Annotated in this window: 58 protein-coding genes (1 of these 58 only partly in view); 43 read left to right on the forward strand and 15 right to left on the reverse strand. The window is 68.8% G+C overall.

Annotated features, from left to right (window positions below):
- The 3 genes from ACFSXZ_RS33790 to ACFSXZ_RS33800 all read right to left on the reverse strand — a co-directional run.
- Positions 1-192 carry the beginning of an MBL fold metallo-hydrolase gene (locus ACFSXZ_RS33790; RefSeq protein ID WP_378269811.1) on the reverse strand. It extends 603 nt beyond the left edge of the window, so only the first 192 of its 795 coding nucleotides appear in the window; it begins with the start codon at positions 190-192; its stop codon lies beyond the left edge, outside the window.
- Between the two features lie 290 nt (positions 193-482).
- Complete coding sequence (locus ACFSXZ_RS33795; protein WP_378269812.1) at positions 483-1,313, reverse strand: putative RNA methyltransferase; 831 nt, start codon at positions 1,311-1,313, stop codon at positions 483-485.
- A gap of 67 nt (positions 1,314-1,380) precedes the next feature.
- The gene (locus tag ACFSXZ_RS33800; RefSeq protein WP_378269814.1) at positions 1,381-3,453 is read right to left on the reverse strand and encodes a hypothetical protein; all 2,073 of its coding nucleotides are present in this window, start codon (positions 3,451-3,453) and stop codon (positions 1,381-1,383) included.
- 116 nt (positions 3,454-3,569) lie between these two features.
- Here ACFSXZ_RS33800 and ACFSXZ_RS33805 point away from each other — a divergent pair, with 116 nt between their 5' ends.
- The 10 genes from ACFSXZ_RS33805 (at position 3,570) to ACFSXZ_RS33850 (ending at position 12,084) form a co-directional block, all read left to right on the forward strand.
- Positions 3,570-3,704 carry a hypothetical protein gene (locus tag ACFSXZ_RS33805; protein WP_378270104.1) on the forward strand — a complete coding sequence of 45 codons (135 nt, stop codon included), beginning with the start codon at positions 3,570-3,572 and terminating at the stop codon, positions 3,702-3,704.
- Positions 3,674-4,357 carry a DUF1963 domain-containing protein gene (locus ACFSXZ_RS33810; RefSeq protein WP_378269816.1) on the forward strand — a complete coding sequence of 228 codons (684 nt, stop codon included), beginning with the start codon at positions 3,674-3,676 and terminating at the stop codon, positions 4,355-4,357. Before ACFSXZ_RS33805 ends, ACFSXZ_RS33810 begins: the two co-directional genes overlap by 31 nt.
- Positions 4,358-4,693: 336 nt before the next feature.
- Positions 4,694-6,085 (forward strand): ammonium transporter, encoded by a 1,392-nt coding sequence (locus ACFSXZ_RS33815; RefSeq protein WP_378269817.1) that lies wholly within the window; start codon positions 4,694-4,696, stop codon positions 6,083-6,085.
- Positions 6,082-6,420: a P-II family nitrogen regulator gene (locus tag ACFSXZ_RS33820; RefSeq protein ID WP_378269819.1), complete on the forward strand. Its 339-nt coding sequence runs from the start codon at positions 6,082-6,084 to the stop codon at positions 6,418-6,420. Before ACFSXZ_RS33815 ends, ACFSXZ_RS33820 begins: the two co-directional genes overlap by 4 nt.
- 159 nt (positions 6,421-6,579) lie before the next feature.
- Positions 6,580-8,895 (forward strand): [protein-PII] uridylyltransferase, encoded by a 2,316-nt coding sequence (locus ACFSXZ_RS33825; RefSeq protein ID WP_378269821.1) that lies wholly within the window; start codon positions 6,580-6,582, stop codon positions 8,893-8,895.
- 65 nt (positions 8,896-8,960) lie between these two features.
- Positions 8,961-9,317: a hypothetical protein gene (locus tag ACFSXZ_RS33830; protein WP_378269822.1), complete on the forward strand. Its 357-nt coding sequence runs from the start codon at positions 8,961-8,963 to the stop codon at positions 9,315-9,317.
- A 36-nt stretch (positions 9,318-9,353) separates the two neighbouring features.
- Entirely contained in the window at positions 9,354-10,241 is an 888-nt protein-coding gene (gene ku / locus ACFSXZ_RS33835) for a non-homologous end joining protein Ku (protein WP_378269823.1), read from the forward strand.
- Between the two features lie 380 nt (positions 10,242-10,621).
- Positions 10,622-10,963 carry an ArsR/SmtB family transcription factor gene (locus ACFSXZ_RS33840; RefSeq protein ID WP_378269825.1) on the forward strand — a complete coding sequence of 114 codons (342 nt, stop codon included), beginning with the start codon at positions 10,622-10,624 and terminating at the stop codon, positions 10,961-10,963.
- Positions 10,964-10,966: 3 nt separating this feature from the next.
- A complete protein-coding gene (locus ACFSXZ_RS33845) occupies positions 10,967-11,464 on the forward strand; it encodes an SRPBCC family protein (protein WP_378269826.1) in 498 nt (165 codons plus the stop codon).
- A complete protein-coding gene (locus tag ACFSXZ_RS33850) occupies positions 11,464-12,084 on the forward strand; it encodes a dihydrofolate reductase family protein (RefSeq protein WP_378269828.1) in 621 nt (206 codons plus the stop codon). Before ACFSXZ_RS33845 ends, ACFSXZ_RS33850 begins: the two co-directional genes overlap by 1 nt.
- Before the next feature lie 14 nt (positions 12,085-12,098).
- Here the strand turns inward: ACFSXZ_RS33850 and ACFSXZ_RS33855 are convergent, their stop codons facing one another.
- A complete protein-coding gene (locus tag ACFSXZ_RS33855) occupies positions 12,099-12,533 on the reverse strand; it encodes a MarR family winged helix-turn-helix transcriptional regulator (protein ID WP_378269830.1) in 435 nt (144 codons plus the stop codon).
- 29 nt (positions 12,534-12,562) lie between these two features.
- Positions 12,563-14,329: an ABC transporter ATP-binding protein gene (locus tag ACFSXZ_RS33860; protein ID WP_378269831.1), complete on the reverse strand. Its 1,767-nt coding sequence runs from the start codon at positions 14,327-14,329 to the stop codon at positions 12,563-12,565.
- Positions 14,330-14,469: 140 nt separating this feature from the next.
- Here ACFSXZ_RS33860 and ffh point away from each other — a divergent pair, with 140 nt between their 5' ends.
- The 16 genes from ffh (at position 14,470) to ACFSXZ_RS33940 (ending at position 28,343) form a co-directional block, all read left to right on the forward strand.
- Positions 14,470-15,993: a signal recognition particle protein gene (gene ffh, locus ACFSXZ_RS33865; RefSeq protein WP_378269833.1), complete on the forward strand. Its 1,524-nt coding sequence runs from the start codon at positions 14,470-14,472 to the stop codon at positions 15,991-15,993.
- A 6-nt stretch (positions 15,994-15,999) separates the two neighbouring features.
- A complete protein-coding gene (locus ACFSXZ_RS33870; protein ID WP_378269834.1) occupies positions 16,000-17,073 on the forward strand; it encodes an amidohydrolase family protein in 1,074 nt (357 codons plus the stop codon).
- A gap of 227 nt (positions 17,074-17,300) precedes the next feature.
- Positions 17,301-18,098, forward strand: a complete 798-nt coding sequence (locus ACFSXZ_RS33875) for a CPBP family intramembrane glutamic endopeptidase (protein ID WP_378269835.1) — start codon at positions 17,301-17,303, stop codon at positions 18,096-18,098.
- Positions 18,099-18,266: 168 nt separating this feature from the next.
- Positions 18,267-18,698 carry a 30S ribosomal protein S16 gene (gene rpsP, locus ACFSXZ_RS33880; protein ID WP_378269837.1) on the forward strand — a complete coding sequence of 144 codons (432 nt, stop codon included), beginning with the start codon at positions 18,267-18,269 and terminating at the stop codon, positions 18,696-18,698.
- A gap of 34 nt (positions 18,699-18,732) precedes the next feature.
- Positions 18,733-18,972 (forward strand): RNA-binding protein, encoded by a 240-nt coding sequence (locus ACFSXZ_RS33885; protein ID WP_020671256.1) that lies wholly within the window; start codon positions 18,733-18,735, stop codon positions 18,970-18,972.
- Between the two features lie 10 nt (positions 18,973-18,982).
- Entirely contained in the window at positions 18,983-19,495 is a 513-nt protein-coding gene (gene rimM, locus ACFSXZ_RS33890) for a ribosome maturation factor RimM (RefSeq protein WP_378269839.1), read from the forward strand.
- A complete protein-coding gene (trmD, locus tag ACFSXZ_RS33895) occupies positions 19,495-20,250 on the forward strand; it encodes a tRNA (guanosine(37)-N1)-methyltransferase TrmD (RefSeq protein ID WP_378269841.1) in 756 nt (251 codons plus the stop codon). The genes rimM and trmD overlap by 1 nt, the downstream gene beginning before the upstream one ends.
- 144 nt (positions 20,251-20,394) lie before the next feature.
- On the forward strand, positions 20,395-20,754 hold the full coding sequence (gene rplS, locus ACFSXZ_RS33900; protein ID WP_378269843.1) for a 50S ribosomal protein L19: 360 nt from the start codon (positions 20,395-20,397) through the stop codon (positions 20,752-20,754).
- A 24-nt stretch (positions 20,755-20,778) separates the two neighbouring features.
- Entirely contained in the window at positions 20,779-21,702 is a 924-nt protein-coding gene (gene lepB / locus ACFSXZ_RS33905; protein ID WP_378269844.1) for a signal peptidase I, read from the forward strand.
- Positions 21,703-21,706: 4 nt separating this feature from the next.
- A complete protein-coding gene (locus tag ACFSXZ_RS33910) occupies positions 21,707-22,522 on the forward strand; it encodes a ribonuclease HII (RefSeq protein WP_378269846.1) in 816 nt (271 codons plus the stop codon).
- Positions 22,519-22,842 (forward strand): DUF2469 domain-containing protein, encoded by a 324-nt coding sequence (locus ACFSXZ_RS33915; protein WP_378269847.1) that lies wholly within the window; start codon positions 22,519-22,521, stop codon positions 22,840-22,842. Before ACFSXZ_RS33910 ends, ACFSXZ_RS33915 begins: the two co-directional genes overlap by 4 nt.
- A gap of 290 nt (positions 22,843-23,132) precedes the next feature.
- The gene (locus ACFSXZ_RS33920) at positions 23,133-23,504 is read left to right on the forward strand and encodes a YraN family protein (protein ID WP_378270095.1); all 372 of its coding nucleotides are present in this window, start codon (positions 23,133-23,135) and stop codon (positions 23,502-23,504) included.
- Complete coding sequence (locus ACFSXZ_RS33925) at positions 23,504-25,015, forward strand: YifB family Mg chelatase-like AAA ATPase (protein WP_378269849.1); 1,512 nt, start codon at positions 23,504-23,506, stop codon at positions 25,013-25,015. The genes ACFSXZ_RS33920 and ACFSXZ_RS33925 overlap by 1 nt, the downstream gene beginning before the upstream one ends.
- On the forward strand, positions 25,012-26,214 hold the full coding sequence (gene dprA / locus ACFSXZ_RS33930) for a DNA-processing protein DprA (RefSeq protein ID WP_378269850.1): 1,203 nt from the start codon (positions 25,012-25,014) through the stop codon (positions 26,212-26,214). The genes ACFSXZ_RS33925 and dprA overlap by 4 nt, the downstream gene beginning before the upstream one ends.
- 66 nt (positions 26,215-26,280) lie before the next feature.
- Positions 26,281-27,381 carry a tyrosine recombinase XerC gene (locus ACFSXZ_RS33935; RefSeq protein WP_378269852.1) on the forward strand — a complete coding sequence of 367 codons (1,101 nt, stop codon included), beginning with the start codon at positions 26,281-26,283 and terminating at the stop codon, positions 27,379-27,381.
- A gap of 92 nt (positions 27,382-27,473) precedes the next feature.
- A complete protein-coding gene (locus ACFSXZ_RS33940) occupies positions 27,474-28,343 on the forward strand; it encodes a FliA/WhiG family RNA polymerase sigma factor (protein WP_378269853.1) in 870 nt (289 codons plus the stop codon).
- Between the two features lie 88 nt (positions 28,344-28,431).
- Here the strand turns inward: ACFSXZ_RS33940 and ACFSXZ_RS33945 are convergent, their stop codons facing one another.
- Positions 28,432-28,944, reverse strand: a complete 513-nt coding sequence (locus tag ACFSXZ_RS33945; protein ID WP_378269854.1) for a murein hydrolase activator EnvC family protein — start codon at positions 28,942-28,944, stop codon at positions 28,432-28,434.
- Positions 28,945-29,318: 374 nt separating this feature from the next.
- Between ACFSXZ_RS33945 and rpsB the strand changes: the two genes are divergently transcribed.
- The 5 genes from rpsB to ACFSXZ_RS33970 all read left to right on the forward strand — a co-directional run bounded on the left by rpsB (position 29,319) and on the right by ACFSXZ_RS33970 (position 33,499).
- Complete coding sequence (rpsB, locus tag ACFSXZ_RS33950) at positions 29,319-30,143, forward strand: 30S ribosomal protein S2 (protein ID WP_378269856.1); 825 nt, start codon at positions 29,319-29,321, stop codon at positions 30,141-30,143.
- A gap of 79 nt (positions 30,144-30,222) precedes the next feature.
- Positions 30,223-31,041, forward strand: a complete 819-nt coding sequence (gene tsf, locus ACFSXZ_RS33955; RefSeq protein WP_378269857.1) for a translation elongation factor Ts — start codon at positions 30,223-30,225, stop codon at positions 31,039-31,041.
- Positions 31,042-31,132: 91 nt separating this feature from the next.
- The gene (gene pyrH, locus ACFSXZ_RS33960; RefSeq protein WP_378269858.1) at positions 31,133-31,870 is read left to right on the forward strand and encodes a UMP kinase; all 738 of its coding nucleotides are present in this window, start codon (positions 31,133-31,135) and stop codon (positions 31,868-31,870) included.
- A 55-nt stretch (positions 31,871-31,925) separates the two neighbouring features.
- Complete coding sequence (gene frr, locus ACFSXZ_RS33965) at positions 31,926-32,483, forward strand: ribosome recycling factor (RefSeq protein WP_378269859.1); 558 nt, start codon at positions 31,926-31,928, stop codon at positions 32,481-32,483.
- Between the two features lie 8 nt (positions 32,484-32,491).
- Positions 32,492-33,499 carry a phosphatidate cytidylyltransferase gene (locus ACFSXZ_RS33970; RefSeq protein WP_378269861.1) on the forward strand — a complete coding sequence of 336 codons (1,008 nt, stop codon included), beginning with the start codon at positions 32,492-32,494 and terminating at the stop codon, positions 33,497-33,499.
- Positions 33,500-33,661: 162 nt separating this feature from the next.
- Here the strand turns inward: ACFSXZ_RS33970 and ACFSXZ_RS33975 are convergent, their stop codons facing one another.
- Positions 33,662-34,504 (reverse strand): VOC family protein, encoded by an 843-nt coding sequence (locus ACFSXZ_RS33975; RefSeq protein ID WP_378269863.1) that lies wholly within the window; start codon positions 34,502-34,504, stop codon positions 33,662-33,664.
- Between the two features lie 74 nt (positions 34,505-34,578).
- Here ACFSXZ_RS33975 and ACFSXZ_RS33980 point away from each other — a divergent pair, with 74 nt between their 5' ends.
- A complete protein-coding gene (locus tag ACFSXZ_RS33980) occupies positions 34,579-35,370 on the forward strand; it encodes a class I SAM-dependent methyltransferase (protein WP_378269864.1) in 792 nt (263 codons plus the stop codon).
- On the opposite strand, the gene ACFSXZ_RS33985 is transcribed toward ACFSXZ_RS33980, so the two are convergent.
- Positions 35,325-35,954, reverse strand: a complete 630-nt coding sequence (locus ACFSXZ_RS33985) for a PadR family transcriptional regulator (protein WP_378269866.1) — start codon at positions 35,952-35,954, stop codon at positions 35,325-35,327. The two genes, ACFSXZ_RS33980 and ACFSXZ_RS33985, sit on opposite strands and share 46 nt — an antisense overlap.
- A gap of 82 nt (positions 35,955-36,036) precedes the next feature.
- Here ACFSXZ_RS33985 and ppsA point away from each other — a divergent pair, with 82 nt between their 5' ends.
- Entirely contained in the window at positions 36,037-38,541 is a 2,505-nt protein-coding gene (ppsA, locus tag ACFSXZ_RS33990) for a phosphoenolpyruvate synthase (protein WP_378269868.1), read from the forward strand.
- Positions 38,542-38,624: 83 nt separating this feature from the next.
- Positions 38,625-39,746 (forward strand): 23S rRNA (adenine(2503)-C(2))-methyltransferase RlmN, encoded by a 1,122-nt coding sequence (gene rlmN / locus ACFSXZ_RS33995; protein ID WP_378269870.1) that lies wholly within the window; start codon positions 38,625-38,627, stop codon positions 39,744-39,746.
- A gap of 175 nt (positions 39,747-39,921) precedes the next feature.
- Here the strand turns inward: rlmN and ACFSXZ_RS34000 are convergent, their stop codons facing one another.
- Positions 39,922-40,191, reverse strand: a complete 270-nt coding sequence (locus tag ACFSXZ_RS34000) for a DUF2631 domain-containing protein (RefSeq protein WP_378269872.1) — start codon at positions 40,189-40,191, stop codon at positions 39,922-39,924.
- Positions 40,192-40,252: 61 nt separating this feature from the next.
- On the opposite strand from ACFSXZ_RS34000, the gene dxr reads away from it, so the two are divergent.
- The 6 genes from dxr to map all read left to right on the forward strand — a co-directional run bounded on the left by dxr (position 40,253) and on the right by map (position 46,383).
- Positions 40,253-41,461: a 1-deoxy-D-xylulose-5-phosphate reductoisomerase gene (dxr, locus tag ACFSXZ_RS34005; protein ID WP_378269873.1), complete on the forward strand. Its 1,209-nt coding sequence runs from the start codon at positions 40,253-40,255 to the stop codon at positions 41,459-41,461.
- 3 nt (positions 41,462-41,464) lie between these two features.
- Positions 41,465-42,670 (forward strand): M50 family metallopeptidase, encoded by a 1,206-nt coding sequence (locus tag ACFSXZ_RS34010; RefSeq protein ID WP_378269875.1) that lies wholly within the window; start codon positions 41,465-41,467, stop codon positions 42,668-42,670.
- An 80-nt stretch (positions 42,671-42,750) separates the two neighbouring features.
- Entirely contained in the window at positions 42,751-43,902 is a 1,152-nt protein-coding gene (gene ispG, locus ACFSXZ_RS34015; RefSeq protein WP_378269877.1) for a flavodoxin-dependent (E)-4-hydroxy-3-methylbut-2-enyl-diphosphate synthase, read from the forward strand.
- Between the two features lie 84 nt (positions 43,903-43,986).
- Positions 43,987-44,454, forward strand: coding sequence for a Uma2 family endonuclease (locus ACFSXZ_RS34020; RefSeq protein WP_378269879.1), 468 nt, complete (start codon positions 43,987-43,989; stop codon positions 44,452-44,454).
- A gap of 163 nt (positions 44,455-44,617) precedes the next feature.
- The gene (locus tag ACFSXZ_RS34025; RefSeq protein WP_378269881.1) at positions 44,618-45,472 is read left to right on the forward strand and encodes a GNAT family N-acetyltransferase; all 855 of its coding nucleotides are present in this window, start codon (positions 44,618-44,620) and stop codon (positions 45,470-45,472) included.
- 53 nt (positions 45,473-45,525) lie between these two features.
- Positions 45,526-46,383, forward strand: a complete 858-nt coding sequence (gene map, locus ACFSXZ_RS34030) for a type I methionyl aminopeptidase (protein WP_378269882.1) — start codon at positions 45,526-45,528, stop codon at positions 46,381-46,383.
- Here the strand turns inward: map and ACFSXZ_RS34035 are convergent.
- Positions 46,370-47,059 (reverse strand): FadR/GntR family transcriptional regulator, encoded by a 690-nt coding sequence (locus ACFSXZ_RS34035; RefSeq protein WP_378269884.1) that lies wholly within the window; start codon positions 47,057-47,059, stop codon positions 46,370-46,372. The two genes, map and ACFSXZ_RS34035, sit on opposite strands and share 14 nt — an antisense overlap.
- A gap of 58 nt (positions 47,060-47,117) precedes the next feature.
- Between ACFSXZ_RS34035 and ACFSXZ_RS34040 the strand changes: the two genes are divergently transcribed.
- Positions 47,118-48,317, forward strand: a complete 1,200-nt coding sequence (locus ACFSXZ_RS34040) for a CynX/NimT family MFS transporter (RefSeq protein WP_378269885.1) — start codon at positions 47,118-47,120, stop codon at positions 48,315-48,317.
- Between the two features lie 19 nt (positions 48,318-48,336).
- On the opposite strand, the gene ACFSXZ_RS34045 is transcribed toward ACFSXZ_RS34040, so the two are convergent.
- The gene (locus tag ACFSXZ_RS34045; protein ID WP_378269887.1) at positions 48,337-49,725 is read right to left on the reverse strand and encodes a mycothione reductase; all 1,389 of its coding nucleotides are present in this window, start codon (positions 49,723-49,725) and stop codon (positions 48,337-48,339) included.
- A 163-nt stretch (positions 49,726-49,888) separates the two neighbouring features.
- On the opposite strand from ACFSXZ_RS34045, the gene ACFSXZ_RS34050 reads away from it, so the two are divergent.
- The gene (locus tag ACFSXZ_RS34050) at positions 49,889-50,698 is read left to right on the forward strand and encodes a serine protease (RefSeq protein ID WP_378269889.1); all 810 of its coding nucleotides are present in this window, start codon (positions 49,889-49,891) and stop codon (positions 50,696-50,698) included.
- Between the two features lie 9 nt (positions 50,699-50,707).
- Complete coding sequence (locus ACFSXZ_RS34055; RefSeq protein WP_378269890.1) at positions 50,708-51,133, forward strand: GNAT family N-acetyltransferase; 426 nt, start codon at positions 50,708-50,710, stop codon at positions 51,131-51,133.
- On the opposite strand, the gene ACFSXZ_RS34060 is transcribed toward ACFSXZ_RS34055, so the two are convergent.
- The 4 genes from ACFSXZ_RS34060 to ACFSXZ_RS34075 all read right to left on the reverse strand — a co-directional run bounded on the left by ACFSXZ_RS34060 (position 51,099) and on the right by ACFSXZ_RS34075 (position 56,144).
- Positions 51,099-52,283 (reverse strand): 8-amino-7-oxononanoate synthase, encoded by a 1,185-nt coding sequence (locus ACFSXZ_RS34060; protein WP_378269892.1) that lies wholly within the window; start codon positions 52,281-52,283, stop codon positions 51,099-51,101. The genes ACFSXZ_RS34055 and ACFSXZ_RS34060 overlap by 35 nt on opposite strands.
- A gap of 88 nt (positions 52,284-52,371) precedes the next feature.
- Positions 52,372-53,814 carry a DEAD/DEAH box helicase gene (locus tag ACFSXZ_RS34065; RefSeq protein ID WP_378269893.1) on the reverse strand — a complete coding sequence of 481 codons (1,443 nt, stop codon included), beginning with the start codon at positions 53,812-53,814 and terminating at the stop codon, positions 52,372-52,374.
- 302 nt (positions 53,815-54,116) lie between these two features.
- Positions 54,117-54,848, reverse strand: coding sequence for a YaaA family protein (locus tag ACFSXZ_RS34070; RefSeq protein ID WP_378269895.1), 732 nt, complete (start codon positions 54,846-54,848; stop codon positions 54,117-54,119).
- Between the two features lie 42 nt (positions 54,849-54,890).
- Entirely contained in the window at positions 54,891-56,144 is a 1,254-nt protein-coding gene (locus ACFSXZ_RS34075; protein ID WP_378269896.1) for an NAD(P)/FAD-dependent oxidoreductase, read from the reverse strand.
- Positions 56,145-56,223 lie beyond the last annotated feature (79 nt).

Genomic DNA, 56,223 nt, shown 5'->3' on the forward strand with positions numbered 1-56,223 from the left:
CAGGACGGCATCGACCGTTCCGATGTCCGGGGCGGTCAGCGCCGGGTCTTCGGTCTTGGTCAGGGGACGTCCAGGGGCGGACTCGAACGTGCCCGCCGGGCTGAACGTCGGATCGGTGAGCAGCCGCTTGCCCGCGATCTCCAGCAGAGCGGTCGGCCCGCCGACGAACGTGATTCGCAGGACTTCGGTCATGTCAGCCGCAACCTCCCGGGGAGTGCCTTCTTCCGCCGTGCGCTGTCGCGGGGCGATCGTTCGCACCGGTGCCGCACCGGTGCGGTGGCTGTGTTCGTGTTCGTCCACAGTTGTCCCACAGCGCCGACCGTACCTAGTGACACCGTGATGGGGCCACGTCGTCTCGTCTGGCAGTACGAGTAGCCGAACCAACACCTGCTGTGGCAGGAAAGGTGCGCGGCGACGCCGGCGTTCCCCGGAGGCCGCCGCCATCTTTCGGTTGCCCCGCTTGGCCGATCAGCAGACGGTCGTCATGTTTTCGGCCGGTAGACCGAGATCCGGCACGACATCGTCACCGCGAGCGGTTCACGGACCTCGCCGAGACGCTCCAGCCGGCGTGGGTGGTGGGCGCTCGGCCCCATCATCACCGCGCGCCGCACGTCACCGGGAGAAAGCACGAGCCGTGCCCCGTGCTCCTGGCTGCCGACCCGTTCGAAATGCTCGGCGAGCCGCTCCTCCAGGCGCTCTTCCTTGCGCCGGTCCACTTCGAGCAGGTCCACCACCGACGCGAGTTCGCGCAGATGGTCCGGACGCGGTGAGACGACGATCAGCACCCCGCCGGGCCGGAGCACCCGGCGGAATTCCGGTCCGTTGCGGGGCGCGAAGACGTTCAGCACCACCGAAGCCGAGCCCGAGGCGACGGGCCACGGTTCCCACAGGTTCCACACCACCGCGCCCAGCCGTTCGTGCGCCCGCGCGGCGCGGCGGAGCGCCATGGCCGACACGTCCAGCGCCAGCCCGCTCGCGGCAGGCAGCCTGCCGAGGACACGGGCGAGGTAGTAGCCGGTACCCGCTCCGGCGTCCACGACCAATCCCGCTCCGGCGGTCGCGGCCTGGTCCGCGACGGCATCGGCCAGGCCGCCGTAATGCCCGCCGTCGAGGAACTCCACGCGCGCGGCGACCATTTCCGCCGTGTCCGCGGTCCCGGAGGGCACCTTCGCGTGCAGGAGATTGACATAGCCTTGTTTGGCGAGGTCGAAGGAGTGCCCACGCTCGCAGCGCAGCGTCCGGTCGTTCAGTCCGACGCACGCGGTGCACACCGAGCAACGGAGCGCACGGACCACCGCGTCAGGGAACGACATGCGTCCATCTCACCAGACCCGCGAGGCTGAGAAGCCTTCGCGGTCCGCGGCCGTTGACCGGTCGAGGTCATCTTCCGGCCTTCACGACGGAGTCCGTGATGACATGGCCGTCGGGCGACAACGGCCACAGCACGATCGGACAGTGTTCGGGACCGTTGGTGATCAGCACGCTGCCGCGGTCCGTCCGGGCCACGGCCACCCTGCACACCAAACCGATCCTCAACGGCTCACCCACCGGCTCACCCGTGACGGCGTTCCATCGCAGCACCGTCCCGTCGCCGTCCATGCCACCGCTGACGATCACATCGTCACCGTTGTCGAGGCGGGCAACGGCCAGCGACTGGGACGTGTGCGCGGGTAGGGGATCGCCCACGGGCTGCCCGGTCACGGCGTCCCAGCGGCGCACCTTGTGGTCGTAGGAGCCACTGACGATCAGCACACGACCATCGGGGACGGTGACCGTGGCCAGCGCGCTCACCGAGCGGGTGTGACCGGTCAACGGTTCTCCGACGGGTTGGCCGGTGACGGCGTCCCAGCGGCGCACCGTGCGGTCGTAGGAACCGCTGATGATCAGCACGCGACCATCGGCGAGGCGGACCGTGGCCACCGATCTCACCCTGTCCTCGTGGCCGGTGAGCGGTGCACCGAGGGGCTCGCCGGTGACCGCGTCCCACCGGTGTACCAGGCCGTCCTCGCTGCCACCGACGAGCAGCGTTTTCCCGTCACGCAGGCCGATCGCGCTCACCGAGGCCACCACATGTCCGGTGAGCGGCGTACCCACAGGCTGTCCGGTAGTCAGATCCCAGCGGCGCACGGTTCCCTCGTAGTCATTACCGATGATCAGCCTGCGGCCGTCATCCGACCGGACCACACTCGCCTGCCAGTTGTGCGGCCAGAGGAGCGGCTTACCCACCGAACGACCAGTCGTGATGTCCCACTGGCGCACGGTGCGGTCGCTGGACCCGCTGACGAGGACGGGGCGCCCATCGTCGCCGGTGGTCACTGCCACCACGTTGACCAAGCCGTTGTGACCGGGGTAGGGGGCGCCCACGGGTTTGCCGGTGCCCGCCTCCCAGCGGCCGAGCGTGTGGTCGTCGGAGCCACTGACGATCAGTGCCCGGCCATCGTCCAGGGTCACCGCCGCCAGCGACCGCACCGGTCCGGAATGGCCGGTCATCGCGGAGCCCACGGGCTCGCCGGTGTCCGCGTCCCAGCGGCGCACTGTGTGGTCGTCGGAGCCACTGACGATCAGCGTCCGGCCATCGGCCAAGGCCGCCGTCACCGATCGCACCGGTCCGGAATGGCCGGTCATCGGGGCGCCCACGGGCTCGCCGGTGTCCGCGTCCCAGCGGCGCACCGTGCCGTCCTGGCCACCGCCGGCGATCAGGACACGGCCGTCAGGCAGGGCGACCACTGTCACCGACCACACGGCACCGGCGATGCCGGTCAGTTCGTCGCCCACCGGTTCACCGGTCTCCGCGTCCCAACGGCATACGGCACCGTCGTTGAAGCCGCCCACGATCAACGGGCGCCCGTCCACCACCGCCGTCGTCACCGAACGCACCCAGCCGATACTGCCCACCAATCCTTTCGGCGTTTGTCCCAGCGGGCTTCCCACGGGCCGGCCGGTCTCCCCGTCCCAGCGGCGCACAGTGGCGAGGTCGGAGCCGCTGACGATCAGCGTGCGGCCGTCGTCAAGCGTGATCGAGGCCACCGAGCGTACGCGGCCGAGGCGATCGGCAGCGCATCGCAGTGATCGGCCGGTGGCCGCGTCCCACCGGAGCAGTCCACCGCTTTCAGTGCCGCTGACCAGCAGCACACGTCCGTCCGCCAGACGGGCCGTGGTCACCGACATCGCCTTGTCGCGGACCGTCAGCGCCTTGCCGCGCATGGCACACGCTTCGCCATCGAAGGTGAGTGCGTCGTCCTTGATCACCAGCGCATCGTCAGCCGGGCCGCCGGTGGCCGCGTCCCAGCGGCGCAGCGTGCCGTCTTCGGAGGCACTGATGATCAGCGTGCGTCCGTCGTTTCGGCGGAACGCGGTCACGGCGGTGATCGGTTTCGCATGCGGCGAGCGGATCCGGCACGGCACCAACCGATCGGCCTCGGCAGCGGGTGCGGGGCCACCTATGGTCGACATCGTTCTCCAGTCTTTGATCCATGCAGATCGGTCTTGTCGTCCTCGCGGCCGCGATTTCCGCGGGGTGCGGGGAATCTTGCCCGCCCGGGAAGGTATGACAAGATAGCCGACCATGGATGATCTTCAAAGCCATCGACTGGAAGCTCTCGGGAAAGGAATTCCCGAACCTGTCGTCGAGTGGTGGCTGGGGCTTGCCCGGCCCCAACTCGTATTCCATCGAATGGACGACAAAAAACTGGCATCCGGCGTAGCGACCGCTGGGCGATTCGGTGGGTATCCGTCGGTTCCCGCCGACTTCGAATGGACCGTGAAACCTTTCAACCACGAATTCGTGGCGTCGATCGACTGCGCCGCCCTGCCGTCGGACCTGCCGGGTCTGCCGCTGCCCGCGGAGGGCAGTCTGCTCTTCTTCGGGAGCAAGCAGGAGGAGTACACCGACCCCATGGACGCGCGTCAAGGCCGGGTGCTTTACGTCCCCGCGGGCACGCCGACCGAGGAACGGCCGCCGCCCACGGACCCGGACTGGGAAGATCACTACTCCGAGCCCTTTCCGATGTACTACACCCGGCACTGGGCTTTTCCTGATTCATCGGACGCCGTGATCATGTGTAACGACGAGTACTACCAAACCTACGACCAGTACGACCTGGAGTCGGTGTCGTTCGCGGACGAAGGAGATTTCGCGCTGGGCGGGTACTGCGAGCCGGTCCAGAACGAGGTGTCCGACGTACTCACGTCGACAAAGCACCTGGGACGGACCGACTGGCGTCTGCTGGCCGAATGGCATGCGAAACTGCCGCCGAACGAGGACCTCGGGCTGTCGTACTGGGCTGTTCCGCAGGCGGATCTGGAAGCAGGCCGGTTCGATCGAGTGGGGATGTGCCGGGAAATCTGGCACCTCTAGCCCACCCGTTAACCCACTCGTTCCGCTCCGCGCGACAGCCACACTCAGCGTCTCCCACCACCACCTTCGACGGCCGCGCTCCGCGTGACGGCCGCCGACCACCGTGCCCCGTCTCCCCGGGGCCGGTGCCGGGGCGTCACAGCCTCGGCAACTCGCGCCGATGACGCAGAGTATCTGACTACGACGTTTCGTAGACCGACGTTATCGGCCAGGTAACGAGAAACGCGGTCGTAACAAAAGCCGGCCCACAGTTCACGTCGGTGAAACCTACGACGCCGTCCGGTGAAACAACGTAAACCAAAACTCCCCGGCAATATCCGTATCCGGGAGGACGATGTGCTGAACGCAGGAGACACCGCATGGGTGTTGGCCAGCGCCGCGCTGGTCATGCTCATGACACCAGGGTTGGCGTTCTTCTATGGCGGCATGGTCCGCGCGAAGAGCGTCCTGAACATGCTCATGATGAACTTCATCTGTCTGGCGATCGTATCCGTGCTGTGGGTTCTCTACGGGTTCGGCGAGTCATTCAGCAGTGACGCGTTCGGCGGCCTGATCGGGAACTTCGGCAACGCCGGCTTCGCCAACACCTGGGGCCACCTCGCGGGGCTCGCCACGGCGGCGACCGACACCGCGCCGGCGGTCCCGTGGCCCGGGTCCGACGCCATCCCCGTGCTGGTCTTCGCGATGTTCCAGCTGATGTTCGCGGTCATCACGCCCGCGCTGATCTCCGGTTCCATCGCCGACCGCGCGAAGTTCTGGGGCTGGGCTCTCTTCGTCGTCATCTGGGTGACGATCGTGTACTTCCCGGTCGCGCACTGGGTTTTCTCGTTCGACGGTTACATGGGCGCCGACGCGGTCGGCGGCTGGATCGCGAACAAGCTCAAGGCCTTCGACTTCGCCGGTGGTACCGCGGTCCACATCAACGCCGGTGCGGCGGGGCTCGCGCTGGCGATCGTGCTCGGCAAGCGCAAGGGCTGGCCGAAGGACACCGGGCGTCCGCACAACGTGCCCTTCGTCCTGCTGGGTGCCGCGCTCCTGTGGTTCGGCTGGTACGGCTTCAACGCCGGTTCCGCGCTGAGCGCCGGCGACCTTGCCGGTGTCGCGTTCACCAACACCACCGTCGCCACCGCCTCCGCGGTGCTGGGCTGGCTGCTGGTCGAACAGCTCAAGTTCGGCAAGCCGACCACGCTCGGCGCGGCGTCCGGCGCGGTGGCCGGCCTGGTCGCCATCACTCCGGCGTGTGGTTTCGTCACCCCGCTCGGTTCGATCGTGATCGGCGTGATCGCCGGCGCCCTGTGCGCCCTCGCGATCAGCCTCAAGTACCGGTTCGGTTTCGACGACTCGCTCGACGTGGTCGGCGTTCACCTGGTCGGCGGTCTCGTCGGCACCCTGCTGATCGGCTTCTTCGCCACCAACGGGGTGAACTCGGCCGGCGGCAACGGGTTGTTCTACGGCGGCGGGTGGAGCCAGCTGGGCAAGCAGGCGACGGCGGCGTTCGCCGTGATGGGCTACTCGTTCGTGCTCAGCCTGATCATCGGCTACGTCATCAAGCTGGCCGGCGGGTTCCGCGTCAGCACCGAGGACGAGGTCAGCGGCATCGACGAGGCGCAGCACGCGGAAAGCGCGTATGACTTCGGAGGGACTGCCATCGGTCACGGCGCGTCGACGCCGCCACCCGCTCCGGTGTCGTCGAAGGACGGCGCGGCCCTGGAAGGAAGCAAGGCATGAAGCTGATCACGGCGATCGTCAAGCCGTTCACCCTCGACGACATCAGGGCGGCGCTCGAGCAGCTCGGCGCGCTGGGCATGACGGTCAGCGAAGTGCAGGGCTACGGCAGGCAGAAGGGCCACACCGAGGTCTATCGCGGCGCCGAATACGCGGTCGACTTCGTGGCCAAGCTCCGCGTCGAGGTCGTCACCGACGACACCAACGTGGAGAAGGTCATCGAGGCGATCGTCAACGCCGCGCACACCGGCAAGATCGGTGACGGCAAGGTGTGGGTGACGCCGGTGGAAACCGTGGTCCGGGTCAGGACCGGCGAACGCGGCACGGACGCGCTGTAGATCCTGGCCGTTACCGCGAAGAACTCTCCGGAAACCCGTCTTCCCCTTCCCCGGAGGGGAAGACGGGTCCGGCCGTAGACAAGCGAGGAAGTGAATGGCCCGACACAATCCGCCGACGCGGTCACACTCATCGATCGACACGGCACGCTAGGCCCGGCGATGGTTCTCGGGGGGGAACTCGCCAAGGCGGCGAATCGGCTCCTGGAAGGCCGGCACGGAAGGCTCGGTGCGGCCGCGCTCCGTGCCGCGCTCGTCGACCTGTACGAGTTCTGGCTGAGCAAGGCCGCCGCGGCGGCCGGCGTGGACAGCGCCGACCCCGGGGTCGCGCTGGTCGCGGTCGGTGGTCTCGGCCGCCGCGAGCTGACCCCGTTCTCCGATCTCGACCTGGTCCTGGTGCACAACCAGAACCCCAAGGTCGCCGAAATCGCGGACGCGCTGTGGTATCCGTTGTGGGACGCCCGGATCGGTCTCGATCACAGCGTCCGCACTCCCGGTGAGGCGCTGCAGGTGGCGACGGAGGATCTCCGCACCGCGATGGGTCTGCTCGACGCCCGTCATCTGGCCGGTGACGCGGAGCTCACCGACAGGCTGGCCGTCGCCGCGCGCGACCAGTGGCGCCGCACGGCCCGTAAGCGCCTGCCGGAGCTGCTCGACTCGGCCCGTAAACGCTGGCAGCGCAGCGGGGAGATCGCCCAGTCCGCCGAGCCCGACCTGAAATACGGCCGAGGTGGTCTCCGCGATCTCGGCATCCTCGACGCCCTCGCGGTGGCGCAACTGATCGACCGGCCGGGCGGGGAACTGCTCGAGGCCAAGGAACTCCTGCTGGACGTGCGGACGGAGTTGCGCCGCGAGCTCCGGCGCGACCGGGACGTGCTCACCGCGCCGGAGGCCGACCTGGTCGCCGCCGAACTCGGCTTCGGCGACCGGTTCATCTTGGCGCGCAAGCTTTCCGGTGCCGGCCGCGCGGTCGGTTACGCCGTCGACGTCGCCCTCCGGTCCACTGTGGACCCGCCGAGGGGACGGTTCGGTCGCCGTCCCGAGCGGACCCCGCTGGACGAAGGGGTGGTGCTGCACGGCAACGAGGTCGCGCTCGCCAGGGACGCGGTGCCCGCCAAGGACCCGGCGCTGCTGCTGCGGGTCGCGGCGGCGTCCGCGCGCACCGGAACCCCCATCGCCCACGGGACCCTGCGTGCCTTGGCCGACTCCGCGCCGGAACTCCGCACCCCGTGGCCCGCCGACGCCAGGGACGCGCTCACCGAGTTGCTGGGCGCCGGGGAGGGACTGATCGACGCGGTCGAGGCGCTGGACCGGACCGGGTTGTGGGCACGGCTGTTCCCGGAATGGGGCGCGGTCCGCGATCTGCCGCCGCGTTCGCCGGTGCACGCCTGGACCGTCGACCGGCATTTGGTCCAGACCTGTGTCGAGGCCGCGAAACTGACCACCACCGTCTCGCGTCCGGATCTGCTGCTGCTGGCCGCGCTGCTCCACGACATCGGCAAGGGCCGCGAGGCCGACCACTCGGAACTGGGCGCGGCGATCTCCGAGCAGGTGGTGCGCCGGATCGGGCTGCCCGCCGCCGACACCGCCCTCGTGTCCGCGGCGGTGCGCCACCATCTTTTGCTGGCGCACACGGCGACCCGCCGAGACATCGAAGAACCCGCGACCGTCAACCGCATCGCCAAGACGGTCGACAACGACGTGGTGCTGCTGGAGGTCCTGCAGGCGCTCACCCAGGCGGATTCCCTCGCCACCGGGCCGGGAATGTGGTCGGAGTGGAAGGCCGGGCTCGTGGCGAACCTGGTCGCGCGGTGCGGTCAGGTGATGCAGGGCAAGGGGTTGAGCGCGCCCGCGCCGCTCGACGAGCGTCAGCGCGATCTGATCGAGACCGCGGTGCGCTCCGGTCACGGCGAGGTTCTGATCTCCTCGCAGGGCAAGATGGCGACCGTCGTGCTGGCCGTGCCCGCGGGCACGGAACTGCTCGCCCCAGGGGCCGGTGTGCTCGCCTTGCACTCGCTGGAGGTACACACCGCCACCTTGCGCGGGCACGGCAACGGCAGGGCCGCCATCTTCACCGCCTCGCCGAAGTTCGGTTCCCTGCCCGACAGCACGCTTCTCCGCGAACAGTTCGCCCGCGCGGTCGCCGGTGGGCTCCCCCTGGAGCAGAAACTGGCGGCCAAGGAGCGTGACTACCGGGCGCCGGAGCGGGTCGTGGCCAAACCGAAGGTGCTGTGGTTCGACGACGAGACCGGCGGGCCGAACACGGTGGTGCTGGAGTTGCGGGCCGCCGACCGGATCGGCCTGCTCTACCGGGTCGCGGGCGCGCTGCGCGCGGCGAGCGCCGAGGTGCGGTGGGCCAAGGTCGCCACGCTCGGGGGCGCCGTGGTCGACTCCTTCGCCGTGTCCCCGCGCGGTGGGCGAGTCGATCTGGCGTGGCGTCGCCGCGTCGAGGACGCGGTGATCGCCGCCGCGTCCTGAGTCCCGCTGGACTCTTCGCGCGTGTCGCGTTCGCGTGATCAGGACGCGATGGCAGGATGTCCGCCATGCCGGAGCCCGAGCCGCTCGTCCTGCCGGTCACGGTCGCCGCGTCCCACCTGCGGGCGTGCGCCGCCGAACTCGAGAATGCCGAGGTCGCCGGCCTCGGCGACCTTACCCGGGTGATCCATGACGTGGTGGCCGCGCAGCGCCACCTGTCCGGCGCGCTCTCCGGGCTGGCTGACCGCGTAGCCGAAGGCGGCGACCGCGCACTGGCCGCCGTGCCGTCGCCGGAGCTCATCGCGTTGACCGAAATACTCCATGCGGCGGCAAGCGCTTTCGGCTATTCGGCGGACGCTCTGACCGAAAGTGAACCGTTGGCCCGTTTCGCCGCTGAATCCGCGGGCACGGATACCCGTTTGTAGCTATTAGGCTCCGAGTGTGCTGGTTAGGCTTTTCCAATGCGCACAGTGTGGAAGGGCACCATCGGTCTCGGCGCTTCGGCCATTCCCGTGAAGGCCTACAGCGCAACCGAGGACCACGGCACCCCGCTGCACCAACTGCACTCCACCGACGGCGGACGAGTGCGGCAGAAGCGGGTCTGCGAGCTGGACGGCGCCGAGATCCCACCCGGTGAAATGGGTAAGGGCTATACGCTGCCCGGCGGCGACGTGGTCGTCCTGACCGACGACGAACTCGCCGCGCTTCCGCTGCCGACCGCGCAGTCGATGGAGGTACTCGGTTTCGCGCCGCCCGGTCAGATCGACCCGGTCTACTTCATCAAGAGCTACTACCTCGAGCCGGAGGTGTCCGCGACCAAGCCCTATGTCCTGCTGGCCGAAGCGCTCCAGCAGGCGGGCCGGGTCGCGATCGTGAAGGTGACGATCCGGCAGCGGGAGATGCTCGGGGCCCTGCGCGTCCGCGACCAGGTGATCATGCTCGACACCCTGCACTGGCCGACCGAAATCAGGCGTCCGGATTTCCCGTTCCTGCACGAGGACGTCGACATCCGTCTCACCCACCTGCGGGCGGCGGCGAACCTGATCGAGAACCTGTCGAATGATTTCGAGCCGGCGACCTACTCCGACAGCTATTCGGCCGCGCTGGCGGCGTTGATCGAGGCCAAGGTCGAGGGCCGCGAGGTGTTGCGGCCGACCGCGGCGATCCAGGACGAGGGCGTCGAGAAGTTGCTCGAAGCGCTGCAGAGCGGCGCGCAGGAGCGCACCGACACCGACGCCGAGAGAGCGGTGGAGAAGGCGAAGGATGCCGCGGACAAGGCAGCCTCGTCCCGGTCGTCGGCGCGCAAGGCGGCAGCGAAATCACGCTCGGCCCCGAAGTCCCGTCGTTGACTCCTGATCCGGCGTTCGTCCTCCGTCCATTCGGCGTATGCCAGGCGGTGGTCTGCGAGTAGATCTACCTACCGGTACTTGGGGACGTTCACGCTGCCGGACCGGGCTCGATTCGGGGAAGCTCTAGGACATCGCGTCAGGGGTTGCCCGAACGGCCGGGCGGCTCGCCGGGTGCTGGGGGTCCGGCGAGCCTCAGGGTCCGGTGCGTCCCGGTGTACCCGTGCGGGTGGCTCGGCGAGGGGGCGAGCCACCCGCACGGGTCTTTCCGTTGCTGGTGCAACTGGTGCGCGGACGCCTGGCCGAGCGGTCGGAGGCGGCTCGGGGAAGCGAGGGCGCGGACCCGGCTTGACGCATGCCGTTATCGGAATATGATTGCGGCCATGGCACGGGCAGCGACGACGTCGGACGTGTTCAACGCGATCGCCGAGCCGCAGCGGCGGGAGATCCTGGTGCTGTTGCGGACGGGTGAGCGGCCGGTGACCGATCTGGCCCGGGAACTCGGGATGAGCCAGCCGGGTGCGTCCAAGCATCTGCGGGTGCTGCGGGAGGTCGGGCTGGTTCGGGACCGCAAGGTCGGCAAGCAGCGCCTGTACGGCCTTGATGCCCGCGGGTTGCGGCCGGTCCACGAATGGGCCGGCGGTTTCGAACGGTTCTGGAACGAGAGCTTCGACCGGTTGGACGCCTACGTACAGGACCTGAAACAGACAAAGCAGGAGGAGTAGCTGATGAGCGCGACGGGACGAGGAGCGCCGGCGCGGTCCGCGACGGCCGATCGGGAGATCGTGATCTCCCGGGTCATCGACGCACCGCGAGAGGTGGTGTTCGAGGCCTTCACCGAGGTGCGGCACCTGTCGCGGTGGTGGGGGCCGGAGGGGTTCACCACGACCACGCGGTCGTTCGAGTTCAGCGTCGGCGGGGTGTGGGACTTCGTGATGCGCGGACCGGACGGGACGGACTACACCGAGTGGATCACCTGGACCGAGATCGAGCCGCCGGAGCGGATCGCCCTGCTGCACGGTGAGTCGAGCGCCGACCCGAACGCCTTCGATTCGGTCCTGACGTTCGAGCCCGACGGTGCGGCGACCCGGATCGAGATGCGCACGGTGTTCCCCACCAAGGAACTGCGCGACGAGGTGGTCGAGAAGTACCACGCGATCGAGGGCGGCCGGCAGACCCTGAACAACCTGGCTGCCTACGTCGCCGAGATCGTGGGGAAGGGCTGATGGCCGGGAAGGTGTTTTTCAGCGTATCGATGTCCCTGGATGGGTTCATCGCACCCGAGTCGCTCGGGGAATTGATGGGGCGGCAGTGGATGGAGTTGCAGCAGTGGATCTTTCCGCTGAGATTCTTCCGGGAAAATCTGAAGCTCGGTGAGGGCGGCGAGGAGGGCCGCGACAACGACATCGCGCGGGAGACGTTCGAGCGCACCGGCGCGAGCGTGATGGGCAAGCGCATGTTCGACGCGGGCGAGCAGGGGTGGCCGGAGGAGGCGCCGTTCCACACGCCGGTCTTCGTCGTGACGCACGAGAAGCGTGACCCCTGGGAGAGGCCGGGCGGGACCACCTTCCATTTCGTCAACGACGGCATCGAGTCCGCCCTCGACCAGGCTCGCGAGGCCGCCGGCGACCGGGACGTCCGCATCGCGGGCGGCGGCGCGACGATCCTGGAGTACGTCAACGCCGGTCTGATCGACGAGTTCTCGATCGCGCTCTCACCCGTGTTGTTCGGCTCCGGAATCCGCCTGTTCGAGGGCGTCGACGCGAGCCGCGTGGCCCTGGAGCAGATCCGGGTGGAGTCCTCACCGAGGGTGACCCATCTGACCTACGCCGTCCGGCAGCGGTAGGCGCACCGACAAGGTCACCAGTCGGCGACTCGCATCATCAGCTTCGCGGCCATACCGAGCAGTTCCCGCTCGGTTTCGGTGAGCGTCTCGGCCATCGCCTCGGCGAGCCAGCGCCGTTGCCGGTCACCGTAGGCACGGAGGGTTTCCAGTCCCCGCGCGGTGATCTCGATCAGTACCTGCCGCCCGTCGTCCGGGTCGGGCCTTCGGGTGACCAGTCCGTCGCGGTCCAGCGAGGCCAGTACGCGCGTGAGCGACTGCGGGTGCACGCGTTCGGAGTCGGCAAGCGCCTTCGGGGTCTGCGTGCCACCGCGGTAGAGCCGGCTCAGCACGGCGAGCACCAGCGGACTCGGGCCGCCGCGTTCCCGTTCCGCTCGCATCCGCAGGCTCACCCGGACGACACCCTCCCGCACCGTGCGGGCAAGCTCGGCCAGGTCTTGGTCAGGCGCCATAGGTCGAATGTAGCCGGGCGGCTACTTCCCTACGCTCGTGCCGCGCGCACAAGCGTGGCGTAGCGTCCGTCGAGCGCGAGAAGCTCCGCGTGGGTCCCGCGTTCCACGATCCGGCCATGGTCCAGTACCGCGATCTGGTCGGCCTTTTCCACAGTGGACAGCCGGTGCGCGATGGTGATGGTGGTCCGGTGCGCCGCCAGACGGTCCAATTCGGCCTGCACGGACCGCTCCGTCCGATTGTCCAGCGCGCTGGTGGCCTCGTCGAGGATGAGGATCGGCGGGTTGCGCAACAGGATTCGCGCGATCGCCATCCGCTGCTTCTCCCCACCGGAAAACCGGTAACCGCGCTGTCCCACGACGGTGTCGTAGCCGTCGGGAAGACCGGCCAGGGTTTCGTGGATGTGCGCGGCCCGTGCCGCCTGCTCGATCTCTTCGTCGGTCGCGCCGGGTTTGGCGAAGCGCAGGTTTTCCCGCACGGTCGCGTGAAACAGGTAGGTCTCCTGGGAAACCAGGCCCACCGCGCCGGCCAGCGACTCCAGTTTCACGTCCCGGACGTCGACCCCGTCGATCAGCACCTTCCCGTCCGTCGGCTCGTACAAGCGGGCCACCAGGTAGGCGAGCGTCGTCTTGCCCGACCCGGTTGAGCCGACGAGCGCGGTGGTCGTGCCGCCGGGGATCTCCAGGTCGATATCGCTCAGCGTCGGGGTTTCCTCGTACCGGAACGAGACGCCGGACAGACGCACGGTCCCTCGCTGTACTTCCAGTTGTTTCGCGTCGGCCGCGTCGACGATCGCCACCGGTAGGTCGAGGACTTCGAAGATCCGCGCGAACAGGGCGGTCGAAGCCGAAAAGTTCTGGCCCACCGTCTGCATCGCGGTCGCCGGTCCGACCAGGCGGTTCAACATGCTGGTGAACGCGACCACGGTGCCGATCGTGGTCGGGCTCGCCCCGCCGGCCAGTGCCAGGCCCGCCAGCCAGTAGACCAGCGCGGGCACACAGGTCAGGGCCATGCGCCGGGACGCCATCTGCCAGCGGCCGGCCAGCGCTGACTGCCGCTCCAGGCGGGAGATTTCGCGTGACTCGGCGGCGAACCGGTCACGGAGTTCGCGTTCGTTGCCCATCGTCTTGGTGAGCAGGACGCCCGCCACGGACAGGGATTCCTCGACCAGGGTGGTCAACCGGGCGAGCCGGGTCTGGCGGCCGCGGGCCAGCGCGCGCCGCTTGCCACCCAGACGCAGGGTGAACACCAGGAACACGGGGACCACGACGAGACCGAGAATCGCCAGCTGCCAGTCCAGGACGAACAGGACGGCGGCGATGGCCAGCGTGGTGATCCCGTTGCTCACCACCGAATTCACCGTCGTGTTGACGACGTTGTCCACTCCGCCGACGTCGTTGAAGACCCGGGAAAGTACCTCGCCGCTCCGGGTCTGGGTGAAAAAGCCCAGCGACATGCGCTGCAGGTGGCCGTACACCGACACCCGGAGGTCGTTCATCACCAACTGTCCGATGGTGTTGGCGACACTCGTCGTGGCCACGCCCATCGCCCCGCTCCCGACCGACGAGACGATCATGCCCAGCGCCAGCAGGCTGAGCAGGACGGTGTCCCGGTGCGGGAGCGCCGTGTCGATGATCTCGCGCAGGAACAGGGGAGCGAGCACACCCAGACCGGCCTGCGCCACCAGCAGCGTCAAGAGCCACGCGAGCCGGTACCGGTAGGGGCGGAACAGGGCGAAGATCCGGCGTGGTGGTACCCGCGGGTCGGTGTCGGTCTCCTGCTCACTGGTCAAGGTCATAAACCGGAGCTTACTAATCTGCCCCGTGCTGCATCGCGCTTGCTCGCGACAGCTCGCCGACATAGTAAAGATTCGTTTACTAGTTTCCCGGGTGAGTACCCTGGACCAGGCAACCCCGACCAGCTGGAGCGTGCAGCCCCGTGTTCGACACCCTCTCCGACCGGCTCACTTCGGCCCTGCAGAGCCTGCGGGGCAAGGGAAAGCTGACCGACGCCGACATCGACGCCACCGCGCGCGAGATCAGGATCGCGCTGCTGGAGGCCGACGTCGCGCTGCCCGTGGTGCGCGAGTTCATCGCGCAGATCAAGCAGCGCGCGAAGGGCGCCGAGGTCTCCGGGGCCCTCAACCCGGCACAACAGGTCATCAAGATCGTCAACGAGGAGCTCATCGGCATCCTCGGCGGCGAGACCCGCCGGCTCACCCTGGCCAAGAACCCGCCCACCGTGATCATGCTCGCCGGTCTCCAGGGCTCCGGTAAGACGACCCTGGCCGGCAAGCTGGCGATGTGGCTGAAGAAGCAGGGGCACGCGCCGCTGCTGGTGGCCTGTGACCTTCAACGGCCCAACGCGGTCACCCAGCTCCAGGTGGTCGGCGAGCGCGCGGGAGTGCCGACTTTCGCGCCGGAGCCCGGAAACGGCGTCGGTGATCCGGTCGATGTGGCCCGGCGCGGGATCGACGAGGCCAAGCACGCCCAGCACGACATCGTCATCGTCGACACCGCGGGCAGGCTGGGTGTCGACGAGGAGCTGATGCGCCAGGCGGCCGACATCCGTGACGCGGTGCGCCCGGACGAGACGCTCTTCGTCGTCGACGCGATGATCGGTCAGGACGCGGTCGCCACGGCGGAGGCGTTCCGGGACGGTGTCGGGTTCTCCGGCGTCGTGCTCACCAAGCTCGACGGCGACGCGCGAGGCGGTGCCGCGCTGTCGGTCCGGCAGGTGACCGGCCGTCCGATCCTGTTCGCGTCCAACGGTGAGAAGCTCGAAGACTTCGACACCTTCCACCCGGACCGCATGGCCAGCCGCATCCTCGGCATGGGTGACCTGCTCACCCTGATCGAGCAGGCCGAGCAGGCCTTCGACGCCGAGCAGGCGGAAAAGGCGGCGGCCAAGCTGGGCACCGGGCAGCTGACGCTGGAGGACTTCCTGCAGCAGATGCTCGCGATCCGCAAGATGGGCCCGATCGGCAACCTGCTCGGCATGCTGCCCGGCGCGGGCCAGATGAAGGACCAGCTCGCCCAGGTCGACGACACGCAACTCGACCGCCTCCAGGCGATCATCCGGGGCATGACCCCCGCCGAGCGGGACGACCCGAAGATCATCAACGGTTCCCGCAGGCAGCGCATCGCGCTCGGCTCGGGCGTCACCGTCCGCGAGGTCAACGACCTGGTGAACCGGTTCTTCGAGGCGCGCAAGATGATGCAGCAGATGGCGGGCCGGTTCGGGTTCGGTGGCGGCGGTGGGAGCAAGAGCCGCAAGGGCAAGAAGGGGAAGAAGGGCAAGGGGCGCGGTCCCACGCAACCCAAGGTGCGCGGCGGTTTCCCCGGTGGCATGCCGATGCTGCCCCCCGGGGCGGGCGGTCCCGACCTTTCCCAGCTCGGCGGCGGCCTGAACGACATTCCCGGTTTCGACCCGTCGAAGTTCAAGTTCCCCAAGGACAAGTAAGCCACCATGCGACTGCGTGGCACCGTCCTGCCGGAAGGCGAGAGCCGGGATCTGTGGATCTCCGACGGCCGGATCACCTTCCTGCCGCCCGCCGAAATCGAGGACACGGAAAGCCTTACCGCCGAAGGATTCCTGGTCCCCGGCCTGGTCGACGCGCACTGCCATCCCGGGATCGGCCCGGACGGTCCGGTCACCATCGGCGAGGCGGCCGCCCACGCGCTCGCCGACCGCGACGCGGGCACCCTGCTGATCCGGGACTGCGGTCAGCCGATCGACGCCCGGCCGTTGCAGGAGCGCCCGGATCTGCCCCGGATCATCCGGGCAGGCAGGCATCTGGCGCTGCCCAAGCGCTACATCCCCGGACTCGGCACCGAGTTGGAGCATCCGGACGAACTGCCGGCCGCGGTGGCGGAGCAGGCCGCCGACGGTGACGGCTGGGTGAAACTGGTCGGTGACTGGATCGACCGCGCCGCGGGCGATCTCCGTCCGTTGTGGCCGGACGACGTGCTGACCGAGGCGATCAAGGTCGCCCACGAAAGCGGCGCGCGCGTCACGGCGCACGTGTTCGGCGAGGAGGCGCTGCCCGGCTTGGTCAACGCCGGGATCGACTGCCTGGAACACGGCACGGGACTCGGTGACGATCTCCTCGGCGAACTGGCGCGCCGCGACATCGCGCTGGTGCCCACGCTGATCAACATCGAGAACTTCCCCGGCATCGCGGACAAGGCCGTCCGGTATCCGGTCTACGCCGCGCACATGCGGGCCCTGCATGCCGGTGTCGGCGCGATGATCGGCGCCGCGCTCGACGCCGGTGTCGCGATCTACGCGGGCACCGACGCGGGCGGGATGATCGAACACGGCCGCATCGTCGACGAAATCGAGGCCCTGCACCGGTGTGGCATGACCCGCGAACAGGCACTCGCCGCCGCTTCCTGGTCGGCACGCGCCTGGCTGGGCCATCCCGGCATCGTCGAAGGCGCCCCCGCCGACCTGCTCGTCTTCGACGCGGATCCGCGCGAGGACCTCGCCGTCCTCCGGGCGCCGCGTCATATCGTCCTGGGTGGCACCGTCATCCGTTGAGCGTGCAACTCCGAGCGCGATCACTCGATCGCGCACTGTTATCTCTTGTGCGGTAAGAAAGAAGGATGCGGTTTTGCCGGAGAACCGATGTCTCCCGGCACCCCCGCACCCCTGAAGACCACCACGACACGCGGGACACCGCCCGCCCCACCGGCGGTGGAAACGCGGAATCCGGGACACGGCGCCATCTCGGTGAGCGGCTCAACGGGACCAAACGGAGGAACGGTGTGACGTCAGCACAACCCGATGAGCCGGTCCCCGAGGTGAACCCGCTGGAACTGCCCGGCCTCGACGTCCGGCCGCCGCCACACCGCTGGGGTTTCGGCGCCTTCCTGGTGGCCGAGGCGGTACTGCTCGCCTCCGCCGCGTTCGTCAGCGCGTTGCTCGGCTCCCCGCCGCCCGGACAACCCACACCGGTCCGCGACGTGCTGATCGGCACCATGACGCCGACCGCGCTGGCGGCGCTGGCGGCGGTGCTGATCACCTGGTGGCGCGGTAACGGCCCGATCGTCGACCTGCGCCTGACCTGGCGCTGGGCGGACGTGAAGATCGGGCTGAAGCTCGGGGTGCTCGGCCTGGTGGTCACCACGTTCGGCACCTTCCTGTGGTCCGAGGTGGTCGGGCAGAACAAGGCCACCTCCGCCATCACCGCGCTGGTCGACAACCAGCCGATGTCGGTCACCGCCGCGGTGGTGATGTTCTGTTACCTCTGGCTGATCGGCCCGGTCTGCGAGGAGATCATCTACCGCGGTCTGCTGTGGAACGCGGTGGAAAGGCTGAGCTGGGGCCGGGACAACAAGGAGAAATGGGGAAGGGTCGCGGCGTTCCTGGTGTCCACCGCGGTTTTCGCGGCCGGGCACCTGGAGCCGTTGCGGACCACGCTGCTCCTGGTCGTCGCGGTGCCGATCGGGCTCGCGCGACTGATCACCGGACGGTTGCCCGCCAGCATCGTGGCGCACCAGATGAACAACTTCCTGCCGGCGCTGGCTCTCCTGCTCACTTCCCTCGGGGTGATGACCCTCTAACCGCCTGACGCGGCCGGTCTGGCACAATTGACGCTTGCCCGCTCCGGCCGGTCCCTCTCACCGTGCCGTGGCGACCCAGAACTTCGGGTAATCGCGTCCGTTTCCCCACTCGGATCGTGTCCCCGACACCACTGAGCACGACAGAGAAGTTGAGGAGTACCCACACCCGTGGCCGTCAAGATCAAGCTGCAGCGCCTCGGCAAGATCCGTGCGCCGTACTACCGCATCATCGTCGCTGACGCGCGCACCCGCCGGGATGGCCGGGCCATCGAGACGATCGGCAAGTACCACCCGAAGGAGGAGCCGAGCTTCATCGAGGTCGACTCCGAGCGGGCTCAGTACTGGCTGGGCGTCGGCGCGCAGCCGACCGAGCCGGTGCAGCGCATCCTGGAGATCACCGGTGACTGGCAGAAGTTCAAGGGGCTGCCCGGCACCGAGGGCACGCTGAAGGTGCGCGAGCCCAAGGCGTCGAAGCAGGACCTGTTCAACGCCGCGCTCGCCGCGGCCGGTGACGAGCCCGCGACCGAGGCGACCACGCCGAAGAAGAAGGCCGCCGCCAAGAAGGCCGAGTCCGACGAGGCGGGTAAGGAAGAAGCGTGATCGCGGTCGCACGCGGACTTGCGGAGGAACGAGCGTGAGCTTCCTGGCCGACTCTCTCGAACACCTGGTGCGCGGGATCGTCGACAACCCGGACGACGTCCGGGTCGAGCTGATCACCACCCGGCGCGGCCGCACGCTCGAGGTGCACGTCCACCCGGACGACCTCGGGAAGGTAATCGGCCGCGGCGGGCGGACCGCGACCGCGCTGCGCACCGTGATGGGCGGTATCGGTGGCCGGGGCGTCCGGGTGGACGTCGTCGACACCGACCGCTGACCGCATCGCCGTGGAGGTCGTGGTCGGTCGCGTCGCCAAGGCGCATGGTGTCCGCGGTGAACTGGCGGTGGAGCTCCGTACCGATTCGCCCGAAGAGCGTTTCCACGAGGGCGCGGCGCTGACCTGGCGCCGTCGGGACGGCAGTACCGGCCAGTTCACCGTCGCCGCCGTGCGCCCGCACGGCGGGCGCCTGCTGGTGACCTTCGATCAGGTGGCCACGCGCGAGGCCGCGGACGAGATGCGCGGAGCCCTGCTGCTGGCCGACACGGAGGATCTTCCGCCCATCCAGGACCCGGACGAGTTCTACGATCACCAGCTCGAAGGTCTGCACGCCGAGTTCACCGACGGCAAGCCGGCCGGGACGGTCCTGGAGGTCGTGCACTCGCCGGGTGGTGAACTGCTCTCGGTCGACCACGAGGGCCGGACGGTTCTGGTGCCGTTCGTCCGCGAGATCGTGCCGGTGGTGGACATCGCGGGCGGACGCGTGGTGCTGGACCCGCCGGAAGGACTGCTGGACGTCTGATGCGCATCGACGTCGTCACCATCTTTCCGGAGTACCTGGCCCCGCTCAGGGCCGCGCTGCTCGGCCGGGCGATCGAGCGTGGGCTGATCCAGGTGGACGTGCACGACCTGCGCGACTGGACGCACGACGTGCACCGCGCCGTCGACGACGCGCCCTACGGTGGTGGCCCGGGCATGGTGATGAAGCCGCAGGTGTGGGGCGACGCGCTGGATGCCGTCTGTGACGAGGGCACCCGCCTGATCGTCCCGACCCCGGCCGGCAGGCCGTTCACCCAGGCCATGGCCCGTGCCTACGCCGCCGAAGAGCACCTGGTGTTCGCCTGCGGGCGTTATGAGGGCATCGACCAGCGGGTGATCGAGGACGCCGCCCGCCGGATGCCGGTCGACGAGGTGTCCATCGGTGACTACGTGCTGGTCGGCGGCGAAGCCGCGGTACTGGTGATCGTCGAGGCCACCGTCCGGCTACTGCCGGGCGTGCTGGGCAATCCGGTCTCGGCGGAGCAGGATTCCTTCTCCGACGGGCTGCTGGAGGGCCCGAGCTACACCCGCCCGGAGGTGTGGCGCGATCTCGCCGTGCCCGAGGTGCTGCGGTCGGGCAACCATGCGCTCATCGACCGGTGGCGCCGTGACCAGGCGCTGGAACGGACTCTGCGGCGCCGGCCGGACCTGCTGGAGCGGTTGCCCGAAGACAGCCTCGACTCCCGCGACCGCGCCGTGCTCGACCGGGCGCGGGAAGAGGGGCGGCGGGCCGGGTGATCCGGCCCGGACCGCGTCTGCAATACTTGACCAGTTGGCGCGCGGCGACAACGGTGCGCGCCCGCCTTTGAGCCTCCGGACGATTGCCCTTCGAGCAGGTGGGCGCCCGGAATACCAGACATAGAAGGACGAGGACGACCACCGATGAACACCCTGGACGCCTTGGACGCTCAGTCGCTGCGTTCCGATATCCCGAACTTCCGCCCGGGTGACACACTGAAGGTGCACGTTCGCGTTATCGAAGGAAACCGCGAGCGGAACCAGATCTTCCAGGGTGTGGTGATCCGCCGCCAGGGCGGCGGAATCCGCGAGACCTTCACCGTCCGCAAGGTTTCCTTCGGTGTCGGCGTCGAGCGCACCTTCCCGGTGCACACGCCCAACATCGCCAAGATCGAGGTCTTCAAGCGCGGTGACGTGCGCCGGGCGAAGCTTTACTACCTGCGCGAGCTTCGCGGTAAGGCGGCGAAGATCAAGGAACGCCGCGAAGCCCCGACCGCATCCTGACCGGGCTCCCGGTAGCCTGGCATCGTGGTAAAACCCGTGCCCCGCAGCGCACCTGAGGACGAGCCGGAACGTGGTCGTCCGGACTGGAATACCAGAGCCGGAAGAAACGGAAAAAAGCGGCGGCACTACAAGCCGAAGAAACAGCGGTCCTTCTGGGTCGAACTTCCGATCCTGATAGTCGTCGCGCTGGTGCTCGCTTTCGTCTTCCAGCAATTCTTCGCACGGGTCTACACGATCCCGTCCGGGTCGATGGAGACCACGCTGCACGGCTGCACCGGCTGTTACGGCGACAAGGTGCTCGTCGACAAGATCACCTTCGACTTCACCGATCCGGGCCCGGGCGACGTGGTGGTGTTCAAGGGGCCCGAGACGTGGGTCGAAAACGACGCGCTCCCGCAGCAGTCCGGCAACGGCCTCGTGCGGTTCCTCCAGAGCGTCGGGTCCGTGTTCGGGCTGGCGCCGCCGGACGAACGTGACTTCGTCAAGCGGATCATCGCGGTCGGTGGTCAGACCGTGCAGTGCTGCGATCAGAACCGGGTCGTGGTCGACGGCAAGCCGCTGAACGAGCCCTACATCCACTGGGAAGACCCGTCCCGGCCGGAACAGGACACCTTCGACCCCGTCAAGGTGCCGCAGGGTGACGTCTGGGTGATGGGTGACAACCGCAACAACTCCTGTGACTCGCGTTGCCAGGGCGGCGGCGGCCTGCGCGGTGCCGTGCCGGTGGTCGACATCATCGGCAAGGCGAGGATCATCGTGCTGCCGCCGAGCAGGTGGGGCGGGGTCAGCGACACCAACCCGCAGTCGGCGAAGGTGGCCTCCGCGAGTGCCCAGAGCTGGGAGCAAGGCGTTCCGCTCGGTTTCGGCGCGGTCGCCGCGTGGCCGGCCCTGGCGCTCAGCCGCCGGCTCGGTGCCGGCGTCCGCGGGGCGGTCAAGCGAAAGCGATAGACGAGTGCGTAGCACTTCGGCACTCCGGCCACCCCGGGCGGTCATCCGGGGAGAGACGTCGTGGGGTCTGCAGTCCGCCCTCGACCGCCGTGGCCTCGGCCCGGTGGCCGGGGTCGACGAGGCAGGCCGCGGAGCCTGCGCCGGTCCTCTCGTGATTGCCGCCTGCGTGTTACGGCCCGGTGATGGTGCCCGGCTGGCCGAACTCGACGATTCGAAGCTGCTCACGCCTTTGGCGCGCGAACGGGTGTACGAGCGGATACTGGCCAGGGCACTGGACTACTCGATCATCGTGGTGCCTCCGGACGAGGTGGACGCGCTGGGGATTCACGTGACCAACATCGAGGGGATGCGGCGCGCCGTCGCGGCGCTCCGGGTCTGCCCCGGCTACGTGCTCACGGACGGGTTCCGTGTTCCCGGCCTGCCGGCCCCGAGCGTGCCCGTCATCAAGGGTGACCGGGCGGTGGCGTGCGTGGCCGCCGCCTCGGTGCTGGCCAAGGTGACCAGGGACCGCATCATGGCCGACCTGCACGACGAACACCCGGTGTACGGGTTCGACGTGCACAAGGGATACACCACCGCCGAGCACGGGGCGGCACTCGCCGAACACGGCCCGAGTGCGGTTCATCGGTGGTCCTACACCAACGTGGCGACCGCTGCGGCCGCCCACGGTCGCACGCCGCCACACCGGGTGACGCTGACCGTGGCGGCACTCGGCCGGACAAGCGCGCCGTTACGTGCCCTGGACGGCGCCTTGAGTCAGAATGAGGGTTCCGCCGTCGGATACGGGTCGAGCTCGCAGGGAGGGGCGCCGATTCCATGAGCGCAGAGGATCTCGAGAAGTACGAGACCGAGATGGAGCTGTCGCTGTACCGGGAGTACCGGGACATCGTCAGCCAGTTTTCGTACGTTGTGGAGACCGAGCGGCGGTTCTACCTGGCCAACGCGGTGGACGTGCAGGTCCGCGACGGTAGTGGCGAGGTGTACTTCGAGGTGCGGATGTCCGACGCCTGGGTGTGGGACATGTACCGTCCCGCCCGGTTCGTGAAGAACGTGCGCGTCATCACCTTCAAGGACGTCAACGTCGAGGAGCTGGAAAAACCCGACCTCCGCCTCCCCGAAGACGGCCCCTTCTCCACCTGACCCGCCCTTCTGAACGCGAGCAAGGGATGTTTACTACGGAACATCCGTAGTAAACATCCCTTGCTCTCTTTCCCTGGGGCTTATGGGTCGCGCCCTAGCAGGCAGCACCGACAGTTTTCCGCGACCACCGCCTGAAACGCCCTGTTTATCCACACCGCGTGGGTTGTCCACAGGTGGGCGAATTCGTCCTGGTTTCCCTCCTGCCGCACCTGGCAGCGTCGGAGCCGGACAACAATTCGACTCCCGTGGGGGTGGCAGTGGTGAGCAGTGTGGCGAAACTCGTGCGGCGCGTGCCGCCCGGACCGAACGCACCGCATCTCCGGTTGGGCCGGAAGGGCGAGGACCTCGCCGCCCGGCACCTGGCGAAGATCGGGTTCGTCATCCTGGCGAAGAACTGGCGATGTCGTGAAGGCGAGCTGGACATCGTCGCCACGGATGGTCAGACGCTCGTGGTCTGTGAGGTCAAGACCCGTTCGGGGACCAGGTTCGGCGAGCCGGCCGAGGCGGTCACGGCGGACAAGATGGCCCGCATCAGGCGGCTCACCGGTCAATGGTTGAGCACGCACCGGGTGGGCTGGTGCCGTATCCGCTTCGATGTGATCACGGTGTGCCTGGAGCGCGACGGTGAAGTCCGGCTGAAGCACATCGAAGGCGTGTTCTGATGCCGATCGGACGCGCCTGGTCGGTCGCGTTGCTGGGCATCGACGGCCGGTTGATCGAGATCGAGGCCGACATCGGCGGTGGCCTGCCCGCCGTCAAGCTTGTCGGTCTTCCCGACGCGGGGTTGCGCGAAGCCAAGGACAGGGTGCGCTCGGCGGTGCGTAACTCCGGCCGGCAGTGGCCAGGGGAGAAGGTGACGCTGGGCCTGTCTCCGGCGAACCTGCCGAAGCTCGGCTCCGGTTACGACCTGGCCATAGCGGTCGCCGTCCTGACGGCCGCCGGCAACGTGCCGTCGACTCGCCTTCTCGGCACGGTGCTCCTCGGTGAACTCGCTCTGGACGGCCGGGTGCGGGAGATCCGCGGTGTGCTGCCCGGGCTCCTCGCCGCGCGGAAGGCCGGGATGAAGCGCGCGATCGTCCCGGCCGCTTCGTTGTTCGAAGCGGCACTGGTCGACGGACTGGAGGTCCACGGTGCCGCCCGGCTCCGTGATGTCCTGGCCTGGCTGGAAGGCGAGGATGCGCTGGCCGCGCCCGAGCCGCCCGACGAGACCGTGCCCGCCGACGTTCCGGATCTTTGCGATGTTCTGGGCCAGCCGGAGGCCCGGTGGGCGCTCGAAGTCGCCGCCGCGGGTGGGCATCACCTGCTCCTGTCCGGGCCACCTGGGGTGGGGAAGACGATGCTTGCCAAGCGGTTGCCCGGACTGCTGCCCCGCCTGTCCGCGGAAGAGTCGTTGGAGGTCACCGCCGTGCACTCGGTGCACGGTTCGCTGTCCCGGAAAGCACCGCTGATCACGGTCCCTCCGTTCGTCGCGCCGCACCACTCGGTGTCGATGGCGGCTCTGGTCGGTGGCGGCAGCGGGGTGGCGGTGCCGGGCTTGATCACGCGGGCTCATCGAGGGGTGCTGCTGCTGGACGAGGCATGTGAGTTCGGTGCCGACCGGCTGGAATCCCTGCGGACTGCCCTGGAGGAAGGCGAAATCCGGCTCGCCAGAGCCAAGGGCTCGGTGTGCTACCCGGCGCGCTTCCAGTTGGTACTGGCGACGAATCCGTGTCCCTGCGCCCCACCTCGCGAGACCGATTGCACTTGCTCGCCGAATGCGCGCCGGCGCTACTTGAACAGGCTCTCCGGCCCGCTACTGGACCGTGTGGATCTCCGGGTGCGAATGCGGCCGATCACCGCCATGAGCAGTCGAGGGTTCGACAAACCGGAAACCACCGAGGTCGTCCGCGACCGTGTGCTCGCGGCCCGTACCCGGGCCGCCGAGCGGTGGGCCGCGCACGGGTGGCGGACCAACGCGGAGGTCCCGGGTCCCGTGCTACGGCGTGAGTTCGCGTTGCCGCCCAAGGTGACGGGCCTGCTCGACCGCGGTCTCGACCGGGGCTTGCTCACCGCACGCGGGGCGGATCGCTGTCTGAGAATCGCCTGGACGTTGGCTGACCTGGCCGAGGTGGCACGGCCGGAAGGTGATCACGTAGCCGCCGCACTCGACTTCCGCGATCGGTGGGCGGCATGACGGGGGCGCCGGCGAGGAGCACGGCGACCCGGGAGCGCCTAGCCCGGGCGTACCTGCTCCGGGTCGCCGAGCCGCCGGCCGCGGCACTGAGTGCTTTCGTCGGACGGCATGGACCTGTCGCGGCGGCCGCGGCGGTGCGGTCGGGTGACTGTCCGGAGCGCGTACGCGATGAAACGGAAGCACGGCGCGACTTCGACCGCGCGGAGGAAGATTTGGCTGCGGGGGAGCGGCTGGGTGCGCGGCTGGTCATCCCGGAGGACGACGAATGGCCCGCCTGGCCCCTGTTGTGCCTCGACCTGGCGACCTGCCGCGGTGTGCCGGGCGTGGCTCAGCCGATCGCCCTCTGGGCGCGGGGAGAACCTCGGTTGGACGAGAGCACCCAGGCCGCGGTCGCGGTCGTGGGTGCCCGCGCGGCGACCGGATACGGCGAGCACGTGGCCGGTGAAATCGCCTACGGCCTGGCCGGGCAGGAGTTCTCGGTGTTTTCCGGCGCCGCCTACGGGATCGACGGCGCCGCCCACCGGGGAGCGCTGGCGGCCGACGGGGTGACGGTGGCCCTTCTCGGATGTGGTCTCGACGCGGGCTATCCCGCGGGGCACGTGGTGCTCTTGAACAAGATCACCGAGAAGGGTGGGCTGGTGCTCAGCGAATATCCGCCGGGCACCGCACCGGCGAGGCACCGCTTCCTCGTCCGCAACCGCCTGATCGCCGCGCTCAGCCAGGGCACTCTCGTCGTGGAAGCCGGACGCCGCAGTGGGGCGCGGAACACCGCGACCACAGCGGGCGCCCTCGGCAAGGTCGTCATGGCGGTGCCCGGCCCGATCACGTCGGCCATGTCGACCGGTTGCCACGAACTGGTGAAGGAGAACCGGGCCACCTTGGTCACCTCCCTCGAGGACGTCGTCGAAAACGTCGGGAAGCTGGGTGTGCCGCTGCCCGAGAAGGCCAGGCCGCGGCGATCGACGGACCGGCTCGGCCCGGATGCCCTCCGCGTGCACGAGGCTCTCGACCGAAGGGAAGGCAAGTCCGCCGAGCGGGTCGCCGTGGAGTCGGGTGTGTCACTGGGTCGGGTACGCGGTCTCCTTCCCGAACTCGAGTTGGACGAATTCGTCGAGCGCTGCGAGAGCGGGTGGCGGCAGGCGGGTCGCCGGCGTGCCCGGCAGGAGGAAACCCGTGATCGCCGGAAAGAGGGGAGGTGAGGCGATATCTCCTTGCTCGCGTGGCGATGCTTGACCATCGGCACGGTTTCGCTCAGCGTGAAGACCATGTCACCGAACGATCGGGATCGCCGCGTGGATCTCCGGCAGGTGCGCGCGACGTTGCCGGGTGCCGCGGCCAGGCTCGTCGACGACTATGAGCGTCACCTTCGCTTGGAGCGAGGCCTGTCCAAGCACACGGTGCGCGCGTACGTCGGCGACGTGGTCTCGCTGCTGGGATTCCTTCACCGGATCGATGGGGTGAAGAACGAAGCCGCGACCACCACCGATGCGGTGACCGGTGGTGCGGACGCCGCGGACCAGGGGCGAGCACGACAGGGCGCGCGGGCGGATCCGCCTCGCACGGACGACGGCCGGGCACTGAGGGACCTGGATGTGGTCCGGCTCCGGGCTTGGCTGGCCGATCTCCGGGCGGCCGGAGCGAGCCGGACCACGCTGGCCCGGCGGGCCGCCGCGGCACGGACGTTCACGGCGTGGGCGCACAGAAGTGGTGCCCTGCAAGAAGATCCCGGAGCACGGCTGGTCGCGCCGAAGGCGCACCGTCCCCTGCCCGAGGTCCTGCGTGCGGACCAGGCGGGCGAGGTCATGCAAGCCCTGGCCTCGGGAGCCTCGGACGCGCCCGGAGAAGCGCCCACGGCGTTACGTGACCGCGCGGTCGTCGAACTGTTGTACGCGACCGGGGTCCGGGTCGCCGAGCTGTGCGGTTTGGACCTCGAGGACGTGGAATTCGCCCGCCGGGTGGTACGGGTCATCGGGAAGGGTGACAAGGAGCGGACCGTGCCGTTCGGAATACCAGCGGAACGGGCGTTGCGCGAATGGGTGGATGCCGGCAGGCCCGTCATCGCCGACCGGGCCCCGCAGGCCGACCACGACGCGCTGTTCCTCGGGATTCGTGGCCGCAGGCTCGACCCGCGGACGGTTCGCCGGATCGTGCACGAGGCAGTCGGTTCGGTGCCCGGAACCACCGATATGGGTCCCCACGGCCTGCGCCACACGGCCGCCACCCACCTCTTGGAGGGAGGGGCGGACCTTCGCAGCGTTCAGGAACTGCTCGGTCACGCTACGCTTGCCACGACACAGCTTTACACTCACGTGACAGTGGAGCGACTGAAGGCGATCCACGACCAGGCTCACCCGCGTGCCCGATGAGCGAGGGTGAGGCCAGGCAGGATGGCCCAAGCCGACCGATCATGTCCCAGCCCGGAGACCGAACTGAGCCCATCGCCGAGAGCGTCCCAAGCGTGACAGCCGACCTGAGCTTGACCGACACCGCCCGTTCGGACGGCTCCCCGAACGGTGACCGCGGTGTACCCGCGAGTGCCGGCCGGTCCGGGGCCGACGCGCCGAACGATGTGGAGGCCGGCATTCAGGCGTTGTGGCGGGAGTTCCGCTCCCGTCCCAGCCGGCGATTGCGAGAGCGGTTGGTGCTGCACTACGCCCCGCTCGTCAAGTACGTCGCCGGCCGGGTTGGCACCGGGCTGCCCACCCACGTCGACGTGGGTGACCTGGTGCAGTCCGGGATCTTCGGGCTGCTCGACGCCATCGAGAAGTTCGAACCCGAACGCGGCCTGCGTTTCGAGACCTACGCGATGCAGCGCATTCGCGGCGCGATCCTCGACGACCTCAGGTCGCAGGACTGGGTGCCACGGGTCGTGCGCAGCCGCGCCCGCGAGGCCGAGCGCGCCATGGAAAGACTCGGCGCACGGTTGCACCGCACCCCGACGGACGTCGAAGTGGCGAACGAGCTCGGCATCACGCTCGCCGAATTGCGCGACCTCTATCGCCAGCTCCGGCTCACCAGCGTCGCCGCGCTCGAAGATCTGATCGCGGCCGGCAAGGACAGCGGCTCCCTGGTCGACACGCTGCCGGACGATGGCGCCGTCGACCCGGTCGCCGTCCTCGTCGACCGGGACAACCGCAGGCAACTGGCCGAGGCCATCGCCCAGCTCACCGAGCGTGACCGCATCGTGGTCAGTCTCTACTATTTCGAAAGCTTGACCCTGGCCGAGATCGGCAAGGTACTGGGCGTCACCGAGTCCCGCGTCAGCCAGCTGCACACCCGCGCCGTGCTCCGGCTGCGCGCCCGTCTCACCGAACAAGCCGGGGTCTAGGTTCGCAAAAGCCGCACGATCGGATTCTCGGAGACGCGCCACCCCGGGCGCAGGCCGGCGCCGGAATCCCTTCGCACCGCGTGCGGGTTCAGGTGCCCTCCCAGGGTTTGAGGCGGATCACCGACACCATGCGGATGAGGGCGAGCGGATTCAGGTATTCCTCGCCGCGGCGCACACCCCAGTGCAGGCATACCGCCACGGGGCAACCCGGATGCCCGGCGTTCGCCAGGCCGATCGGCTGGCCGCCGTACACCTGCGTGCCCGTGGTGACCGTCGGGGTGACCGCTTCGTAAGTCGTGTGGAGGTCGCCGTCGTGGTCGATCGATACGACGCCCTGTCCGGCCACGCTGCCGGCGAAGACGACCACGCCCGGCCCGGCCGCCAGAACCTGTTGGCCGGCCGACGCGGCGAGATCCACGCCGCGATGTCCGGGCCCGTACTCGTTCGAGGGCTGGTCGAACGGCGTCACCACGGCTGGATCGGGCGACAGCGGCCAGGAAAACCTCGGGTCCGCGTCGGCGGACCGCGCGAACGCCGGAAGCGGGACGGCGACAAGGAAGGCCAGGGCGAACACCGCCGGGAACCTGCTGAGAATGATCATTGGTCAAGGGTGGCGTCTTCCCCCGGTGCGGTGGGCGCGGTCGGTGAATCTGTGGACAACTCGCACCGGCTGTGGACAACCGTGCGATTCCGCTTGCCCCCGGCCGGTGGTCACGAGGCTCCGGCGTACACTGTTTGCGCGGTCTGTGTGAACGGACTGACTTCGCGTGTACGTGCATGTTTTCCCATCCGAAGTGCTTCTCCGGATGGGCGGAACGCACGGCGCCCGGCGGTCTTCGGTGGCGTGCTCACCGGGGTCCGGGCGCCGGCATGGCACCAGGGCTGCCGGCCACCCGGCCGGCGGCGGCAAACCGACCATGCGGGCCGGGATTTTTCCCCGGCGCGCTCATACACAGAAGAGGTGCGGATCCGGCCATGGCCGTCGTCACCATGAAGCAGCTGCTCGATTCCGGTGTGCACTTCGGGCACCAGACCCGGCGCTGGAATCCGAAGATGAAGCGCTACATCCTCACCGAGCGCAATGGCATCTACATCATCGACCTGCAGCAGACGCTGACCTACATCGACCGTGCGTTCGAGTTCATCAAGGAAACCGTCGCGCACGGCGGGACCATCATGTTCGTCGGCACCAAGAAGCAGGCGCAGGAAGCGATCGCCAGCGAGGCGCAGCGCGTGGGCATGCCGTATGTCAACCAGCGCTGGCTGGGCGGGATGCTGACCAACTTCCAGACGGTGCACAAGCGGTTGCAGCGTCTCAAGGAGCTCGAGTCGCAGGAGCAGACCGGCGGCTTCCAGGGCCTGACCAAGCGCGAGGTTCTCACGCTCACCCGTGAGAAGGAGAAGCTGGAAAAGACCCTCGGCGGTATCCGAGACATGGCGAAGGTGCCGAGCGCGGTGTGGATCGTGGACACCAAGAAGGAGCACATCGCCGTCGGTGAGGCGCGGAAGCTGAACATCCCCGTCGTCGCGGTGCTCGACACCAACTGCGACCCGGACGAGGTCGACTACCCGATCCCGGGCAACGACGACGCGATCCGCTCCGCCGCGCTGCTCACCAAGGTCGTGGCCGAGGCCGCCGCGGCCGGCCTGCTGGCGCGCTCGGGCCGTAACGGCTCCGCGCCCGAGGGCCAGGACAAGCCCGAGCCCGGCGTGGCCGCCGGTGAGCCGCTTGCCGAGTGGGAGAAGGACCTGCTGGTCAGCAGCGAGGGCGGCGAAGCCGCGCAGACCACCTCCTCCTGAACCCCTGACCGCGCCTTTTCGTCTCAGCCGGGCGGGAAGGCGCGGATCACGAACTTCCGAAGGGAACGGAAAAAGCACGATGGCGAACTACACCGCGGCTGACGTGAAGCGGCTTCGCGAGCTCACCGGCTCCGGCATGATGGACTGCAAGAAGGCCCTGGAGGAGTCGGGCGGCGACTTCGAGAAGGCGGTCGAGCTGCTCCGCATCAAGGGTGCCAAGGACGTCGGCAAGCGCGCCGAGCGCGCCACGGCCGAGGGCCTGGTCGCCGGCGACGGCGGCGTGCTGGTCGAGCTGAACTCGGAGACCGACTTCGTCGCCAAGAACGAACAGTTCCAGGCGCTGGCCGACAAGATCGTGGCGGTGGCGAAGACCGTCCGCACCGACGACGTCGAGAAGCTCGCTGCCGCGGAGTTCGAGGCCGGCAAGCCGGTCTCGGAGGCCGTGCAGGAGCTGTCCGCGCGGATCGGCGAGAAGCTGGTCCTGCGCCGGGTCGCGGCCTTCGACGGCAAGGTCGAGACCTACCTGCACCGTCGCGGCGCGGGCCTCCCGCCCGCGGTCGGTGTGCTGGTCGAGTACACCGGTGACAACGCCGACGCGGCCCGCGGCGCGGCGCTGCAGATCGCGGCGCTCAAGCCGAAGTACCTCAGCCGCGACGAGGTCCCCACGGACCTGGTCGAGGCCGAGCGGCGGATCGCCGAGGAGACCGCGCGCGCCGAGGGCAAGCCGGAGCAGGCTCTGCCGAAGATCATCGAAGGCAAGGTCAACGCCTTCTACAAGGACACCGTCCTGCTCGAGCAGCCCTCGGTGACCGACAACAAGAAGACCGTCAAGCAACTGCTCGACGCCGCGGGCGTGACCGTCACGCGGTTCGCCCGGTTCGAGGTGGGCCAGCAGTAGCGGACGGTTCGTCGCCAATCGTGCCCCGTTTCCCGGCAGTCTCGGGGGACGGGGCACGATTACGAACAACGAACAACGGGCGGAGGCGGGGATGAACGACGACAGGGCCGGCATCGGTTACCGGCGGGCGCTGCTGAAGCTGGGTGGAGAGATGTTCGGTGGCGGCGCGGTCGGTGTCGACCCCGATGTCGTCCACTCGGTCGCCGTGCAGATCGCCGCGGTCGTCCGTACCGGTGTGCAGCTGGCGGTGGTCATCGGTGGTGGCAACTACTTCCGCGGGGCCGAACTTTCTCAGCGGGGCATGGACCGTGATCGCGCCGACTACATGGCGATGCTCGGTACCGTGATGAACTGCCTGGCGTTGCAGGACTTCCTCGAGAAGGAGGGCGTCCCGACCCGCGTGCAGAGCGCGATCACCATGGGGCAGGTCGCCGAGCCCTACATTCCCCGGCGGGCCGAGCGGCATCTGGAGAAGGGCAGGGTGGTCATCTTCGCCGCGGGGGTGGGCATGCCGTACTTCTCCACCGACACGGCCGCCGCCCAGCGGGCGCTGGAGATCGGGTGCGAGGTCGTGCTGATGGCCAAGGCGGTCGACGGAGTGTTCACCGCCGACCCGAAGACCGACTCGAGCGCCAAGATGTTCGACGAGATCACCCACCGCGAGGTGCTGGAGCGAGGCCTGAAGGTCGCCGACGCCACCGCGTTCAGCCTGTGCATGGACAACAACATGCCGATCATCGTGTTCAACCTGCTCACCGAGGGGAACATCGCCCGCGCGGTGCGTGGTGAGAGGATCGGCACATTGGTCAGTACCCCCGCCGTGGGCTGAAAGCCCGGCCGGTGGTGGGATCGCAGTAGGACGACGACACACATCGGGAGTAGCCGTGATCGACGAGACCCTCCTCGACGCCGAGGAGAAAATGGAAAAGGCGGTGTCCTTCGCCAAGGAGGATCTTTCGTCGGTGCGGACCGGCCGGGCCAACCCGTCGATGTTCTCCAGGATCATGGTGGAGGCCTACGGCTCCAGCATGCCGCTGAACCAGGTGGCGGGCGTCAACATCCCCGAAGCCAGGATGGCGATCATCAAGCCGTACGACCAGAGCCAGCTGGGCGCGATCGAGAAGGCCATCCGGGAGTCCGACCTCGGGGTGAACCCGAGCAATGACGGCACGATCATCCGGATCGTCATTCCGCAGCTCACCGAGGAGCGCCGCCGCGAGATGGTCAAGATGGCCAAGGGCAAGGGCGAAGACGCGAAGGTGCACATCCGCGGTGTCCGCCGCAAGGCCAAGGAGGAACTCGACCGCATCGCCAAGGACGGTGAAGCGGGCGAGGACGAGGTGGCGCGGGCGGAGAAGGAACTGCAGCACCTCACCGACAACTACGTGGGCCAGGTCGACGAGCTCGTCAAGCACAAGGAAGCCGAGCTTCTCGAAGTCTGATGGTCCAGGTGAGCGAAGAGCGGGGGAAGGTCATGGCACCGTCCCCGGACGGCCGGGAAGACCGTGACGAGAACCGTCACGAGGCGACTCCGGAGGGGCCGTCCGAAGCCACCGGTCAGGCACGGGAATCCGGCGCGAGTTCCGGCGACAGCGGCACTGGGCAACACGCGGACGCGAACGCCCGGCCGGAGACGTCGGCCGGGAAGGTTTCGCGCGCCGGCCGTAACCTTCCCGCGGCCATCGCGGTCGGTCTGGTACTGGGTGCGGCCGTCCTGGTTTCGCTGCTCACCGTGCGGTACGTGTTCATCGGCGTGGTCGGCGCCGCGATCGCGGTCGGCACCGTGGAATTCTCGCGGGCACTGACCAGGGCCGCGGGGATCAGGATCACGGTGATCCCGGTGCTCGTCGGTGGTCAGGCGATGATCTGGCTGACCTGGCCGTTCGGCCGGGAAGGGGCCCTTGTCGCGTTCGCGGTCACCGTGCTGGTGTGCCTGCTGTGGCGGCTCCCCGGTGGCGCCGAGGGCTATCTGCGGGACGTCAGCGCTTCGGTTTTCGCCGCCGCCTACCTGCCGTTGTTCGCCGCCTTCGCCGCGATGCTCGTGCAGCCCGCGGACGGTGTCGGCCGTGTCCTGGCCTTCCTGATCGGCGTCGTCGCTTCGGACACCGGCGGATACGTCGCGGGCGTGCTGAAGGGCCGTCACCCGATGGCCCCGTCGATCAGTCCGAAGAAGACCTGGGAAGGCTTCTCCGGCTCGATGGTCGCGGGGGTCGTCGCGGGCGCGCTGAGTGTCAGCATGCTGCTCGACGGACAGGTCTGGCAGGGCGCGATCTTCGGCGCCGCCATCGTGCTCACCGCGACCCTCGGCGACCTGGTGGAGTCGCTGATCAAACGGGACCTCGGCATCAAGGACATGGGGACGCTGCTGCCCGGCCACGGCGGCCTGATGGACCGCCTCGACTCGCTGCTCCCGTCAGCGGTGGTTTCGTGGGTGCTGCTGACCGCTTTCGTGCACTAAACCCTGGCTGTCGCGCGGAGCGTGTCCGTTGAGGGTGGTGGTGGGTGACGCTGGGTGTGGCTGTCGCGCGGAGCGTGTCCGTTGAGGGTGGTGGTGGGTGACGCTGGGTGTGGCTGTCGCGCGGAGCGTGTCCGTTGAGGGTGGTGGTGGGTGACGGGTGGGTCAGTCGTCGTAGGGGTCGTCGACCTCGGCACGGCCCCACTCCTCTGTGGTCACGGAGTGGTCGATGACCGAGAACATCGCGCCCGTGGGGTCGGCCAGGATGGCGATCCGGCCCCATGAGGTGTCGTACGGTTCGACGACGACACTGCCTCCCAGCATGAGCGCGTGCCCGGCGGCCGCGTCGGTCCCACGGGCGGGGTCGACCTCGAAGTAGACCATCCAGTGCGGACGGGCGTCGGGCGGGTATTCCGGCCCCATCACGTACCGGTACAGCACGGGCTCGTTGTCGAGCCGCCATTCCATGTAATCGATTCCCTGGTCATCGCCGATCGGGATCGCCGTGTAATTGAACAGACGGCAAAAGAAATTGTCCGCCGCCGTGCCGTCGTGGGTGTTGAGGTCGGCGGCCGAGAAGGTGTTCGGCACGCCGGAGGCGAAGTCCCACGTCGGCGGTGGCTGCCAGAACACGACCGGGGTCCCGCTCGGTTCGACCGCGTGCAGGATGCTGCCGCGGTTGTGGAGGTGGACCGGGCCCAGCGTCACTCCGCCGCCGAGATGTTCCACCCAGCCCGCGGCGTTGACGGTGCTCTGGACCGCGAGGTTGATCGTCCAGGTACTGGGCCAGCCCGTTTCGGCGCGGTAGAGGCCGCCGACGTCCGCCCTGCCCAGGGAGCCGATCAGGTACCGGCCGGTGCGGGTCGCGGGATCGCGCTGCAGCCGATAGCTCCACCCGAAGAGCCTGCTGTAGAACTCCTGCGCCACGGTCTCGTCGGTGGTGGCCAGTTCCACCCAGCACGGCATGCCGGAAGGCAGCGTCGACGTGGCGGGAATACTGGTGGCCATACGCGCTCCCTCACCCAGAGGGAATGATTCTACGGCGTGAACGGCCTCTTGGCTGCGCCAAATACCCTTGCGGAATGTGGAGAGGTGGCCGTCGCGAAGTCGTGCCCAGTCCGAACATCTGGTACTACCCGGAGGTCTACGAACGGGAGAACCAGGCGCAGGACGTGGACGGGGAAATCTGGCGCGTGCTGACCGAAGAGTGCGACTGGTCCGGCCGGGACGTGGTGGACGTCGGGTGCGGTGACGGATTTCATCTGCCCCGGTTCGCCGGAACCGCGAGGTCGGTGCTCGGTGTCGAGCCGCACGAACCACTGGTGCGGCGCGCTCGCCTGCGGATGGCGGGGTTCACCGGGGTCGAGGTGCGCCGCGGTTCCGCGCAGCGGCTGCCGGTGCCGGACGGGAGCGTGGATCTCGTCCACGCGCGCACCGCGTATTTCTTCGGCCCGGGATGCGAGCCGGGGCTGGGTGAGGCGGACCGGGTGCTGCGTCCGGGCGGGACGCTGGCGATCGTCGACCTCGACGCGTCGACCGGTCCCTACGGCGGCTGGATGCGCGCGGACCTGCCGCACTACGACCCCGTCGCGGTGGAGAATTTCTTTGCCGCCCAAGGCTTTCACTGCCGACGCGTGACGACGCGCTGGTGGTTCGGCGACCTCACCGCGTGCGAGGCCGTGCTCAAGATCGAGTTCAGTGCCCGCGTCGCCGCCCGAGCCGTCGCGGAGGTGGCGCGGACCAATCCGGATACGACCACCGGGTACACGATGCCGGTGGGGTACCGGATCCATGTCCGGACCAAGCCCACCGGCATCGTGCTCCCCGGTCAGTCCTCGTCTTCGTCGTCGTCGATTTCGCCGAGGATGCCGTAAAGCGAACGACGCGCTTCCTTGAGCACCTCGACCGCTCGCTTCTTCTGCGCGGGCGTGCCGGCCTGCGCCACCTGTACCGCCGCGGCCATGAGCGTCATGCCCGCCTTGCGCAGATTGACATCCGACGGGTCGACGTCGAGCGCGATCTGCTCCCACGGCGGTGTCTGGTCCAGGGCCTCCGCGGCCGCGCGACCGGACTCGGTGAGTTCGAACAGTTTCTTGCCGCCCTCGTCACGGCTGATGACCAGCCCTTCGTCGGCCAGCAGTTGCAGCGTCGGGTAGACCGATCCGGGGCTGGGACGCCAGAGCCCGCTACTGCGCTCGGCGATCTCGCTCAGGATTTCGTAGCCGTGCCGCGGCTGTTCGGCCAGCAGCGCGAGGATCGCCGCGCGGACGTCACCGCGCCTGCCTCGCCGCCCGCCTCGTCTTCCGCCGTGCTCACGCGGTCCTCCCCGGCCGCGGTGTGGTCCGCCCGGACCGCCGGGTCCCCAGGGCCCGAAATCGCCGAATCCGCCCCGAGCCCATGGTCCGAAGGCGTGGTGTACCCCCGGCCCGTGTTCATGCCTGTGGTGATGATCCCTCATCTTCTTTCCCCTTCTTCGTCTTAGCGTCATGTTCCGACATGCTTACGATATATCGTGAACGCTCGGTTCGCAACCTCCGGTCGTGAGGCACCAAGTCACCGTTGTTGGGGACCGAGTGCCGTACACGGCGATCGCCGGGCACGTGAGGGTGGACACGAGCCACCCCGCCGCGATTGGAGTCCTGATGGCCGCGTCCTCCTACGTCCGCTTCTTCCAGGAGTTCGGCATTGACGATGTGCCCTCCGTGGGCGGTAAGAACGCCTCACTGGGCGAGATGTACCGGAACCTCTCCGCACAGGGAGTCCTGGTGCCCAACGGGTTCGCCGTCACCGCCGACGGCTATCGCCACATGCTCGACCGGGCGGGAGCGTGGGAGCCGTTGCGTTCCGCGCTCGACGGCCTCGATCCCGACGACGTCGCCGATCTGAACCGGCGAGGGTCGGTGGCGCGCGACATCGTCTACGGGGCCGGGCTTCCGGACGATCTGGCGGCGGAGATCCTCGACGGCTACCGGCGCCTGTGCGAGGAATACGGCGACGAGGTGAGCCTCGCCGTGCGGAGTTCCGCCACCGCCGAGGACCTGCCGACGGCCAGTTTCGCCGGCCAGCAGGAGACCTTTCTCAACATCCGCGGCGAACAGAACCTCCTGGACGCCTGCCGCCGCTGCTACGCCAGCATGTTCACTGATCGTGCCATTCACTACCGGGTGGACCAGGGCTTCGATCACTTCAAGGTGGCGCTGTCGATCGGCGTGATGAAGATGGTGCGCTCCGACCTGGCGGCCTCGGGCGTGATGTTCTCGCTGGACACCGAATCGGGCTTCCGCGACGTCGTGTTCATCACCGGTGCGTACGGCCTGGGGGAGAACGTGGTCCAAGGCGCGGTCGATCCCGACGAGTTCTACGTGCACAAGCCGACGTTCGGCCAGGGACACCGCGCGGTGCTGCGCCGCCTGCTCGGGGACAAGGCGGTCAAGATGGTCTTGGCCGAGGGCGGGGCCAAACACACCACGCGCAACATTCCGACGCCGAAGGCGGATCGGGCCCACTACTGCATCAACGACGAGGACGTCCTCGAACTCGCCGGCTACGCCTGCGCGATCGAAGAACACTACGGCCGCCCGATGGACATGGAATGGGCCAAGGACGGCGTGGACGGCAAGCTCTACCTGGTCCAGGCGCGCCCGGAGACCGTCGTTTCCCAGCGCGCGGCCACCACACTCGAGAGTTACGTGCTCGATGGACGGGGAGAAGTCCTGGCCGAGGGCCGTGCGGTCGGCGCCAGGATCGCCACCGGACGCGTGCGCCGCGTGGACGACCTCACCCGCCTCCACGAGTTCAAGGCCGGCGAGGTCCTGGTGGCCGACACCACCACGCCGGACTGGGAACCGGTGATGAAGACCGCGGGGGCGATCGTGACCAACCGGGGCGGGCGCACCTGCCACGCCGCGATCATCGCCCGCGAACTCGGCATTCCCGCGGTGGTGGGCACCGGGGACGCGACGACGCGGGTCCGGACCGGCGAAACGGTCACGGTCTCCTGCGCCGAGGGCGACGGTGGCCGGGTCTACGCGGGCGAGATCCCGTTCCACACCGATCGCACCGAGATGAGCGACATGCCCCGCCCCGAGACCGAGATCATGGTCAACCTGGGCAATCCCGACCTCGCCTTCGGTACGTCCTTCCTGCCCAACGACGGGGTGGGGCTGGCGCGGATGGAGTTCATCATCAGCGAGTCGATCCGGGCACACCCGCTGGCCCTGTTGTATCCCGAGAAGGTCACCGATCCCGGTGACCGCGACACGATCGAGCGGATGACGCGCGGATATCCCGATGGCGCGAGTTTCTTCGTGCAACGGCTGTCCGAGGGCATCGGCACCATCGCGGCGGCCTTCTGGCCGAAACCCGTGGTCGTGCGTATGTCGGACTTCAAGACCAACGAGTACGCGAGTCTGGTGGGAGGGCGGGCGTTCGAGCCCGACGAGAGCAATCCGATGCTCGGTTTCCGGGGGGCCTCGCGGTACGCGCATCCCGCCTACGCCGAGGGTTTCGTCCTGGAATGCCAGGCGATGAAACGGGTGCGCGACGAGATGGGGCTCACCAACGTCATCCTGATGCTGCCGTTCGTCCGGCGCGTCGAGGAGGCTCGGCAGGTTCTGGACCGGATGGCCGAGTTGGGCCTGCGGCGTGGTGACAACGGGCTCAAGGTCTACGCGATGTGCGAAATCCCCAACAACGTCATCCTGATCGACCGCTTCGCCGAGCTTTTCGACGGGTTTTCGATCGGCTCCAACGACCTGACCCAGCTCACGCTCGGCGTGGACCGCGACAGCGACATCGTCGCCTTCGACTACGACGAGCGGGACGAGGGTGTCAAGGAGATGATCCGGCTGGCGGTCGAAGGCTGCCACCGCAACGGCATTCACTCCGGACTGTGCGGGCAGGCGCCGTCGGACTACCCGGAGATGGCCGAATTCCTGGTGGAGCTGGGTATCTCGTCGATGAGCCTCAACCCGGACACCGTGCTCACCACCACGGGGCACGTCCTCGACGTCGAAAAGCGGCTCGGCCGCAAGCCGAGAACGTAGGCGTGGGGGCCCTGGGTGGTTCCTCAAGGTGCCTTGGTGGCCTTGAGGAACCATCTCCGGGGTCGTGGGACACTTGAAGTGTTATGACCGCTCTTCCCCTTGTTTTCGACGCGCCCAAGCGCGGACTGCCACCGCGTCACCTGGCCGACCTCACCGCCGCCGAACGGGCGGCGGCGGTCACCGAACTCGGCGAAAAACCCTTTCGCGCCAAGCAGTTGTCCAACCACTACTTCTCCCGGCTGACCGTCGATCCGGCCGCGATGACCGACATCCCGGCCGCGTCGCGTGAACGGCTCGTGGCCGGACTGATGCCGCCTCTGCTGACCGAGGTCCGTGCGCTGAGCTGTGACGGCGGCAGCACCCGCAAGACGCTCTGGCGTGCCCACGACGGCACCCTGCTGGAGAGCGTGCTGATGCGCTACCCCGACCGGGCCACGCTCTGCATCTCCAGTCAGGCCGGGTGTGGCATGGCGTGCCCGTTCTGCGCCACCGGGCAGGGCGGTCTCGAACGCAACCTGTCCACGGCGGAAATCGTCGACCAGGTCCGCGCGGCGGCCGCGGTGATGCGGGACGGGTTGCTGCCCGGCTTCGACGGCAAGCCGGCCGCGGGCCGCCTGTCGAACATCGTCTTCATGGGGATGGGCGAACCGCTGGCGAACTACCGGCGCGTGGTGGCCGCGGTCCGCCGCATCACCGATCCGTCCCCGGACGGGCTGGGCATCTCGCAGCGGTCGGTGACGGTGTCCACGGTCGGGCTGGCGCCGGCGATCCGGAAACTGGCGGACGAGCGGATGCAGGTGCGGCTCGCGGTGTCCCTGCACACCCCCGACGACGAGTTGCGCGACACGCTGGTGCCGGTCAACAACCGGTGGCCGGTCGACGAGGTGCTGGAGGCGGCGAGGTACTACGCCGAAACCAGCGGCCGCCGGGTCTCGATCGAGTACGCGCTCATCCGTGATGTCAACGACCAGTCGTGGCGGGCTGACCTGCTGGCCAAGCGCCTGCGCAAACACCTCAACCAGCTGGTGCACGTCAACGTCATCCCGCTCAACCCGACCCCCGGCAGTGAATGGGACGCCAGCCCCAAGCCGGTGGAACGGGAGTTCGTGCGCAGGGTCAACGCGGGCGGCGTGACCTGCACGGTCCGGGACACCCGGGGCCAGGAGATCGCCGCGGCGTGTGGCCAGCTCGCCGCGGAGGGGTGATGGCTAGCGCGTGTATCAAAGTCCGCGTTCTCGCTTGAAGCGAGGAGAGGCGCGCGGGTGCCGAAGGCCTCGGATTTGGGGAGGTGGGCCGCCTGCCCGCGATGGTGAGGGTCGCCTCCAGGTCTCGGCCTGGCTACCCAAATCCGATCGCGCGCTTTAAAACACAGCCGAAGACTCAGCGGCGCCAGGCGGTGCGCTGACGGCGCAGGTCGATCAGCAGGAGGATGATGATCGCGAGACCGATGCCGACCAGCCAGACGTTCTCGGTGTTGTTCTCGTGATTGTTGTAGATCATGACGAACATGACGATCGCGGTGATCCAGCCCGCGATCCTGGTCGCCCTCGGGAACGAGCCGTGCCAGCCCCACTCCGCCGACGGCTCGTCGCGCGGGTCCACCTTCTTGACCTCGCGTTGCTGCCGCTTCTGGACCGTCTTGCCAGCCACGTTCACTCCTCGTCGACACCCGTCACATCGGTCCCGATGATCCCACGAGAGAATAGCCGCGATGAACGCACCCCGTACCGTGCTCGTGCTCGGTTCCACAGGTTCCATCGGCACGCAGGCGCTCGACGTGGCCGCCCGTAACCGTCCGCTCTTCCGCGTCGCCGGTATCGCCGCGGGCGGCTCCGACCCCGGTGCGCTGGCCGCCCAGGCCATCGCGCACGAGGTGGAGGTGGTCGCGGTCACCAAGGCTACGGCCGTCGAGGATCTACAACTCGCGCTCTACGCCGAAGCGCAGCGCCGGGGGTACGCGCGCGGTGAGTTCCGGATGCCGCGGATCCTGGCGGGCGCCGGCTCGGTGACCGAGTTGATCGACGCGATACCCGCCGACGTGGTGCTGAACGGCATGCCCGGCTCGCAAGGTCTCCAGCCGACCCTGAAGACGCTGGAGACATCGGCCACGCTCGCGCTGGCCAACAAGGAGTCGCTCATCGCGGGTGGCCCACTGGTGCTCAAGGCGGCGAAGCCGGGACAGCTCGTGCCCGTGGATTCCGAGCATTCCGCACTGGCGCAGGCACTGCGGGGCGGTCGCGCGGAAGAGGTCGACAGGCTCGTGCTGACCGCCTCCGGCGGCCCGTTCCGCGGCCGGACCCGCGAGCAGATGACCGGGGTGACGGTCGAGGAGGCGCTGGCGCACCCCACCTGGTCCATGGGGCCCCTGGTCACGATCAACTCGGCCACCCTGATCAACAAGGGGCTGGAACTGATCGAGGCGCGGCTGCTGTTCGACGTTCCGTGCGACCGGATCGACGTGGTGGTGCATCCGCAGTCGATCGTGCACTCGATGGTGACGTTCACCGACGGGTCCACGATCGCCCAGGCGAGCCCCCCGGACATGCGGCTGCCCATCGCACTGGCGCTGCACTGGCCGGATCGTGTGCCGGGCGCCGCACCGTCATGCCGGTGGGACCAGGCTTCGGCATGGACGTTCGAGCCACTGGACGACACCGCGTTCCCCGCGGTCGAGTTGGCCCGTCACGCCGGCACGGTCGGTGGCTGCCTCCCCGCGGTGTTCAACGCCGCCAACGAGGAGTTGGTGGCCGCGTTCCTGGCCGGGAACATCGGCTTCACGTCCATCGTGGACACTGTTGAGCGAGTGGTCGGGGAGGCGTCCGGCTGGCATCGTGAACCCCGGGACATCGAAGACGTGTTCGCCGCGGAGAAGTGGGCCCGGGCCCGCGCCGCCGAGATCGCCAGGACTGGAGGGAAGTAGCGCGTGCTCGCCTACATTTTCGGAGTCGTGCTGTTCGCGCTGGGCATCTGCGTGTCCGTCGCGTTGCATGAGGCGGGACACATGCTCACCGCCAAGGCCTTCGGGATGAAGGTCCGGCGCTACTTCATCGGCTTCGGACCGAAGGTGTTCTCCTTCCGCCGCGGAGAGACCGAGTACGGGGTGAAGTGGATCCCGCTCGGCGGTTTCTGCGACATCGCCGGCATGACCGCACTCGATGAGGTGACACCCGAAGAGGCGCCGCGGGCGATGTGGCGGTTCAAGACCTGGAAGCGGACGGTGGTGCTCTCGGCCGGGTCGGTGACGCACTTCATCCTCGGGTTCATCGTGCTCTACGCGATGGCCGCCACGATGGGCCTGCCCAACGTGGCCGGCACCCCAGTGGTGTCCGCCGTGTCCGACTGCGTGCGCGACGGCAGCACGGTGCAGGAGGCCAACAACCCGGTCTGCCGCCCCGGTGACCCGGCGCCCGCGAAGCAGGCCGGTCTGCAGCCGGGGGACAAGGTTCTCGCGGTCGGCGGCAAGCGGACGCCCACCTGGAGTGACATGGTGGACGCCGTGCAGTCGGCGTCGGGCCCGGTCCCGATCCAGGTGGAACGCGACGGCCAGACCCGCACGCTGACCGTGGACGTGCCGAAGGTGGTCCGCCCCAAGACTTCGGGGGAGGGCACTCAGCAGGTCGGGGCGATCGGCGTCACGAACACCGGCATGTTCGCCTACAACCCGGTGACCGCGTTCGGTGGCGCGGCCGGCTTCACCGGTGACATGTTCGTCAACGCGTGGGAGCGGCTGCTGGAGTTCCCGCAGCGGATCCCGGCCGTGGTGCAGGCGATCTTCGGTGGCGAACGCGACCCGAACACGCCGGTCAGCGTGGTCGGCGCGAGCCGGATCGGCGGCGAGGCGGTCGAGGCCGGGTTGTGGCCGTTGTTCCTGATCCTGCTGGCGAGCCTGAACTTCTTCGTCGGGGTGTTCAACCTGCTGCCGTTGCTGCCGCTCGACGGCGGGCACATCGCGGTCACCTGGTACGAGCGGGTGCGCGACTGGATCCGCCGGCTGTTCGGCAAGGCCGCGGGCGGCCCGGTCGACTACACGAAACTGTCGGCGGTCACGATGGTGCTGGTGTTCATCGGCGGCGCGGTGACCCTGCTGACCGTCACCGCCGACATCGTGAACCCCATCCGCCTCCAGTAGGTAGGCTGGATGGTGCGCAGCCGGTCTCGACCACCGGGGCCGCTTCCGTGTCCCGGTCGCCGACGAGTTGAGAGGATTCGATGAGCGTCGCGCTTGGTATGCCCGCCCTGCCGCCACCCGTACTCGCCGAGCGCCGCCCCACCCGCCAGCTGATGGTCGGTCCGGTGGGCGTCGGCAGTGAGCACCCCATCTCGGTGCAGTCGATGACCACCACCCTGACCGCCGATGTGAACGCCACCCTGCAGCAGATCGCCGAACTGACCGCGGCGGGCTGCGACATCGTGCGGGTGGCCTGCCCCTCGGCGGACGACGCCGAGGCGCTGCCCGCCATCGCCAAGAAGTCCCAGATCCCGGTGATCGCCGACATCCACTTCCAGCCGAAGTACGTCTTCGCCGCGATCGAGGCCGGGTGCGCGGCGGTGCGCGTGAACCCGGGCAACATCAAGAAGTTCGACGACAAGGTGCGCGAGATCGCGCAGGCCGCCAAGGACCACGGCACTCCCATCCGCATCGGGGTGAACGCGGGCTCCCTGGACCCGCGGCTGCTCAAGAAGTACGGCAAGGCCACCCCGGAGGCGCTGGCGGAGTCGGCCCTGTGGGAGGCGAGCCTGTTCGCCGAGCACGACTTCCATGACATCAAGATCTCGGTGAAGCACAACGACCCGGTCGTCATGGTGCGCGCCTACGAGATCCTGGCCGAGCAGTGCGACTACCCGCTGCACCTCGGTGTCACCGAGGCCGGTCCGGCGTTCCAGGGGACGATCAAGTCGGCGGTCGCGTTCGGCGCGTTGCTGCGGCAGGGCATCGGGGACACGATCCGGGTTTCGCTGTCGGCCCCTCCGGTCGAGGAGGTCAAGGTCGGCACGCAGATCCTGCAGTCGTTGAACCTCAGGCCCCGCAAACTGGAGATCGTGTCCTGCCCGTCGTGCGGGCGGGCCCAGGTGGACGTCTACAAGCTGGCCGACGAGGTGACCGCGGGCCTGGAGGGCATGGAGGTGCCGCTGCGCGTGGCCGTGATGGGCTGCGTCGTCAACGGTCCGGGGGAGGCCCGTGAGGCCGACCTGGGCGTCGCGTCGGGCAACGGCAAGGGACAGATCTTCGTCAAGGGCGAGGTGATCAAGACCGTCCCCGAGCACCAGATCGTGGAGACCCTGATCGAAGAGGCCATGCGGATCGCGGAGGAGAGCGAGGACGCGGGAGACCGCGGTGAGCCCACGGTCACGGTAAGTTAGCCTTTTGTTACTGGGCGCGAAAAGCGCGCCTTCGCCGCTGGCCCTTGAGTATGTGGTGGACGGCAAGGTCGTGGGAAAACGAGCATGAGCACCGCATTCGCGGATTCCGCGCCGACCTGGGACTACCTGCTGCACACCTGGCGGGATCTCAAGGTGCCGGAAGGCTGGCGGCCGGAACTCACGGTCGAGGAAATCCATATGACGCCACCGCCGGGAGGGGCGCACAACCTGGTCGCCGGGCGCCTGCATCGCGCGCTGCTGCCAGTGGTTCCTGAAGGGTGTGAGATCTTTCAGACGCAGGGAGTCGGCTTCCACCAGGTCGGGGCGATCTACGTGCCGAATCTGTGCGTCGCCCGGGTGGACAGAATCCTGCCCGGATCGGATCCGGTTCCGGCGGAGCATGTGTCACTCGCCGTCGAGATCACCTCGCGGCGCAACGCGGAGCGCAGCCGGAAGAAGGAAGCGCCGGGTCTATGCGCACGGCTCCATTCCGCAGTACCTGCTGGTCGACGCCTTCGACGAGGACGGTGCGGCGGTGTCGCTGTTCAGTGATCCGGTCAAGGGCGGCTACCGCCGGATCATCCGGATCCCCTTCGGAGAACCGATCAAGATCGGCGAGCCGTTCGACGTCGAACTCGACACGACCACCTTCTGATCCACCCTGTTACTCACCGTGGTTTCGCCTTGACGGGCGTCATCTGGCAATCTGGACCCTGTGTTACGGCTTGCCGGTGCGCGGCTGCTCGGTGATCGGGACCATTCGGCGGTTCGGGCCGTTCTGGCCGCCGATCCAGTGGCGAGTTGCATGGTCAGCGCGCGGGTGGAGGCGGCAGGCCTCGACCCGTGGCGGCTGGGTGGCGAATTGTGGGCGGCCGACCTTCGCGGGTCCCGCTCCGGCAAGCTGCCCGGGCTGTGCTTCTCCGGTCCGAATCTGATTCCCTTGCGCGGTAACGCTTCCGCGCTTCGTTCGTTCGCCGATCGCGCGTTGCGCAGGCAGCGGATCTGCTCTTCGCTGGTGGGCCCGGCGGAGCAGGTGCTCGGCTTGTGGAACGAACTGGCGGCGGAGTGGGGCCCTGCCCGGGAAGTCCGTGAGGACCAGCCCTTGATGGCTCTGGACACCCAGCCCGCGGTCCCGGCCGACCGGTGTGTCCGCCCGGTCCAGCCCGCCGAGCTCGAGCGTTATCTCCCGGCCGCGATCGCCATGTTCACCGAGGAGGTGGGCGTCGATCCGCGCGCCGGTGACGGCGGGGCGAGCTACCGGGCACGGGTGGCGGAGCTGATCGCCGGAGGCCGGGCCTTCGCGCGGTTCGAGAACGGCGAGGTCGTGTTCAAGGCCGAGATCGGGGCGCTTTCCCGCCATGTGGGCCAGATCCAGGGGGTCTGGGTGCATCCGGAGCGCCGGGGGCACGGCCTCGGCACGGCGGGCACGGCCGCGGTGGTGAACCGGCTTGTCGGCGGCATGGGCAGGACAGCCAGCCTCTACGTCAATTCGTTCAACGCGCCCGCGCTGGCCGCCTATCGCCGGATCGGTTTCCGGCAAGTGGGCCGCTACGCCACCGTGCTCTTCTGACCCCTCGGCCACGCGGCGACACGCGTTTTGAGCGACGTTCTAGGCTGGAGAGCATGGCCCAGCGTGCTCCGTTGAAACCAGGCGTTCAGACACCGCGTCGTCCCGTGCCCGCCGACATCGCACGTCCCGAGTATGTGGACAAGCCGGCGCCGAAACGCGACAAGGGCAACGGCGTACGGACACCCGAGGTCATCGAGGCCATGCGGGTGGCAAGCCGGATCGCCGCGCAGGCCCTGGAAGAGGGCGGGAAGGCCGTCAAGCCGGGGAACACCACCGACGACATCGACAAGGTCGTGCACGAGTTCCTGCTCGACCACCACGCGTACCCGTCCACCCTCGGCTACCGGCACTTCCCGAAGTCCTGCTGTACCTCGCTGAACGAGGTGATCTGCCACGGCATCCCGGACTCGACGGTGATCGAGGACGGCGACATCTGCAACATCGACGTCACCGCCTTCATCGGCGGCGTGCACGGCGACACCAACGCCACGTTCCTGGCCGGAGACGTGTCCGAAGAAGTGCGGCTTCTCGTCGAACGCACTCATGAGGCGACGATGCGTGCGATCAAGGCGGTGCGCCCCGGCCGCCAGTTGAACGTGATCGGGCGGGTGATCGAGTCGTACGCGAAGCGCTTCGGCTACGGCGTGGTGCGCGACTTCACCGGCCACGGCGTCGGTCCGGCCTTCCATACCGCTCCGACCGTGCTGCACTACGAGGAGCCGTCGGTGAGCACGGTCATCGAGCAGGGCATGACGTTCACCATCGAGCCGATGATCACGCTCGGCACCATCGACTACGACGTCTGGAGCGACGACTGGACGGTCACCACCAAGGACAAGAAGTGGACCGCCCAGTTCGAGCACACCATCCTGGTCACCGAGACCGGAGCGGAGATCCTCACTCTTCCTTGAGCGGGCCCGCGGCCGCGTCGAGCAACTGGTCGAGCAGACCACCCGCTTCGGCGGCGGCACGGTCGGGGTCCCGGTTCGCGATCGCGGCGAGCAGGTCCTGATGTCCGGTCTCGACCTGTTCCACGAGGTGGTCTCGTGAGGTCGCGGCCACGCTCGCGGTGACCGCTTCGGTGATCCCGCGATAGAGCTCGGCCAGCAGCTCATTGTGTCCACTGTGGACAACGGTGCGGTGGAACTCGGCGTCGGCGCGGACGAAGGCGGGCCAGTCGCGTTCGCGCTGGGCTCGGTCACGGGCGTCCATCAGTTCGGTGAGCCGGGTGAGGTCGGCCTCGTTGCGGGCGAGCGCGGCCAGGCGCGCGCCTTCGACCTCCAGCCCTCGCCGGACCTGGAGTACTTCGCGCAGTTCGGTTCCGCAGATTCGCCGGACCGCGCCGGACACCTCGCTGGTCGCCCGCACGTAGGTGCCATCCCCTTGGCGTACATCGAGCAGCCCGCCGTGGGCGAGCGCACGAACGGCTTCGCGGACGGTGTTCCGCCCCACACCGAGACGTTCGGAGAGCGCGGACTCGGGCGGAATCCTTGTGCCGATCGGCCAATCCCCTTGGGCGATGGCGTCCTTGAGTTGCCCGATGACCTGATCGACCAGCCGGGTCCGGCGCGTGGTGGCCAATGGCACAGCGGAAACCTCGGAATCTTATTCGCCCGATCATCCTACGTCTGAGATAGTAGCGGGCGTGGCCGACACGTTCGTGAAGCAACGCGCATCAGTTCGTGTATTGGCCGGCGGCGGACTGCTGGGTGTGGCCGTCGTGCTCGCCGCGCTCAACCTCCGGCCCGCGGTGACCTCCACCGGTTCGGTGCTCGGTGAAGTCCGTACCTCACTGGGCGCGTCCGCGACCTGGGCGGGGGCGCTGACCACCGTGCCCGGTCTGTGCTTCGCGGTGGCCGGGTCCATCGCGCCATGGGTGGCGAAACGGATCGGTCTGCCCGCGGCGGTGTCCGTCGCGCTCGCGCTGCTCACCGGTGGTCTGGTCATCCGGGTGCTGGACGGCAAGCTGGTCGTGCTCGGGGGCACTCTGGTCGCCACCGCGGGGATCGCGCTGGCGAACGTGTTGATCCCGGTCGTGGTCAAAGATGCCTTCCCGGCGAGGGTCGGGCTGATGAGCGGTCTTTACACCGGTGCGTTGCAGACCGGTGGCGCACTCGGTTCCGCGGTCACACCTGGCGTGGACAACGCGTTCGGTGGCTGGCGGCCGGGTTTGGCGTCGTGGGCGGTCCTTGCCGGTGTCGCGCTGGTTCTCTGGATGATCGGGGCGCGCACGAAGCCGGGCCTCCCGGACACCGGTCCGGTGCCGGAAGGGGGCCCCAGATCGTTGCTGCGCAATGGTTTGGCGTGGACGGTCACGCTGTTCTTCGGGTTGCAGGCGTGTCTCGCCTACATCGTCATGGGCTGGCTGCCGGCGGTTCTCATGGACTCCGGAGTCAGTCGCGGCGACGCGGGCCTGCTACTCGGGTTGATCTCGTTGCTCGGGTTGCCGGTGAGTCTGTTCCTGGTTCCGCTGGCCGCCCGGTCCCGCAGCCAGAGCTGGTGGGTCGTCGCCCTCGGTGTCTTCGGCCTCGCCGGGATCACCGGCGTCATGATCGCCCCAGGAGCCGCCCCGTTGCTGTGGTCGATCGGCATCGGGATCGGGATGAGCGTGTTCTCGCTCGCCATCACCACGATCACCCTGCGGTCGCGCGACGGCGCGGACACCGCCAGGCTTTCCGGGATGGCACAGGGGTTCGGCTATCTGCTCGCCGCGCTCGGGCCGTTCCTGTTCGGCCTCCTGCACGATGTCACCGGGAGCTGGACGGTCCCGTTCGTGCTGCTGCTGCTGACCTCCGCGGGCCAGATGATCCTGGGCTGGTTCGCCGGCCGGCCCCGCTTCGTCTGAACCCGGGCGGGCGAAACACTCACTGGTTCGGTTCCAGCGGAAGGTTCAGCAGGGCGTTTTCGACCAGCTCCGGCATCGCCGGGTGGATCCAGTACTGGCCCCGCGCCATGCTGTGTGCGTCAAGGCCGAAACTCATCGCCTGGATCAATGGCTGGATCACCGTGGGCGCCTGCGGACCGATGATGTGCGCGCCCAGCAACTGGCCGGTGGCCGGGTCGGCCAGCAGCTTCGCGAAGCCGGAGGTGTCCTCCATCGCCCAGCCGTAGGCGATTCCGGCATAGTCCTGTTTGGACGTCACGTACGCCACGCCCCGCTCGCGTGCCGCCTCTTCGGTCAACCCCACCGAGGCGATCTGGGGCGAGCTGAAGACCGCGTGGGGGACGAACCGGTGATCGGCCCGGATCCGCTCGGCGGGGTGCAGCAGGTTGTGCTGCACCACCCTGGCCTCGTGGTTGGCGACGTGCTTGAGCTCATGGCGCGAGGACAGGTCTCCCAGCGCGTAGATGCCGGGCACGGACGTCTCCTGGTAGTCGTCCACGACGACATGCCCAGTGTCCATTGTGGATATGCCGGTCGCCGCGACGTCGAGCAGGTCGGAGTTGGGGCGCCGCCCCGTCGCGATCAGCACATCGTCGGCTTCGACGGTCTCGCCTTCTTCGAACGCGAGGACCACGCCGGTTTCTCCGCGATGGGCGCGCACGGTGTGGCGGTTGAGGCGGACGTCGAAGCGTTGGCGGGCCAGTTCGGTGAACCGGGTGCTGATGTCCCCGTCTTCGTGGCGGAGCAGCGCGCCGGAACGGGCGACCAGCGTGACCTCGACGCCGAACGACGCGAACACGTGCGCGAACTCGGCCGCGACGAACCCGCTGCCGATGATGACCAGCCGCCGCGGCAGCCTGTCCAGCCGCATGATCGTGTCGGAGGTGTGGTAACCGACTTCGTCGAGTCCGGCGATGTCCGGGATGATCGGCCTGCCGCCCGCGGCGAGCACGAACCTGTCGGCGGTGATCGTCTCGCTGTCGCCGGGCAGTGCGACGGTCAGTTCCTTGTGTCCGGTGAAGCGCCCTTCGCCTTCGTAGACCGTGACATTGGCGTTGTCCTGATGTCCTGTGCGGTACTCACGGCCGCCCGCGGCGATCGGGTCGATGCGGCCGAAGATCCGGTCGCGTACGTCGCGCCAGCGGACCCCGGTCAACTCCTCGTCCACACCGAACCTCGAGGCCGCGGACGGGGTCGCGGCGAGGTCGGCGGTGTGCACGAACATCTTCGTCGGAATGCAGCCCACGTTCAGGCAGGTCCCGCCGAAGACACCCTTCTCCACGATCGCCGTCTTCCAGTCGGCGAAGCGCGGATCGAGAATCGAGTTCCCTGAGCCGGTACCGACGATGACCAGGTCGTAATGGGGCACGCCCTGGTCAACTCACGACTTGCCGCCTTTGTTCCTTCGGCTTCGTCCCCAGGCGGTCCAGGGAAGCGCTTCCTCCCCAGGTCCACCCTATTCAGTGACAGTCGGTATAGCGCTGTGTGCACTAGGGTAATCAGGTCAACCGAGGGGAGAGGTAGGGGTTGGAGTGGGGAAGCACCAGCGGCGCGCTCGCGCCATCCGTCTGGCAGTAGCGGCCGTCGTGGCCTTGGGGATGTGTGTGCCGGTCGCGGGCGTGGCCGGTGCGACTTCGCCCGGGCCCCGGATCGTCGGCGGTGAGACGGCGCCGATCACGGACTATCCGTACGCGGTCTATCTGGTCGACAACGCCGGCAGTCAGTTCTGCGGCGGGGTACTGGTCGGCCCGTCCGCCGTCGCGACGGCGGCACACTGTGCTGTAGGTGCGCATCCGTCGGACCTGCGCGTCGTCACGGGAAGACAGGACAAGCGCACTCGCGACGGAGTGGTCGCGCGGGTCTCCGCCATCTGGATCCCTCCCCAGTTCAAGGATCCGACCAAGGGCAGCGATTTCGCCGTGCTCAGGCTGGATCGCCCGGTCCGCTACCGGCCGGTCGATCTCCCGGCCCAGAATGACGACTCCTTCTACACCGCGGGCACGGACGCCACCGTGCTCGGCTGGGGCCGGACGTCCGAGGGCGGCGACCGGTCGGACGTGCTCCGCAGGGCCACCGTGCCGGTCATGGCCGACTCGGACTGTTCGGCCGACTACGGCCTCTACGACCCGGCGGGCATGGTGTGCGCCGGATATCCGCGCGGCGGAATCGACGCCTGCCAGGGTGACTCGGGTGGTCCGCTCGTGGTCGGGAACACGCTGATCGGCCTGGTGTCCTGGGGCGAGGGCTGCGCTCAGCCCGCCAAACCCGGTGTCTACACCCGGATCGCCGTCTACGCCGACGCGATCAGGGCACAGGCGAGGTCCGGGCGTCCCGTCTGGTAACAAGTGACGGTGAACGTTGCCGGAACCGAACTGACCGCTCGACAGCTGTACGACATTCTGCGGCTGCGCGCGGAGGTGTTCGTGGTGGAGCAGCAGTGCGTCTACCAGGACCTTGACGGGCAGGACCTGCTCGCGACGACACGTCATTTCTGGCTCGGTGGGGTCGATTGCTACCTGAGGGTGCTGTCCGGGCCGGACGGCGTGCACCGGATCGGCCGTGTGGTGACCGCGAAACAGGCCCGTGGGCAAGGACTCGCCGCCAAACTGATGGGTGAGGCGGTCGCCTTCATCGGCGACGATGACAGTGTGCTCGCCGCACAGACCTATGCGCAGGACCTCTACACCAGATTCGGCTATGTCGCCGAAGGCGACGAGTACTTCGAGGACGGCATCTCCCACATCACGATGTGGCGCCGGGTGGCGCGGCCTCGCTGATCACCTTGACCGCGGTGTCCACATCGGACTCGGTGAGACCCGCATGCACGGTGAGGCGGAGCCGCGAGACTCCATCCGGCACGGACGGCGGGCGGAAACACCCGACCCGTATGCCCCCTTCGGCGCAGCGTTCGGCCCAGCCGACCGCCCCGGACGCCGAGGGTGTGCGGACAGAGATCACCGCGGAACGCGGAGCGCTGACCGCGAACCCTTCCTCGCGGAGCAGGTCGGCGAGCCGGGTGGCGGACGCCAGGACCTTCGCCGGCAGGTGCGGCTCCGTCTTGAGCACTCCGAGCGCCGCGACCGCGGCCGCCGCGCTCGCGGGCGCGAGGCCGGTGTCGAAGATGAAACTCCGCGCGGTCTCCACGAGATGCCGGATCACGCGGCGGGGCCCGAGTACCGCACCACCTTGTGCGCCAAGGGCTTTCGACAATGTGATGGTGGTGACCACGTCGGGTTCGGCGGAGAGCCCGGCGGCGTGGACCGCGCCACGGCCGCCTTCGCCGAGCACACCGAAACCGTGTGCGTCGTCGACCAGGAGTGCCGCGCCGTGTTCACGGCTGACGGCGGAAAGTTCCGTCAGTGGCGCGAGGTCACCGTCCACCGAGAACACCGAGTCGGTGACCACCAGGGCCCGCGCCTTGCGCCTGGTCGCGAGGGCGTGTCCGACCGCGGCAGGATCGGCGTGCGCGACCGCCGCCACGTCGGAGCGAGAGAGGCGGCAACCCTCGATCAGGGACGCGTGAATGTACTTGTCGGTCACGATGGCCGACTCGGCGCCGCTGAGCGCGGTCACCGCCGCCACGTTCGCGAGGAATCCCGACGAGAAGACCAGAGCCGCCTGAACGCCGCAGAATCGGGCCAGTTCGTGTTCGAGTTCGGCGTGCAGTTCGGTCGATCCGGTCACCAGACGGGAACCGGTGGATCCCGTGCCCCACCGGAGCGTGGCCGCGGCAGCGGCTCCCGCCACCCGCTTGTCGCGAGCCAGCCCGAGATAGTCGTTCCCGGCCAGATCCAGCTCGGCGGTCGACGCACCGCGCGGCCGGAGTTTGCGCGTGAGGCCGGCTTCCGCCCTCCGTGCGGCCTCCGCGTCCAGCCAGTCGAACACCTGCTCGGCTGGGACGGATTCGGAAGTCGGACGCGCGTTCATGGCGGCAGTGTCTCAGAGTGCGCGCGGGGTCATGGTGCGTGGGGGTGTGCGGAAAGCGCCGCCAAGACAGCGCTTTCCGCCCCTCCTGCTACTTCGGGCTGCCCTGGTGCCGGGTCTGGCCCCGGGCGAAGCGCTTCGGCCGGGAGCCGTCGCGGTTGCTCCGGTGGCCGCCGCCGGTGAACCCGCGCGAGCGGGAACCGTACCGGTCGCCACCGCGGGGGCCGCCGTGCCGGGGGTGCGGCTCACGACGGCGCTCGAGGACCGGCTCACCGCTCGGCTCGCGCGCGCCCGTGACGCGGCTCAGTTCGGCGTCGCCGGGCCGCACCTGGGTGCTTTCCGCGCGAATCCCGGCGCGCTCGGTCATGCGGCGCACGGTACGTCGCTGGTCGTGCGTGACGAGGGTGACCACGACGCCCGAGGCCCCGGCGCGGGCGGTGCGCCCGGCGCGGTGGAGGTAGTCCTTGTGATCCGCCGCGGGGTCCACGTGGAGCACCAGACTGACGTCGTCGACGTGGATGCCCCGCGCGGCGACGTCCGTGGCGACCAGCACCGGGGTGTGGCCTTCCTTGAAGTCGGCGAGGACGCGGTTGCGCTGTCCCTGCGTCTTGCCACCGTGCAGGGCTCCGGCCGCGACACCGCTGGCGCGCAACCGCTCGGCGAGCCGGTCGACGTGATGCTTGGTCCGCACGAACATGATCGTGCGGCCCTCACGGGCACCGATCTCGGTCACGATGGTCTGCTTGTCCTGCTGCGAGACCTGGAACACGTAGTGCTCCATGGTGTCCACGGAAGCGGTGGCAGGCGCGACCGAGTGCTCGACCGGATCGGACAGGTAGGCGTCGACGAGCTTCTTGACGTCCCCGTCGAGCGTCGCGGAGAACAGCAGGCGCTGCCCGTCGGCCGGGGTGAGGTCGAGGATCTCCCGAACCTGGGGAAGGAACCCCATGTCCGCCATCTGGTCGGCCTCGTCGAGGGCGACGAAGTTCACATCGGAGAGCACGCAGGTGCCCTGCCGGACGTGGTCGGACAGCCGGCCCGGCGTGGCGATCAGCAGGTCGACCCCGCGGTGCAGGGCGTCGGCCTGGCGGGTGAAGGCCATCCCGCCGACCGCGGTGCGGCACCACAGGTTCAACGCCTTGGCCAGCGGTGCCAGCGAGTCGGCGACCTGCATGGCCAGTTCACGGGTCGGCACGAGGACCAGCGCACGCGGGTGCTTCGCCCGCGCCTTGCCCCGGTACAGGCGGGCCAGCAACGCCAGCCCGAAGGCGAGTGTCTTGCCGGAACCGGTCTGGGCGCGGCCCAGCACATCGCGGCCGGCGAGCGCGTCGGGCAGAGTGGCCGACTGGATCGGGAAGGGGGCCTGCATACCGGCATCGGCCAAGGCCCGGAGCAGGGGCTCGGGCAGGTCGAATTCGGAAAACGACTCCGCGAGCGGAGCCGACGGGGCGGGCTGCACCCGCTCGACGTGGTGGCTCCGGTGCGGTTTGCGGGACGGGCGCGCGGACTTGCCCGACTCGACAGTGATGCTCACTCGATTCCTTTCGTGCCTCTGGCGACGCTGGCACGTCACAAGGAGGCCCGGTGTGCCGGCGCGCACGCAGGCAGGAAAGATGTTCCGAGGGCGTTCACAGGGACGGACCCGGCGCATTGTGCGCCGCTGCTGGGGTTGAGTACCGCAGGTGTGGCCGGGGAGTACATCTCTGTGCGCCACGCCGTGATGCGGTCTGTGATCAGTGTAGCGGAGCGTGCCGTCCGGCCGGGGACCGGCCCACGCCCCGCCCGGCGCATCCCGGTGCCGCCACCGTCCGTTTGCCCTGCTCGTCGGCGGGTGGTTCAGGAGGGCGTGACCAGTTCGAGTTCCAGGTCACCGGTGCGGCTCAGCCGGATTCCCCCGCGCTCCGCGGCGCTGATCAGGCCTTCTACCGTCGACGGTTCCCGTGCTGTGGTGGCGAGCACGGCCGCGAGCCTTCCCTTGTACGCCTTGTTGTGGTGGCTCACGGTCCGGCCTGTGGCAGTGACCACACGTACCGTCACCGCGGCCGGAATGCGGGCAAGCGCGGCATACGCCCCCGACCGCAGGTCGACGATCAGCGGGTCGGCATTTTCGAGGATCGGTTCCAGCGCCGGACGCCAAAGGCCGCGCAAAGTGCCCAGCGCCGGCAGGGAGGTGCCGCCGGAAAGCCGATAGGCGGGGATACGGTCGGCGCCCCGCACGATGCCGAACAGCGCGGAGGCCACCGCCAGTCTGCGTTCGGCCTTGCCGCGCTGTGACCGGGTGAAAGCGCCGAAGCCGAGGGCGTCGTAAAGCACGCCTGTGTAGCGTTCGAGCGCAGGCAGGGCGGGCGCTGACCACAGCGTGGCGTTGCGGGCGAGTTCGTCTTCCTGCCGGGGGCTCAGACCCAGCACGCGCAGCGCGGACGGGACATCGGAAGCCAGTTCCACCAGGGCGTCGGCGAGCTTGCGGCGTACCGGCGTGAGTTCGGGGAACGACAGGCTGTCGAGGTCGAGCGGCGGCCCGTCTCCGCCGGGGGCCTTGGTTTCCGATGGGGGTAGCAACACCAGCACGTCAGCAGGGTAACGGCCGGTCGCCGTACCGCGGCGCGGGTCTCAGCCGGCGCTCGCCAGATGACGTTTCAGTTCGAAACCGTCGTCGATATCGTCCGGGTGGAGTCCGGTTCCCGCCGCGAACAGCCGCCGCGCCGCCATGTGGTCGGCCGGGCGGTTGACCGACTCCACCGCGCGCAGCCGCTCGCCCTGGAAGCAGAACACCGAGAAGGCTCCTGGCTCACCCGACACGACGGTACGGTCGTAGCCGTTCGCCAACCCGGCGATCTGGAGCTTCGTGTGGAACTGATCGCTCCAGAACCAGGGCACCGAGCGGTAGGGCGCGGTCTCGCCGGTCAGTTTCGCGGCGACACAACGGGCCTGGTCGACCGCGTTCTGGACGGACTCCAGCCGGACCGGTCCGCTCGCGAAGGGGCTGGAATGGGCGGCGCAGTCACCGATCGCGGAGACGTTCGAGTCCGAAGTGGACAGACATTCGTCGACCAGGATGCCGTTGTCCACGGCAAGCCCCGCATCGGCGGCGAGTTCCGTGTTCGGGATCACGCCGATGCCGACGACGACGAGATCCGCGGGGAGGACGAGGTCCGGACCATTTCCGGCGACCTCCACGCCGGTGACGGACGATTCGCCGAGCAGGCGCGTGACCGTCCTTCCGGTCAGGATCCGGTTTCCGTGTGTTTCGTGCAGGTCGGTGTAGTGCGCCGAGACGGCGGGAGAAGCGACCCGCGCCAGCACCCGGCCGACCGTCTCGACGACCGTGACCGAACGGCCGAGCTTCGCGGCGGTGGCCGCGAATTCCAGCCCGATGAAGCCGCCGCCGATCACCACCACGTGTTGGGCCGCCCCGAGCCGGTCCCGCAGCACGTCCGCGTCTTCCCGTGTCCGGAGCCCGAACACTCCGTCCAGCGCGGCCCCGGGAACCGGCAGCGCCCGGTTGCGGGAGCCGGTGGCGAGTACGAGGTGCGCGTACGCGAGTTCGTCGCCGTCGGCGGTCAGTACGCGTTTGCGGTCGCGGTCGATGCGCCGTACCCGCGTGTTGAGGAAGTCGATGTCGTTTTTCGCGAAGAAGGACGAACCGCGCAAAGTCAACCGCGCGGCATCGGCCGTGCCCTCCAGGTAACCCTTCGACAGCGGGGGCCGTTGATAGGGCTCACCAGGCTCGTCCCCGACGAGCACGACCCGGCCGGGGTACCCGTTGTCTCGTAAGGACGCCGCGGTCTGGACCCCTGCCTGGCCCGCCCCCACCACGACCACCGTCATCGCCGCTGCGCCACCCTTCGTCGTGTATGCCGCCATCGTGCCAGCGTTCCGGCAGGGGCCGCCACGTTGCCCGCGCCGGCATGACGGCGAAACCCTTCGCCCCGGCCCCGGCCCC

Origin of the sequence: Amycolatopsis pigmentata (genome assembly GCF_042684065.1) — a bacterium.
In the GTDB taxonomy this organism is placed as follows: Bacteria; Actinomycetota; Actinomycetes; order Mycobacteriales; family Pseudonocardiaceae; genus Amycolatopsis_E; species Amycolatopsis_E pigmentata.

Coding starts and splice junctions, on each gene's coding strand:
- ACFSXZ_RS33850 (WP_378269828.1), top strand. CDS start 11,464: ATGGCCGGGAAGGTGTTTTTCAGCGTATCGATGTCCCTGGATGGGTTC.
- rplS (WP_378269843.1), top strand. CDS start 20,395: ATGAACACCCTGGACGCCTTGGACGCTCAGTCGCTGCGTTCCGATATC.
- rpsB (WP_378269856.1), top strand. CDS start 29,319: ATGGCCGTCGTCACCATGAAGCAGCTGCTCGATTCCGGTGTGCACTTC.
- map (WP_378269882.1), top strand. CDS start 45,526: ATGGCCCAGCGTGCTCCGTTGAAACCAGGCGTTCAGACACCGCGTCGT.
- ACFSXZ_RS33945 (WP_378269854.1), bottom strand. CDS start 28,944: ATGATCATTCTCAGCAGGTTCCCGGCGGTGTTCGCCCTGGCCTTCCTT.
- ACFSXZ_RS34020 (WP_378269879.1), top strand. CDS start 43,987: ATGAGCACCGCATTCGCGGATTCCGCGCCGACCTGGGACTACCTGCTG.
- ACFSXZ_RS33935 (WP_378269852.1), top strand. CDS start 26,281: ATGTCACCGAACGATCGGGATCGCCGCGTGGATCTCCGGCAGGTGCGC.
- ACFSXZ_RS33985 (WP_378269866.1), bottom strand. CDS start 35,954: ATGAGGGATCATCACCACAGGCATGAACACGGGCCGGGGGTACACCAC.
- ACFSXZ_RS33845 (WP_378269826.1), top strand. CDS start 10,967: ATGAGCGCGACGGGACGAGGAGCGCCGGCGCGGTCCGCGACGGCCGAT.
- ACFSXZ_RS33825 (WP_378269821.1), top strand. CDS start 6,580: ATGGTTCTCGGGGGGGAACTCGCCAAGGCGGCGAATCGGCTCCTGGAA.
- dprA (WP_378269850.1), top strand. CDS start 25,012: ATGACGGGGGCGCCGGCGAGGAGCACGGCGACCCGGGAGCGCCTAGCC.
- dxr (WP_378269873.1), top strand. CDS start 40,253: ATGAACGCACCCCGTACCGTGCTCGTGCTCGGTTCCACAGGTTCCATC.
- tsf (WP_378269857.1), top strand. CDS start 30,223: ATGGCGAACTACACCGCGGCTGACGTGAAGCGGCTTCGCGAGCTCACC.
- ACFSXZ_RS33800 (WP_378269814.1), bottom strand. CDS start 3,453: ATGTCGACCATAGGTGGCCCCGCACCCGCTGCCGAGGCCGATCGGTTG.
- ispG (WP_378269877.1), top strand. CDS start 42,751: ATGAGCGTCGCGCTTGGTATGCCCGCCCTGCCGCCACCCGTACTCGCC.
- ACFSXZ_RS33805 (WP_378270104.1), top strand. CDS start 3,570: ATGATCTTCAAAGCCATCGACTGGAAGCTCTCGGGAAAGGAATTCCCG.
- ACFSXZ_RS33870 (WP_378269834.1), top strand. CDS start 16,000: ATGCGACTGCGTGGCACCGTCCTGCCGGAAGGCGAGAGCCGGGATCTG.
- ACFSXZ_RS33855 (WP_378269830.1), bottom strand. CDS start 12,533: ATGGCGCCTGACCAAGACCTGGCCGAGCTTGCCCGCACGGTGCGGGAG.
- ACFSXZ_RS33925 (WP_378269849.1), top strand. CDS start 23,504: ATGCCGATCGGACGCGCCTGGTCGGTCGCGTTGCTGGGCATCGACGGC.
- ACFSXZ_RS33810 (WP_378269816.1), top strand. CDS start 3,674: ATGGACGACAAAAAACTGGCATCCGGCGTAGCGACCGCTGGGCGATTC.
- ACFSXZ_RS34075 (WP_378269896.1), bottom strand. CDS start 56,144: ATGGCGGCATACACGACGAAGGGTGGCGCAGCGGCGATGACGGTGGTC.
- ACFSXZ_RS33980 (WP_378269864.1), top strand. CDS start 34,579: ATGTGGAGAGGTGGCCGTCGCGAAGTCGTGCCCAGTCCGAACATCTGG.
- ACFSXZ_RS33795 (WP_378269812.1), bottom strand. CDS start 1,313: ATGTCGTTCCCTGACGCGGTGGTCCGTGCGCTCCGTTGCTCGGTGTGC.
- trmD (WP_378269841.1), top strand. CDS start 19,495: ATGCGCATCGACGTCGTCACCATCTTTCCGGAGTACCTGGCCCCGCTC.
- ACFSXZ_RS33975 (WP_378269863.1), bottom strand. CDS start 34,504: ATGGCCACCAGTATTCCCGCCACGTCGACGCTGCCTTCCGGCATGCCG.
- ACFSXZ_RS33915 (WP_378269847.1), top strand. CDS start 22,519: ATGAGCGCAGAGGATCTCGAGAAGTACGAGACCGAGATGGAGCTGTCG.
- ACFSXZ_RS33840 (WP_378269825.1), top strand. CDS start 10,622: ATGGCACGGGCAGCGACGACGTCGGACGTGTTCAACGCGATCGCCGAG.
- ACFSXZ_RS34060 (WP_378269892.1), bottom strand. CDS start 52,283: ATGAACGCGCGTCCGACTTCCGAATCCGTCCCAGCCGAGCAGGTGTTC.
- rlmN (WP_378269870.1), top strand. CDS start 38,625: ATGACCGCTCTTCCCCTTGTTTTCGACGCGCCCAAGCGCGGACTGCCA.
- ACFSXZ_RS33820 (WP_378269819.1), top strand. CDS start 6,082: ATGAAGCTGATCACGGCGATCGTCAAGCCGTTCACCCTCGACGACATC.
- pyrH (WP_378269858.1), top strand. CDS start 31,133: ATGAACGACGACAGGGCCGGCATCGGTTACCGGCGGGCGCTGCTGAAG.
- ACFSXZ_RS33830 (WP_378269822.1), top strand. CDS start 8,961: ATGCCGGAGCCCGAGCCGCTCGTCCTGCCGGTCACGGTCGCCGCGTCC.
- ku (WP_378269823.1), top strand. CDS start 9,354: ATGCGCACAGTGTGGAAGGGCACCATCGGTCTCGGCGCTTCGGCCATT.
- ACFSXZ_RS33860 (WP_378269831.1), bottom strand. CDS start 14,329: ATGACCTTGACCAGTGAGCAGGAGACCGACACCGACCCGCGGGTACCA.